The organism is Herbaspirillum sp. C7C2, assembly GCF_022627865.1.
GTDB lineage: Bacteria > Pseudomonadota > Gammaproteobacteria > Burkholderiales > Burkholderiaceae_D > Herbaspirillum > Herbaspirillum frisingense.
The window spans coordinates 1-57,089 of the sequence record NZ_JABXGI010000008.1; the positions used below are offsets into that span (position 1 = coordinate 1).

54 protein-coding genes (1 of these 54 running past the window's edge) are annotated in these 57,089 nt (G+C 62.5%); 25 read left to right on the plus strand and 29 right to left on the minus strand.

Going from position 1 to position 57,089, the window contains the following annotated elements:
• The first annotated feature begins 110 nt into the window (after window positions 1-110).
• Entirely contained in the window at window positions 111-998 is an 888-nt protein-coding gene (locus tag HWE04_RS12740) for a methylglyoxal synthase (RefSeq protein ID WP_077237089.1), read from the plus strand.
• A gap of 7 nt (window positions 999-1,005) precedes the next feature.
• Window positions 1,006-1,635, plus strand: a complete 630-nt coding sequence (locus tag HWE04_RS12745; protein WP_241812631.1) for a hypothetical protein — start codon at window positions 1,006-1,008, stop codon at window positions 1,633-1,635.
• Between the two features lie 106 nt (window positions 1,636-1,741).
• Here the strand turns inward: HWE04_RS12745 and HWE04_RS12750 are convergent, their stop codons facing one another.
• From HWE04_RS12750 to HWE04_RS12765, 4 genes are all read right to left on the minus strand, one after another.
• Window positions 1,742-3,106, minus strand: a complete 1,365-nt coding sequence (locus HWE04_RS12750; RefSeq protein WP_006462598.1) for an EAL and HDOD domain-containing protein — start codon at window positions 3,104-3,106, stop codon at window positions 1,742-1,744.
• Window positions 3,107-3,253: 147 nt separating this feature from the next.
• On the minus strand, window positions 3,254-4,141 hold the full coding sequence (locus tag HWE04_RS12755; RefSeq protein ID WP_006462599.1) for a 23S rRNA (adenine(2030)-N(6))-methyltransferase RlmJ: 888 nt from the start codon (window positions 4,139-4,141) through the stop codon (window positions 3,254-3,256).
• A gap of 245 nt (window positions 4,142-4,386) precedes the next feature.
• Window positions 4,387-6,123, minus strand: coding sequence for a ClcB-like voltage-gated chloride channel protein (locus HWE04_RS12760; RefSeq protein ID WP_006462600.1), 1,737 nt, complete (start codon window positions 6,121-6,123; stop codon window positions 4,387-4,389).
• Window positions 6,116-6,517, minus strand: coding sequence for a winged helix-turn-helix domain-containing protein (locus tag HWE04_RS12765; RefSeq protein WP_234296461.1), 402 nt, complete (start codon window positions 6,515-6,517; stop codon window positions 6,116-6,118). The genes HWE04_RS12760 and HWE04_RS12765 overlap by 8 nt, the downstream gene beginning before the upstream one ends.
• 128 nt (window positions 6,518-6,645) lie before the next feature.
• Between HWE04_RS12765 and modA the strand changes: the two genes are divergently transcribed.
• The 3 genes from modA to HWE04_RS12780 are packed head-to-tail and all read left to right on the plus strand — an operon-like array spanning window position 6,646 to window position 8,815.
• Window positions 6,646-7,416, plus strand: coding sequence for a molybdate ABC transporter substrate-binding protein (modA, locus tag HWE04_RS12770; protein WP_241812632.1), 771 nt, complete (start codon window positions 6,646-6,648; stop codon window positions 7,414-7,416).
• 16 nt (window positions 7,417-7,432) lie between these two features.
• A complete protein-coding gene (modB, locus tag HWE04_RS12775) occupies window positions 7,433-8,107 on the plus strand; it encodes a molybdate ABC transporter permease subunit (protein ID WP_006462603.1) in 675 nt (224 codons plus the stop codon).
• A gap of 39 nt (window positions 8,108-8,146) precedes the next feature.
• On the plus strand, window positions 8,147-8,815 hold the full coding sequence (locus HWE04_RS12780) for a sulfate/molybdate ABC transporter ATP-binding protein (RefSeq protein WP_241812633.1): 669 nt from the start codon (window positions 8,147-8,149) through the stop codon (window positions 8,813-8,815).
• Window positions 8,816-8,991: 176 nt separating this feature from the next.
• Here the strand turns inward: HWE04_RS12780 and aceA are convergent, their stop codons facing one another.
• A complete protein-coding gene (gene aceA, locus HWE04_RS12785; RefSeq protein ID WP_077237085.1) occupies window positions 8,992-10,296 on the minus strand; it encodes an isocitrate lyase in 1,305 nt (434 codons plus the stop codon).
• Between the two features lie 400 nt (window positions 10,297-10,696).
• On the opposite strand from aceA, the gene HWE04_RS12790 reads away from it, so the two are divergent.
• The gene (locus tag HWE04_RS12790; RefSeq protein ID WP_241812634.1) at window positions 10,697-12,928 is read left to right on the plus strand and encodes an FUSC family membrane protein; all 2,232 of its coding nucleotides are present in this window, start codon (window positions 10,697-10,699) and stop codon (window positions 12,926-12,928) included.
• A 112-nt stretch (window positions 12,929-13,040) separates the two neighbouring features.
• Here the strand turns inward: HWE04_RS12790 and rraA are convergent, their stop codons facing one another.
• A complete protein-coding gene (gene rraA / locus HWE04_RS12795) occupies window positions 13,041-13,532 on the minus strand; it encodes a ribonuclease E activity regulator RraA (RefSeq protein ID WP_241812635.1) in 492 nt (163 codons plus the stop codon).
• A gap of 54 nt (window positions 13,533-13,586) precedes the next feature.
• The gene (locus HWE04_RS12800) at window positions 13,587-15,335 is read right to left on the minus strand and encodes a diguanylate cyclase (protein ID WP_241812636.1); all 1,749 of its coding nucleotides are present in this window, start codon (window positions 15,333-15,335) and stop codon (window positions 13,587-13,589) included.
• A gap of 14 nt (window positions 15,336-15,349) precedes the next feature.
• On the opposite strand from HWE04_RS12800, the gene HWE04_RS12805 reads away from it, so the two are divergent.
• Window positions 15,350-15,691 carry a hypothetical protein gene (locus HWE04_RS12805; RefSeq protein ID WP_241812637.1) on the plus strand — a complete coding sequence of 114 codons (342 nt, stop codon included), beginning with the start codon at window positions 15,350-15,352 and terminating at the stop codon, window positions 15,689-15,691.
• A 126-nt stretch (window positions 15,692-15,817) separates the two neighbouring features.
• On the opposite strand, the gene clpB is transcribed toward HWE04_RS12805, so the two are convergent.
• From clpB to HWE04_RS12820, 3 genes are all read right to left on the minus strand, one after another.
• On the minus strand, window positions 15,818-18,403 hold the full coding sequence (gene clpB / locus HWE04_RS12810; RefSeq protein ID WP_241812638.1) for an ATP-dependent chaperone ClpB: 2,586 nt from the start codon (window positions 18,401-18,403) through the stop codon (window positions 15,818-15,820).
• Window positions 18,404-18,507: 104 nt separating this feature from the next.
• Window positions 18,508-18,882, minus strand: a complete 375-nt coding sequence (gene crcB / locus HWE04_RS12815; protein WP_180668689.1) for a fluoride efflux transporter CrcB — start codon at window positions 18,880-18,882, stop codon at window positions 18,508-18,510.
• A gap of 45 nt (window positions 18,883-18,927) precedes the next feature.
• Window positions 18,928-19,893, minus strand: coding sequence for a LysR family transcriptional regulator (locus tag HWE04_RS12820; protein WP_077237080.1), 966 nt, complete (start codon window positions 19,891-19,893; stop codon window positions 18,928-18,930).
• A gap of 188 nt (window positions 19,894-20,081) precedes the next feature.
• On the opposite strand from HWE04_RS12820, the gene HWE04_RS12825 reads away from it, so the two are divergent.
• The 4 genes from HWE04_RS12825 to HWE04_RS12840 all read left to right on the plus strand — a co-directional run bounded on the left by HWE04_RS12825 (window position 20,082) and on the right by HWE04_RS12840 (window position 25,034).
• Entirely contained in the window at window positions 20,082-21,563 is a 1,482-nt protein-coding gene (locus tag HWE04_RS12825) for an efflux transporter outer membrane subunit (RefSeq protein WP_241812639.1), read from the plus strand.
• Window positions 21,560-23,791 (plus strand): FUSC family protein, encoded by a 2,232-nt coding sequence (locus HWE04_RS12830; protein WP_241812640.1) that lies wholly within the window; start codon window positions 21,560-21,562, stop codon window positions 23,789-23,791. The genes HWE04_RS12825 and HWE04_RS12830 overlap by 4 nt, the downstream gene beginning before the upstream one ends.
• Window positions 23,781-23,981, plus strand: coding sequence for a DUF1656 domain-containing protein (locus tag HWE04_RS12835; protein WP_077237077.1), 201 nt, complete (start codon window positions 23,781-23,783; stop codon window positions 23,979-23,981). Before HWE04_RS12830 ends, HWE04_RS12835 begins: the two co-directional genes overlap by 11 nt.
• A 78-nt stretch (window positions 23,982-24,059) precedes the next feature.
• The gene (locus HWE04_RS12840) at window positions 24,060-25,034 is read left to right on the plus strand and encodes a biotin/lipoyl-binding protein (protein WP_241812641.1); all 975 of its coding nucleotides are present in this window, start codon (window positions 24,060-24,062) and stop codon (window positions 25,032-25,034) included.
• A gap of 54 nt (window positions 25,035-25,088) precedes the next feature.
• Here HWE04_RS12840 and HWE04_RS12845 read toward each other — a convergent pair whose 3' ends face one another.
• The 9 genes from HWE04_RS12845 to thrC form a co-directional block, all read right to left on the minus strand.
• Window positions 25,089-25,376: a helix-turn-helix transcriptional regulator gene (locus HWE04_RS12845; RefSeq protein ID WP_077237075.1), complete on the minus strand. Its 288-nt coding sequence runs from the start codon at window positions 25,374-25,376 to the stop codon at window positions 25,089-25,091.
• A complete protein-coding gene (locus HWE04_RS12850; protein WP_241812642.1) occupies window positions 25,377-25,538 on the minus strand; it encodes a hypothetical protein in 162 nt (53 codons plus the stop codon).
• A 75-nt stretch (window positions 25,539-25,613) separates the two neighbouring features.
• The gene (locus HWE04_RS12855; RefSeq protein WP_241812702.1) at window positions 25,614-26,942 is read right to left on the minus strand and encodes an Nramp family divalent metal transporter; all 1,329 of its coding nucleotides are present in this window, start codon (window positions 26,940-26,942) and stop codon (window positions 25,614-25,616) included.
• Window positions 26,943-27,035: 93 nt separating this feature from the next.
• Window positions 27,036-27,491, minus strand: coding sequence for a molybdopterin synthase catalytic subunit MoaE (gene moaE / locus HWE04_RS12860; RefSeq protein WP_234296446.1), 456 nt, complete (start codon window positions 27,489-27,491; stop codon window positions 27,036-27,038).
• A 77-nt stretch (window positions 27,492-27,568) separates the two neighbouring features.
• Complete coding sequence (locus tag HWE04_RS12865; protein WP_077237072.1) at window positions 27,569-28,939, minus strand: GntT/GntP/DsdX family permease; 1,371 nt, start codon at window positions 28,937-28,939, stop codon at window positions 27,569-27,571.
• A gap of 134 nt (window positions 28,940-29,073) precedes the next feature.
• Window positions 29,074-29,718 carry a class I SAM-dependent methyltransferase gene (locus HWE04_RS12870; protein WP_241812643.1) on the minus strand — a complete coding sequence of 215 codons (645 nt, stop codon included), beginning with the start codon at window positions 29,716-29,718 and terminating at the stop codon, window positions 29,074-29,076.
• A gap of 1 nt (window position 29,719) precedes the next feature.
• Window positions 29,720-29,977, minus strand: a complete 258-nt coding sequence (gene moaD, locus HWE04_RS12875) for a molybdopterin converting factor subunit 1 (protein ID WP_006462622.1) — start codon at window positions 29,975-29,977, stop codon at window positions 29,720-29,722.
• Between the two features lie 21 nt (window positions 29,978-29,998).
• Entirely contained in the window at window positions 29,999-31,219 is a 1,221-nt protein-coding gene (locus HWE04_RS12880; protein ID WP_446719230.1) for a molybdopterin molybdotransferase MoeA, read from the minus strand.
• Between the two features lie 221 nt (window positions 31,220-31,440).
• On the minus strand, window positions 31,441-32,901 hold the full coding sequence (gene thrC, locus HWE04_RS12885) for a threonine synthase (RefSeq protein WP_241812645.1): 1,461 nt from the start codon (window positions 32,899-32,901) through the stop codon (window positions 31,441-31,443).
• Between the two features lie 314 nt (window positions 32,902-33,215).
• Here thrC and HWE04_RS12890 point away from each other — a divergent pair, with 314 nt between their 5' ends.
• Window positions 33,216-33,653, plus strand: coding sequence for a surface-adhesin E family protein (locus HWE04_RS12890; protein ID WP_077237068.1), 438 nt, complete (start codon window positions 33,216-33,218; stop codon window positions 33,651-33,653).
• Window positions 33,654-33,764: 111 nt separating this feature from the next.
• Here the strand turns inward: HWE04_RS12890 and HWE04_RS12895 are convergent, their stop codons facing one another.
• Together HWE04_RS12895 and HWE04_RS12900 are read right to left on the minus strand one after the other, a co-directional pair.
• Complete coding sequence (locus HWE04_RS12895) at window positions 33,765-35,075, minus strand: homoserine dehydrogenase (protein ID WP_006462626.1); 1,311 nt, start codon at window positions 35,073-35,075, stop codon at window positions 33,765-33,767.
• Window positions 35,076-35,147: 72 nt separating this feature from the next.
• Entirely contained in the window at window positions 35,148-36,377 is a 1,230-nt protein-coding gene (locus HWE04_RS12900; protein ID WP_006462627.1) for a pyridoxal phosphate-dependent aminotransferase, read from the minus strand.
• 383 nt (window positions 36,378-36,760) lie between these two features.
• Between HWE04_RS12900 and HWE04_RS12905 the strand changes: the two genes are divergently transcribed.
• From HWE04_RS12905 to HWE04_RS12945, 9 genes are all read left to right on the plus strand, one after another.
• Window positions 36,761-37,141, plus strand: a complete 381-nt coding sequence (locus HWE04_RS12905) for an Mth938-like domain-containing protein (RefSeq protein WP_006462628.1) — start codon at window positions 36,761-36,763, stop codon at window positions 37,139-37,141.
• A 55-nt stretch (window positions 37,142-37,196) separates the two neighbouring features.
• Window positions 37,197-38,939 (plus strand): glycosyltransferase family 39 protein, encoded by a 1,743-nt coding sequence (locus HWE04_RS12910; protein ID WP_102662952.1) that lies wholly within the window; start codon window positions 37,197-37,199, stop codon window positions 38,937-38,939.
• On the plus strand, window positions 38,936-39,307 hold the full coding sequence (locus tag HWE04_RS12915) for an EamA family transporter (RefSeq protein WP_006462630.1): 372 nt from the start codon (window positions 38,936-38,938) through the stop codon (window positions 39,305-39,307). The genes HWE04_RS12910 and HWE04_RS12915 overlap by 4 nt, the downstream gene beginning before the upstream one ends.
• A gap of 83 nt (window positions 39,308-39,390) precedes the next feature.
• A complete protein-coding gene (locus tag HWE04_RS12920; RefSeq protein ID WP_077237065.1) occupies window positions 39,391-40,521 on the plus strand; it encodes a DegT/DnrJ/EryC1/StrS family aminotransferase in 1,131 nt (376 codons plus the stop codon).
• A 180-nt stretch (window positions 40,522-40,701) separates the two neighbouring features.
• Entirely contained in the window at window positions 40,702-41,658 is a 957-nt protein-coding gene (locus HWE04_RS12925) for a glycosyltransferase (protein WP_006462632.1), read from the plus strand.
• Window positions 41,655-42,572, plus strand: a complete 918-nt coding sequence (locus tag HWE04_RS12930) for a formyltransferase (RefSeq protein WP_006462633.1) — start codon at window positions 41,655-41,657, stop codon at window positions 42,570-42,572. Before HWE04_RS12925 ends, HWE04_RS12930 begins: the two co-directional genes overlap by 4 nt.
• A gap of 29 nt (window positions 42,573-42,601) precedes the next feature.
• Entirely contained in the window at window positions 42,602-43,657 is a 1,056-nt protein-coding gene (locus HWE04_RS12935; RefSeq protein ID WP_006462634.1) for a bifunctional UDP-4-keto-pentose/UDP-xylose synthase, read from the plus strand.
• 254 nt (window positions 43,658-43,911) lie between these two features.
• Window positions 43,912-44,853, plus strand: a complete 942-nt coding sequence (locus HWE04_RS12940) for a xylanase (protein ID WP_241812646.1) — start codon at window positions 43,912-43,914, stop codon at window positions 44,851-44,853.
• A gap of 70 nt (window positions 44,854-44,923) precedes the next feature.
• The gene (locus HWE04_RS12945; RefSeq protein WP_006462636.1) at window positions 44,924-45,400 is read left to right on the plus strand and encodes a peroxiredoxin; all 477 of its coding nucleotides are present in this window, start codon (window positions 44,924-44,926) and stop codon (window positions 45,398-45,400) included.
• Between the two features lie 132 nt (window positions 45,401-45,532).
• Here the strand turns inward: HWE04_RS12945 and HWE04_RS12950 are convergent, their stop codons facing one another.
• Window positions 45,533-45,772 carry a hypothetical protein gene (locus HWE04_RS12950; RefSeq protein ID WP_241812647.1) on the minus strand — a complete coding sequence of 80 codons (240 nt, stop codon included), beginning with the start codon at window positions 45,770-45,772 and terminating at the stop codon, window positions 45,533-45,535.
• A 49-nt stretch (window positions 45,773-45,821) separates the two neighbouring features.
• On the opposite strand from HWE04_RS12950, the gene HWE04_RS12955 reads away from it, so the two are divergent.
• Window positions 45,822-47,489 (plus strand): PhoH family protein, encoded by a 1,668-nt coding sequence (locus tag HWE04_RS12955; RefSeq protein ID WP_446719229.1) that lies wholly within the window; start codon window positions 45,822-45,824, stop codon window positions 47,487-47,489.
• 99 nt (window positions 47,490-47,588) lie between these two features.
• Here HWE04_RS12955 and HWE04_RS12960 read toward each other — a convergent pair whose 3' ends face one another.
• The 7 genes from HWE04_RS12960 to rpsF all read right to left on the minus strand — a co-directional run bounded on the left by HWE04_RS12960 (window position 47,589) and on the right by rpsF (window position 52,649).
• Window positions 47,589-48,596, minus strand: a complete 1,008-nt coding sequence (locus HWE04_RS12960) for an inorganic phosphate transporter (RefSeq protein WP_006462639.1) — start codon at window positions 48,594-48,596, stop codon at window positions 47,589-47,591.
• Between the two features lie 60 nt (window positions 48,597-48,656).
• Window positions 48,657-49,283, minus strand: coding sequence for a DUF47 domain-containing protein (locus HWE04_RS12965; protein WP_006462640.1), 627 nt, complete (start codon window positions 49,281-49,283; stop codon window positions 48,657-48,659).
• Window positions 49,284-49,487: 204 nt separating this feature from the next.
• A complete protein-coding gene (locus HWE04_RS12970; RefSeq protein WP_006462641.1) occupies window positions 49,488-50,933 on the minus strand; it encodes a replicative DNA helicase in 1,446 nt (481 codons plus the stop codon).
• A 205-nt stretch (window positions 50,934-51,138) separates the two neighbouring features.
• Window positions 51,139-51,591 (minus strand): 50S ribosomal protein L9, encoded by a 453-nt coding sequence (gene rplI, locus HWE04_RS12975; protein WP_241812649.1) that lies wholly within the window; start codon window positions 51,589-51,591, stop codon window positions 51,139-51,141.
• A gap of 26 nt (window positions 51,592-51,617) precedes the next feature.
• On the minus strand, window positions 51,618-51,902 hold the full coding sequence (gene rpsR, locus HWE04_RS12980; protein ID WP_006462643.1) for a 30S ribosomal protein S18: 285 nt from the start codon (window positions 51,900-51,902) through the stop codon (window positions 51,618-51,620).
• A 54-nt stretch (window positions 51,903-51,956) separates the two neighbouring features.
• Window positions 51,957-52,259: a primosomal replication protein N gene (gene priB, locus HWE04_RS12985; protein ID WP_006462644.1), complete on the minus strand. Its 303-nt coding sequence runs from the start codon at window positions 52,257-52,259 to the stop codon at window positions 51,957-51,959.
• A gap of 24 nt (window positions 52,260-52,283) precedes the next feature.
• Complete coding sequence (rpsF, locus tag HWE04_RS12990; RefSeq protein ID WP_006462645.1) at window positions 52,284-52,649, minus strand: 30S ribosomal protein S6; 366 nt, start codon at window positions 52,647-52,649, stop codon at window positions 52,284-52,286.
• 317 nt (window positions 52,650-52,966) lie between these two features.
• Here rpsF and lexA point away from each other — a divergent pair, with 317 nt between their 5' ends.
• The 3 genes from lexA to HWE04_RS13005 form a co-directional block, all read left to right on the plus strand.
• Window positions 52,967-53,626 (plus strand): transcriptional repressor LexA, encoded by a 660-nt coding sequence (gene lexA / locus HWE04_RS12995; protein WP_077237061.1) that lies wholly within the window; start codon window positions 52,967-52,969, stop codon window positions 53,624-53,626.
• 200 nt (window positions 53,627-53,826) lie between these two features.
• Entirely contained in the window at window positions 53,827-55,800 is a 1,974-nt protein-coding gene (locus HWE04_RS13000; RefSeq protein WP_241812650.1) for a tetratricopeptide repeat protein, read from the plus strand.
• Between the two features lie 325 nt (window positions 55,801-56,125).
• Window positions 56,126-57,089 carry the 5' portion of a flagellin N-terminal helical domain-containing protein gene (locus HWE04_RS13005; protein WP_006462648.1) on the plus strand. It continues 125 nt past the right edge of the window, so the window shows 964 of its 1,089 coding nt (coding positions 1-964); the start codon lies at window positions 56,126-56,128; the stop codon falls past the right edge of the window.

A 57,089-nucleotide genomic window follows, 5' to 3' on the forward strand; every position in this document is an offset into this window, starting at 1 on the left:
GCGCAAGACCCTGCCCGGCAACGGCAAGGCTCGCCCTTTGGCCCGCACTCGGCGATAATCTGCCTTCCCGCCTGGTCACAGGCTTACCACTCCACTGCTCCCGCGACCTCATGTCCTCCATCGCCCCTCGCTATCGTATCGGTCTCATCGCCAACCGCGCCCATCAGGACGCTGCCGATTCTGCCCTGGTGCAGTTGCTCACCGGCTCAGGCCATCGCATCGAAAGCCTGCAACCCGAACTGATCGTGGTCGGCCGCACGCTCGACGCCATCGCCCAGATGAACCTGCTGCCCGGCTACCCGCATCTGGTGCGCTTCCCCTACGGTCGGCAAGGTGGCCTGATGAAGCTGGTCTCGCGCACGGTCGATCCCGACCCCGAGCGCACGCTGGACGCCGTGATCTATCTGGTCGACCCGGTCGATCCCTCCTCCACCTTCCCCGAGGCGGTGGCCCTGAAACGCCAGTGCGTCATCCATGGCAAGCCCTTCCTGTCGACGCTGGCTGGCGCCCAGGAATGGTTCGAACTGGAAGCCATCGCCAATGGCGCCGCGCCGGACAGCTTCCTGGATGACCGCTTCCACCTGGAGCAGGAAGGCATCGCCCTGATCGCCCACGACGCCATGAAGTCGCGCATGCTGGAACTGGCTGAGAAGCACTTCGAAGTGCTGGACCGCTTCGCCTTCCGCTGCGCCACCGGCACCACCGGCGGCCTGCTCAACCAGCTGGCCATGAAGATCAAGGGAGACGCCGGCCGCAACTGGGTGCGCCCCTTCCTGTCCGGCCCGCTGGGCGGCGACGCGCAGATTGCCGAACTGATCCTGGAGCGCCAGTGCCGTCGCGTGCTGTTCCTGGAAGACCCGCATGTGGCGCGCCAGCACGAAGCCGACATCCAGTTGCTGGAACGGGCCGCCCGCACCGTGACCGGCTATGCCTCCTGCATGAGCGATGTCAAATGGGGCGACCGCTGGCTGTCCCTGATCAAGGCGCGCGCACTCTGAAGTCCGCATGACCGCATCCCCACCGCCGCACCACTCCGTGCCTCCGCAGCGCCCGGGGCGCTGGCGCCGCCGGCTGCTGGCGCCGCTGATCTATACCGCGGCCCTGCTGCTGATGCTGGAAGAATGGCTATGGGACGCCACCCAGGCGCTGCTGGCGCGCATTCCCGACTGGCCCTGGCTGGTGAGGCTGCAACACTGGGTGGAGCGGCGCCCGCCCTATGTGGCGCTGCTGATCTTCCTGGCACCTACCCTGCTGCTGCTGCCGGTCAAGCTGCTGGCGCTGCTCTCGATCACGCACGGGCATCCGACGCTGGGCCTGGCCATCGTGCTCGCGGCCAAGGTATTGGGGACCGCGCTGGTCGCGCGCATCTACGCCCTGACGCGCCGCAGCCTGCTGTCACTGGCCTGGTTCCAGCGCTACCACGACCAGCTCCTCGCGGTGAAGGCTAGGCTGACCGCGCAACTGCAGGCCACTGCAGGCTGGCAACAGGCAAAGCGCCTTGTACAGTTGTGCAGGCAGCGTGTGGCAGATGTGAAGTCGTTTTTACGGGCGCGCATAGCCCGCTCGCCACGCTCCCAGCTGGCGCGCCTGATGCGCCTGCTGCGCAAGCTGGTGGCCCGCATGCGCAGCCGCTAGTGTTGAAAATCCTTGCAGAGAACGCTGCAAAAAGTCGAGCGCAAATGAAACAAGGCCGCCATAGCAGCCTTGTTTGCAGATTCATCGCCACCCGGGCCGGGCAGCATCAGTCGTCATCATCGTCATCGATGTAGCCGTCCGGCGGCGGCGACATCTGCATCGTGGCATGCTGGCCAATGTTGTTGTTGGAAATACTGTTGCCCCACTCGAAGGCATGCTTTTCAGCGGCGAAGAAATCATCGGCCGACAGCTGCAGTTCATCCAGCAGATGCTGCATCTCGGCCTGGTCCGGCGCCCGTTGCTCGGTACACTCCACCAGACGCAAGGCCAGGCCGTAGAAGCCGCTGCGACGCAGTAGCGCCTCCCGGATCTCGGTACTGACGGTGATCTGGCGCAGCACCGTTTCCATGCTCATCCCGAACAGGGCATCGACCAGCGACATGATGCCCACCGTGAACGCCATCTCCGACATCTTGCGGCGCCCCGGGCGAATCTTCACCGTAATGAGCTCCAGCATCTTGCCGCGCGTGGCCGCCAGGATCATCAGCGGCGACATGGCGTGGGCACGGTCCTTCTCGGTATTGGCGAAGAGCAGGATCTGCAGCCAGCGCTTCAACTGCCGGCGACCCAGCACGATCAGGGCCTGGCCCAGCGAATCGATGAACTTCTGGAAGCCGTACACCGGGGTATTGACCAGCCTCAGCAGGGTCAGGCTCAGCGCCACGTCACGCTTGATGAAGCGCACGATCTCGGCATTGTCGACATTGCGCACCAGCAGCGTGAGCAGGTGCATGATGATCATCTTCGAGGCCTCCAGCTTCTTGCCCTGGAGGATCATCGGCTTGGCGAAGTAATAGCCCTGGAAGTAATCGAAGCCAAAGGTCATGCAGTCATTGAACTGCTGCAGGGTCTCGACCTTCTCGGCCAGCAGCTCCTTCTGGGCGCGCTTGAAGTGCACCGACAGCTTGAGCAGCTTGCTGGGATCGACTTCCATCACGTCGATCTTGATGATCTTCACCAGCGGCAGCAGTTCTTCGATCTCTTCCGACTCGGCCACCACGTCATCCAGCGCGAACACATAACCGGCCTTGGTCAGCTCGCGCACGCGCGCCACCAGTTCCGGTGTCACGCGTACCGTCTCCAAGATTTCCAGCACCACCTTGTCGGAGGGCAGGAAATAGATGAAGTCGCTCATCAGCACGGCCGCATCGACATTGATGAAGCCATGCAGGTTACCGATCACATTGGACAAGCCCAGCTCGGAAGCGTGGGCAATCACCGCCGCCGTCGCCGTCACGTCATCCTTGACGTTGGCCGGACCAAAGGCTGCACTGCGAAACAACAGTTCGTAGCCGATCAGGTCCTGCTCGCGGCTCAGGATGGGCTGACGGGCCAGGAAGAAATCCAGGGCGTGATGAGGGTGTTGCGCGTGCGGGGGCAAGGCGGATGGGTCGGCGGACTGGTCTGACATGGTTGTTCTTTTACTAACCCCTCGCGTTGCAATTCTTGACGTGTGGCAATCTCACTATTGTAAGCCGATTTCTCACGATATCGGCGACAGCGAGACTACCCTCGACGACAAAATCACAAATATTCACAACACCAGGAGCCCCCGTCATCAGAGTTCTCCCGACTCCAGGACATATTCCGCGCTGTCATCCACGCCCAGCACCTCGATCAGGTAGGGCATGACTTCCTTCAGCGTGGCTTCCAGCGTCCACGGCGGATTGAGGATGAACATGCCGCTGTTATGCAGGCCAAAGCCATCCGGTGCCGGGCCGTGGATGGCCAGCGTGACATTGAGCCAGCTCTTGGCACCCAGGCGCTTCAAGCGCTCGGGCAACTGGCGCGATTCATTGCGATGCAGGACCGGATACCACACAGCATAGGTGCCACCCGGAAAACGCGTGAGCGCATCCGTGAGCACCTGGGCAACGTGGCTGTAGTCACGCTTGTCTTCATAGGGCGGGTCGATCAGCACCAGGGCACGACGCGATGGCGGCGGCAAGAGTGCCTTCAGGGCGTCGAAGCCATCGCCCCGATGCACCATCACGCGCTTGCCGCGTGCTGCCGGACGCTGGCCCTGGGCGGCGGCATGCGCCTCCAGCTTGCGGAAATTATCCGTCAGCACCTTCACTTCGCTGGGATGCAATTCGAACAGACGCAAGCGGTCCTGCTCGCGCATGATCTTCTCGGCGCAATAGGGAGAACCGGGGTAATAGCGCATCTTGCCGCTCGGGTTGAGCGACTTGACCACATCGACGTATTCCTGCACCGCCGCTGGCAGGTCCTTGCGGTCCCACAGCTTGGCGATGCCGGTTTCATATTCGGCGTTCTTGCTGGCGTAATCTCCATCTAGCGCGTAGACGCCCGCGCCGGCATGGGTGTCGATGACCATGTAGGCAGTTTCTTTCTGCCCGAGATAGCGCATCAACTGGATGATCACCATGTGCTTCAGGACATCGGCGTGGTTGCCGGCGTGAAAAGCGTGGCGATAACTCAGCATGGAAAATTCACTTCTTGGATGGGGTTGATAGCGGGTGGCGGCACGGACCGACGCGGGTCACTGGGTGGGCCACCGAAAAGAGGAAAAGCTCATGCATTTTATCAAGGATACGTGAGCAGTTGTCGGACTAATCCGGCATTGTTACAAAGAAGACATGCCCGCAGCGCCGGGTGATGCGGCCCGGCCGCTGGCCGCGGCGCCGGCCCGGGATGCGAGTCCAGCACCCGGCAGTGCGCGCGACGCCTCTAGTTACCGGCCCGGTCCAGCCGGAAATACGCATCCAGCAAGGAGGTCTTGAACACCACCCCCAGCAGGCGCGGGTCTTCGGCGCTGGCGATCACCGGCAGGCGCTCACCCTGATGGTCAAGGAACAGTTGCAAGGCCTCGCCCAGGGACATGTCGGGCGTCACCTCGTGCAGAAAATGCGGCCGCAGGAAATCGCGAGCTACCCGGCCTGCAGCTTCCTTCTTGTCCAGCAGCCAGGAAGTGATGTCCTGCAACGCCACCACCCCAAGGTAACGCTGCTGGTCGTCCACGATGTAGACATACTTCACCGGGTATTTCAGGAACAGGGCGCTGATCTCTTCCAGGCTGGCCTGTTCCTGCAGCACGGTCTCGGCCGGCCGGATCAGGGCACGCATGTGAGTGCCGCGCAGACGCAGGCGTTCTTCATTGTCGCGATGGCGTTTCAGTGTGATCTCGTACATCGAGCGCCCGTCCGTGCTGCGCGCCACCACATAGGCGACCACGCAGGACAGCATCAGCGGCAGCACCACCTGGTAGCTCAAGGTCATCTCGAAGATCATCAGGATCGCCATCAGCGGCGCATAGGACGCCGCCGCCAGGAAAGCGCCCATGCCCACCATTGCATAGGCGAACGGTTGCGACATGTGGAACGGCAGCAAAGCCTGGGCCGTATCGCCGAACAGGTAGCCGACCGCCGCCCCCACGAAGAGCGTGGGCGTGAAGATCCCCCCGACCGCCCCCGAGCCGACTGTAATGGCCGTGGCCAGGACCTTGATCACCAACACCGTCAACACCGCCTGCCACAGCCAGGTCGTATGCAGCAACGAATTGACCAGGCTGTAGCCATTGCCCCAGACCTCGGGCACCTCGATGGAAATGAGCCCGACCAGCAGCCCGCCCACGCCCAGCCGCACCGGCAGTGGCAGGCGGAACTTGCCGAAGCCCTGCTTGCCCAGCTCCAGCACGCGCAGGAACTGCGGCGCCAGGATGCCGGCCAGTACGCCCAGCACCAGGAACAGCAGCACTTCCCAGCCGCCGATCTCGGGGAAGTACGGCATTTCGTAGGCCGCCCGGTAACCCGGCAATTCGCGCATGGTGATGTTGGCCACCACGGAGGCCACTACCACCGGGCCGAAGCTCTCCATGACCAGCGAACCGAGCACGATCTCGGTGATGAAGAAGGCCCCGGCGATGGGTGCGTTGTAGGCCGAGGTGATGCCGGCCGCCGCCCCGCAGGCCACCAGCAGGCGCAAGCGGGAAGAAGGAAAGTGCGAGAACTTGCCCACCAGCGACGCGCACAGCGCCGACAACTGCACCATCGGACCTTCGCGGCCGATGGAGCCGCCGGAAGCAATCGACGCCAGCGAGGAGATGCTGCGCAAGAGCGTATTACGCACCGGAATGGCGCCATCACCGATGGCCACCGCCTCCATGTAGTCACCGCCATTGCCGGCCGGGGTGCGCTTGGCCCAGACCAGGAACAGGCCGGCAATCACGCCGCCACAGGTCGGCAGCAGGATGCGCACATGCCAGGGCAAGCCCTTGGCGATGTCGACGAAGCTTCCGTCATGTCCGGTCAGCCAGATCTGCAGCAGCGCGATGCATTCGCGAAAGGCGATGGTGGCCAGGGCGCCGACAAAACCGGCCAGCGCGCCCCACAGCAGCATGGAATGGCTTTCGGACACACGACAGGCATTCAGTACCCGCAGCCGGTACTTGATCCAGAGTTCATGCATGGTCGCTGCCCTGTCCTTGCCTCTGGTCTTCAGCTCCTTGCTCGTCGGCCGGCCGCATCAACGCCTGCAACTGGCGCAATTCGCCCGCAATGCTGGCCGCCGCCTTCTTCTGCATGCGGCGGTAGCGTGCCAGCACCTCCTGCCCCAGCTCGGTCACCGCCGCACCACCGCCACGGGCGCCGCCGGTCGCAGTGGCCACCAGCGGGCTGGCGAAGCAGCGGTTCATTTCCTCCACCAGCAGCCAGGCACGCCGATAGGACATGTCCATCTCCCGGGCCGCGCCGGAGATCGATCCGGTCTGTGCGATCGCCTGCAGCAGATCGGCCTTGCCCGGCCCGAAGGCAATGGTCTGGCCCTGCATCACGCGCACTCTCAAGGTCTTGGCATCATTCATGCGCGTGATTGTACAAGGGCCTTGTACGTGCGGCCAATGCAGAGCGGGCGGTTGACGTTCGTTATATCCTTACGTATATTTCGCCACTCACCCGCCCTGCTCCCTTGTTCTCGTTTCCAGGATTGCCGATGCTGAAGAAAACCCGTCTCAAGGCCGCCATCGGTGCCGCCTTCGCCGCCACGCTGGTGTTCTCCGCCGGCGCCGCCCAGGCCACCGATCTCGTGGTCTCGGCCGCCGCCAGCCTGACCAATGCGTTCAAGGAGCTGGCTCAGTCCTTTGAACAACAGCATCCTGGTGTGAAGGTCGTCAGCAACTTCGGTGCCTCGGACGTCCTGATGCAACAGATTGTGCGCGGCGCTCCGGCTGACGTATTTGCCTCCGCCGACCAGACCGCCATGGACAAGGCGGTGGCGGAAAAGGCCGTCAACCCGGCCACCCGCAAGAACTTCGCCGCCAACCAGATCGTGGTCATCGTGCCGCATGACGCCCGGCACCAGCCGGCCACGCTGGCCGACCTGACCCGTCCGGACTATCAGCGCATCGCCCTCGGCAACCCGGCATCGGTGCCCTTCGGCCGCTACACCAAGGGCGCGCTGGAACAGGCCGGCCTGTGGTCGCAGGTCCAGGCCAAGGGGGTGATGGCCGAGAACGTGCGCACCAGCCTGGATTACGTGGCCCGTGGCGAAGTCGATGCCGGCTTCGTCTTCGCCACCGATGCAGCAGTGATGCCGGACAAGGTCAAGGTCGCCATCCGCATTCCCTCAAACACGCCGGCCACCTATCCCATCGCCATCACCTCCGGCAGCCGGCAACAGGAACTGGCCGCGCAGTTCGTGGCCTACGTGCTCTCGCCGAACGGGCAGGCCGTCCTGGCGCGCTACGGCTTCCTGAAGCCCTGAACCCCAAGGTCGCCTGATGCATCCGGTCTGGACACCGTTGCTGCTATCGCTAAAGGTCGCGGGACTGGCAACCCTGCTCAATCTGGTCCTGGGCGTGGCCGCCGCCTACGGCCTGTCGCGCTGGCGCTCGCCGCTGCGTGACTTCATCGATTCGGTCCTGACCCTGCCCCTGGTGCTGCCGCCTACCGTATTGGGCTATTACCTGCTGGTCTTGTTCGGCCGCCGTGGCACCTTCGGCGCCTGGCTGGAGAGCCTGGGCATCCAACTGGTCTTCACCTGGCAAGGCGCGGTACTGGCCTCCACCGTGGTGGCCTTCCCGCTGGTATTGAAAGCGGCCCGGGCCGCCTTCGAGAGCGTGGACCATCAACTGGAAAACGCGGCCCGCGTGCTGGGCGTCTCCGAGGCCGGCGTGTTCTTTCGCGTCAGCCTGCCGCTGGCTACGCGCGGCATCACCGCTGGCGTGCTGCTGGCATTTGCCCGCGCCCTCGGTGAATTCGGCGCCACCCTGATGGTGGCGGGCAACCTGCCGGGCCGCACGCAGACCCTGTCGGTGGCCATCTATGAGGCGGTACAGGCCGGCGACGACGGCGCGGCCACCTTGCTGGTGGTGATTACCTCGATCACTTGCGTGGTGCTGCTGATGCTGGCCGGACGACTGGTACCAGACCGCTCGCAGCTGCAGATTCGCTAGACTGTCGCGGTTGATCCCTTTTACTTGCCCCTGCCTGCCGTGAGCATCGACCTCCAGATCCAGAAACAACTGCGTGCCGCTGATCGTGTCTTCGAGCTCGATATCGCCCTGGCTTCCGACGGCCAGCGCATCGTGCTCTACGGTCCCTCCGGCTCGGGCAAGAGCCTCACCCTCAAGGCCATCGCCGGCCTAATGCGTCCCGACAGCGGCCATATCCGCGTGCATGGCCGGGTGCTGTTCGACGCCGCGCAAGGTATCGACCTGCGCGTGCAGGAGCGCAACGTGGCCTACCTGTTCCAGGACTACGCCCTCTTCCCGCACCTGACGGTGGCGCAGAACATCGCCTTCGGCCTGACCCGGGGCAGCTTCAACACACGCCGCCCGGCCCAGCACCCGGCCGTGATGAAGTGGTTGCAGGCCTTCGAGCTGGAAGCCATCGCCCACAGCCATCCGGCGCAGATCTCCGGCGGCCAGCGCCAGCGGGTGGCCCTGGCGCGCGCCCTGGTGGCCGAGCCCGACATGCTGTTGCTGGACGAGCCCTTCTCGGCCCTGGACCTGTCCCTGCGCCAGCGCATGCGCCAGGAACTGGCCGACCTGCAAACCCGCCTGCAGGTGCCGATGCTGCTGATCACCCACGACCCGGCCGATGTCGAGGCCCTGGGCCAGACGGTCTTCGAGCTACGCGACGGCCGCTTGCGGGCGGCCTGACGCCTCCCGGGACAGCCCAGACTACAGACGAAAACTACGGACGAAACTACAGACGAAAAAAAACCGCACCCTTTTGAGGTACGGTCGCAAGTTCGGGGGATCACCCCGCCAGCCCGCGCAAGGATGCGGGCCGGCGCTACATCACACATTCACACTCAAACCATTGCACGCGCGGATCAGGCCGCCTTCTTGGCCTTGTCATCGAAGAATTGTTCATCTTCGGTCGAACCATGCAGCGCAGTGGTGGACGACTGACCCTGCTGGATCGCCTGGGTCACCGCGTCAAAGTAACCGGTGCCGACTTCGCGCTGGTGCTTGACCGCAGTGAAGCCCTTGGAGGCGGCGGCGAATTCGGCTTCCTGCAACTCCACGAAGGCCGACATCTGGTTGCGGGCATAGCCGTGGGCCAGGTTGAACATCGAGTAGTTCAGCGCATGGAAACCGGCCAGCGTGATGAACTGGAACTTGTAGCCCATGGCGCCCAGCTCGCGCTGGAACTTGGCGATGGTGGCGTCGTCCAGGTTCTTCTTCCAGTTGAAGGACGGCGAGCAGTTGTAGGCCAGCAGCTTGCCCGGGAACTTGGCGTGGATGGCTTCGGCGAAGGTCTTGGCGAAGGCCAGGTCGGGCTTGCCGGTTTCGCACCAGACCATGTCGGCATATTCCGCATAGGCCAGGCCACGCGAGATCGCCTGGTCGATGCCCGGGTGGGTCTTGAAGAAGCCTTCGACAGTGCGCTCGCCGGAGAGGAAGGCCTTGTCGTTGGCATCCACGTCGGAGGTCAGCAGGTCAGCCGCTTCGGCATCGGTACGGGCGATCACCAGGGTCTTGGTGCCCATCACGTCAGCCGCCAGGCGTGCTGCATTGAGCTTTTCGCAGGCTTCGCGGGTCGGCACCAGCACCTTGCCGCCCATGTGACCACACTTTTTCACCGAGGCCAGCTGGTCTTCGAAGTGCACGCCGGCCGCACCGGCCTCGATCATCGACTTCATCAGTTCGAAGGCATTCAACACACCACCGAAACCGGCTTCCGCATCGGCCACGATGGGCGCGAAGAAGTCGATGTCGTCGCGGCCTTCGGACCACTGGATCTGGTCGGCGCGGGCGAAGGTATTGTTGATGCGCTTGACCACCATCGGCACCGAGTTGGCCGGATACAGGGACTGGTCGGGATACATTTCACCGGCCAGGTTGGCGTCGCCGGCCACTTGCCAGCCGGACAGGTAGATCGCCTTCAGGCCAGCCTTGACCTGCTGCATGGCCTGGTTGCCGGTCAGTGCGCCCAGGGCGTTGACGAAGGGCTCGTTGTGCACCAGGTTCCACAGCTTCTCGGCACCGCGCTTGGCCAGGGTGTGCTCGATCTGCAGCGAACCACGCAGGCGGACCACATCGGCGGCGCTGTAGTTGCGCTTGATGCCCTTCCAGCGCGGGTTCTCTGCCCAGTCGCGTTCCAGGGCCTGGATTTGCTGTTCACGTGTGCTCATGTGGATCTCCTTTTGGTCAATGATGAAGTGGCTAGAAACTGGATGAAATCGCGAATTCCATGACTTCATAGTAGGCCTGCGGGAGCAGAGCAACAATGTCTTATATAAGATATCTGTAAAATTTTTATATCAATAAATTCAATGACTTATGATCACGATTTTGCGATACGGAACGAAAATCCGACCAATGAAAAGGCCATTTGATGCAGCGCACCCGCACTTTTCATATTGCGAAATAAAGATTTCGTATCGTAAAAACGTGGCGATGTGAAACCTCTTGCGCCCTCATCGTTCATATCCACATCACCCGCACCTGTCCTCTCTGGTTGTTTAAACAATCAAGAAGGCAGAGAATAAGCACCTAACTCATGAAACGGCGATATCACGCCGCCCTGTCTACATGCACTACGCCCTGGACATTCGCACCTTCCTCTTCAGTCATTATTTCTATACAGGTGTGCGGATCGCGATCGGGGTGGTCGGCCTGACCCTGCTGGTGTTCAACGTGGCCGACATGCCCACCACCATGACGGTCTTCCTGGGTGCGCTATGTACCAGCCTGATGGACCTGCCCAGCCCGCTGCGCCACAAGTTCAACGAAATGCTGGCCGGCGTGCTGCTCTGTACGGTGGTGATGCTGGTCATCAGCCTGTGCGCCCCGGTGCCATGGCTGGTCAGCGCGATGATGGTGGTGGTCAGCTTCTTCGCCAGCATGATGGTGGTCTATGGCAAGAAGACCATGCCGCTGCAGTTCGCCGCGCTCATGGTGATGACCCTGTCGATGGAAAACCAGGTGCCGATCTCGGACGCCTTCCTGCACGCCGTGCTGTTCCTGGGCGGCGGGCTGGGCTACCTGGCCTATTCGATGACGGTGTCATGGTTCCTGCGCCGCCGCATCAAGCAGCAGGTGCTGGCCGAGGCGCTGTTCGAACTGGCACGCTACCTGCGCATCAAGGCCGACTTCTACGACGTCAAGCATGACCTGGCGGGCCAGTTCAACAAGCTGGTGCGCCAGCAGATCGTGGTGGCCGACAAGCAGCAGGCTTCGCGTGACCTGATCCTGCGCGACCTGTACACCAAGCAGGATGGCCTGCTGGTGCAGGTACACCTGTCCATGCTGGAGCTCTACGAGCAGGTGCTCTCCACCCACGCCGACTACGCCTTCCTGCGCCAGCACTTCGGCGACAGCGATGTCATGGTCTTCCTGCGCGATCTGGCCACCAAGGCCGCCCAGGACATCGAATCGATCGCCTACGCGGTCACCCGCAAGAAGGCCTCCGAGCCGAGCGTTAACTACAAGGCCGAGCTGCGCGCGGTGCAGTTCGAGATGCAGGAGCTGGCCCTGCCCGGTCCCCGGCAGGCCTCCGAAGAAGCCCTGACCATCCTGCGCGTGACCTACAACAAGATCCGCGACATCATCGAACTGATCAGCCAGGTGCACCAGGCCACCCGCAATCCGGTGGACCCGCTGCCCATCCTGCCGGGCTCGGACATGACCCCCTTCCTGACCCAGCAGAAGTTCAAGTTCAACATGCTGCTGGTGAACCTGCGCTGGCAGTCACCGATCTTCCGCTTCGCCATCCGGGTCGCACTGGCCGTGACCACGGGCCTTTGGATCGCCAGCCACCTGCCCTACATGGCGCACGGCTACTGGATCGTGCTGACCATCGTCATCATCCTCAAACCCAACTTCAGCGCCACCAAGCAGCGCATGGCAGACCGCCTGATCGGCACCGTCATCGGCTGCCTGATCACCATGCTGATCCTGCGTTTCGTGCACAATCCGCTGGGCCAGCTGGCGGTGCTGTTCGCGGCCAGCGTGGCGGCACCGGCCTTCACCTACATCAAGTATCGCTATACCGCCATCGCCGCCTCGGTACAGATCCTGATGCTGCTGAACCTGCTGGTGCCGGCCGGCCACCAGGGCGTGATCGGCGAACGCCTGATCGACACCATCATCGGCGTGCTCATTGCCACCGTCTTCTCCTATGTGCTGCCGGCCTGGGAATACCGCGATCTGCCCAAGCTGCTGCGCAACGTGCTCAAGGCCAGCCAGCGCTACCTGACCGCCAGCCGCGACATGCTCGAAGGGAAGGTGCAGGACGATTTCTTCTATCGGGTCTGTCGCAAGGGCTTCATGGACAGCCTGGCGGCCCTGATCTCGGCGCTGGTGCGCATGATGGACGAGCCGGCCACCAAGCAACGGGCGGTACGCGAACTGAACCGCTTCATCGTGCAGAACTACCTGGTGGCGGCGCATATCGCAGCGCTGCGCCTGATGCTACGGCGCCAGCAGGAAAACCTGCCGCAGGCCGCCATCAGCAAGCTCATCGAAGACACCTACCTGGAAGCCAGCGAACACCTGGCCGAAGCGCAGCGCCTGCTGGCGCCCAAGCCGAGAAAGCGCGGCGGCGCCGTAGTGGTCTCGCCGGAAGCACCGGAAGACAAGGCCCTGTCGGGCAAGATCGAGCTGATCGGACCGGTCACGCCGGCACCCATTCCGGCCGAGGCCAGCGCCTGGTCGGGCTGGGCAAACCTGCGTCGCCGCAGTCACCAGCTCAATCAGGACCTCAAGGAAATCGTGGCGCAGACGGCGGCCATCGACAAGGAATTGCGCAAGGTACCGGACTGACGCCCTGAACGTCATCCAGGTCCCGCACAAGACAAAAGCCCGCATCTGCGGGCTTTTGTCCAGGTAGTGTCTACGAGTACGTCGGGAGGATGCAGCGTCTGGATGAGCCCGTTCAGAGCGCCGTGCGCGCCACCAGCACGCCGTCCGCATCGGCATAGATCCAGTCGCCCGGATAGACCGCTACGCCGGCGATGCCGACCTTGATGTCGGCATCCCCTGCTCCCTTGCGGAAGCTGCGTTGGGGGTGGGTGGCCAGGGCGCGGATGCCGACGTCGCAGGCATTGAGTTCAGCCGCGTCGCGCACACAACCATTGACCAGGATGCCAGCCCAGCCATTGTCCTGCGCCAGTTGCGCCAGGTTGCCACCCACCAGTGCGCAGCGCAGGCTGCCACCGCCGTCGACCACCAGCACCTGGCCATTGCCCGGCGTCTCCAGCGTGGCGCGGACCAGCACGTTGTCCTCGAACACCTTCAGGGTCCTGGCCGGACCGCTGAAGGCCTGCCTGCGCCCGAAGGAGGCAAAGATGGGAGGCAGTACTTGCAGGGTGCCGCTGGCCAGCTTGTCTTCATTGGCATCGCACAGGTCGCAGGTGGCAAAGGACATCAAGGTCTCCTCATGGTCTGAATGGGCGGGGCCGGAATGGCCTCGGGGACGGGCCTATACCGACAGGATGCGGTGCAGGCGCTTCTGATCGAACATACGAGAATCGGCCACCCGCAGCAAGGTCTCCACATCCAGGCCATCAACCGGATAGAGCGATACGCCCACCGACGCATCCACGGTGTACTGCTGGCCATCACGCCCCTCGATGGGCTTGTTGACGGCGTGGCGGATCTTGTCGGCGATGCTGCGGGCCACTTCGATGTCGGTCACGCCATGCAGGTAGACCACGAATTCGTCGCCGCCGAAACGCGCCACCGAATCATCATGCCGCAAGCTGTGCTGCAGTCGTTCGGCAATGGCGATCAAGACCTTGTCGCCTTCGTCGTGGCCATACTCGTCGTTGACGGCCTTGAAGCGGTCCAGGTCGATGAAGAGCAAGGCGAAATGCAGCGGATTGGCTTCGGAGCTGTTGCGGCGACGGAAGTCGATCTGCGCGATCAGGGAATCACGGTTCAACACATTGGTGAGGCGGTCAGTGCGCAGGTTGCGCTCCATTTCCACGAAACTCAGCGCCAGTTGGCCGATCTCGTCGTTGCGATCGATGTTGAGCGCGGGGAACGGGCTGCCATTGCCGATGCTCTTGGCCGCCAGCGTGAGCTTGCGGATGTCGCGCAGCACCCAGCGCAGCAGCAGGAAACCGATCACGAAGGTCAGGCACACCGCCAGCAGACCCAGCAGCAGGGTCTGGTAGACGCCGCTGGTGACCGAACCCAGGAAGTCCGAGCGCGGCGCAGCGCTGATGGCCAGCCAGTCCAGCCCGGCCTGGTCATGGTGCAGGCGGAAGGCCACTTCGATCTTGCTGCCCTCGCTGCGCGAGCCCAGCAGTACCAGCCGGCCCGGCGCGGGGTTGTGGATGCTCAGGTAGCGCTGCACTTCCTCGAAGGCCTGCTGCACCAGCGGCGACTTGCTGTGTCCGGCATTCAGACGCAACAGGTCCGACCCCTGGTCGTTGGACTGGTAGATCGACTCATCCAGCGAAGTGGCCACCATGTCGCCCTTGAGCTCGGTCACGAAGGCCGCGCCATGCGGGCTCAGGGGAAGCTGGCGCAACAGGGTGGAGAGCTGCTGCAGGCCGATGCTGCTGTTGGCCACGCCCAGCAGCGTGCCGTCGGTATCGAAGATGGGCTTGGACAGGTTGATGCCCACCACATTGGGCTGGCGGTAATCGGCGTACACCGGCGACCAGGTCTCGCGCCCCTGCTGGACCGCCTGCACATACCAGGGCCGCTTGCGCGGTTCGTAGTCCTGCACGGCGGTGAGCTTCATCTCGGTGCCCGGACCGCGCAGGTAATAGACGTAGTTCTTCTCGCCCGGCTCGCGCACGCTGTACATGAAGACGTTGATCTGCTCCTGCTTGATGCCCAGGAAGCTGCCGTCAACACCACCGAAATAGACGTAGCTGGGTTCGTCGAACAGCGAATTGGCCAGCCAGAGCCGCTCTTCGAGCTCTTTGCGGGTCTTGGGAAAGGGCAGCGTCGCCGCCTGCTGGCCCGCCTCCGCCGGCGGCACCGGCGCGGGTGCCACCACGTTCAGGCTTTCGCGCGCGCCCATGGTCTGGCGGTCGATGCCCTGGGAGACCCGACCCATCACTTCGGTCAAGGCATTGCGTGCCAGCACCTCGGTGGCATCGTCGCCGGCGCGATACAGGAACCAGCCGATGGTCAGCACCAGGCAGACCATGAGGAAAATGAACGGCAGGATGAATAGCCGCTGCAGAGACGATTGCTTCAGAATCGCCCCCATGTGCTCTTGCTGCCTTGACCGCGTGTTCCCGATATGACCATGAATTCCTTGCTGCCGGGCAAGCAAAACCCTTCCCGGCGATTGCAGATGAGGCCGTGGCCTCGATCGATGGCGCACCTGTTTTTGTCGTGTGGCGCACTCCCCTTGATGAAGGTAAATATCACATTTTGCGCTCTCTTGGTGAGCGTTTTTTGCAATGCGGCGAAAGAAAAAGCAGTGGCCGATCCGCCCAGGAAGCGCGCTGGACGTGGAGTGTAGCAAAAGCACCAACTAAATTAAATGTATTACAACTTTCAGGAACGGATGTGCAGGAGCGTGCCGATGAAGTGAATCAAATGGCCCGCCCGGATGCATAAAAAAGCGGCGGGACATGAAGACATGTTCCCGCCGCTACTAGACTTCCTGCCCTTCCTGCACCGGTCAACACGACGGCAGATCGGCGCCCTACCGCCGGCCTCCCTGCCGCCCTTGCTCCCGGGCAGTTACTTGCTGAACGCCAGTTGGCCGTTCTCCACATCCACATGCACCACATCCTTGGGACCGAACCTGCCGGCCAGGATTTCCTTGGACAGCGGATTCTCGATCTCCTGCTGGATGGCACGCTTGAGCGGCCGTGCACCATAGACCGGATCGAACCCGGCTTCGGCGATCTTCTGCAGGCCGGCTTCGCTGATCTGCAGGCCGATTTCCAGCTTGGCCAGGCGCTGCTCCAGGATGCGCAACTGGATCTTGGCGATGGCGCCGATGTTCTTGGCGTCCAGGGCGTGGAAGACCACGATCTCATCCACCCGGTTGATGAACTCCGGACGGAAGTGCGTACGCACCTCGGCCATCACGGCCAGCTTCACCAGCGCCGGATCGCTGTCTTCCATGCTCTGGATACGGTGCGAACCCAGGTTGGAGGTCATCACGATCACGGTGTTCTTGAAGTCCACGGTACGGCCCTGGCCATCGGTCATGCGACCGTCGTCCAGCACCTGCAGCAGCACGTTGAAGACATCCGGGTGCGCCTTCTCGATTTCGTCGAGCAGGATCACGCTGTAGGGCTTGCGCCGCACCGCTTCGGTCAGGTAGCCGCCTTCTTCATAGCCGACATAACCCGGCGGCGCGCCGATCAGACGGGCCACGGAATGCTTCTCCATGAACTCGCTCATGTCGATGCGGATCATCGCCTCCTCGGTATCGAACAGGTAGGACGCCAGCGCCTTGCACAGCTCGGTCTTGCCCACGCCGGTGGGGCCCAGGAACATGAAGGAACCGTAAGGCTTGCTGGGGTCGCCCAGGCCGGCACGCGAGCGGCGGATGGCGTCGGAAACGGCCACGATGGCTTCTTCCTGGCCCACCACGCGTTCATGCAGCACGTCTTCCATGTGCAGCAGTTTTTCGCGTTCGCCCTGCATCATGCGCGACACCGGGATACCGGTGGCGCGGGCCACGATCTCGGCAATTTCCTCGGCACCCACCTGGGTGCGCACCAGCTTGGGCTTCTCGGTGGTGGCACCGGCCGCGTCCTTCTTGTTCTGCACCTCCAGCGCAGCTTCCAGCTCGGCCAGCTTGCCGTACTTCAGCTCCGAGACCTTCTGCCAGTCGCTCTTGCGGGTGGCCTCTTCCATCTGCAGGCGCACCTTCTCGATTTCTTCCTTCAACTGCTGACCACCCTGGGCGGTCGACTTCTCGGCCTTCCAGATTTCTTCCAGGTCGGCGTACTCGCGCTCCAGCTTTTCGATTTCGTCCTCGATCAGCTGCAGGCGCTTCTGCGAAGCCTCGTCCTTTTCGCGCTTGACGGCTTCGCGCTCGATCTTCAGCTGGATCAGGCGACGGTCGAGCTTGTCCATCACTTCCGGCTTGGAATCGATCTCGATCTTGATCTTGGAGGCGGCCTCGTCGATCAGGTCGATGGCCTTGTCCGGCAGGAAGCGGTCGGTGATATAGCGGTGCGACAGCTCGGCCGCAGCCACGATGGCCGGGTCGGTGATATCGACGCCATGGTGCACCTCGTACTTTTCCTGCAACCCGCGCAGGATGGCGATGGTGGCTTCCACGCTGGGCTCATCCACCAGGATCTTCTGGAAGCGGCGCTCCAAAGCGGCGTCCTTCTCGATGTACTGGCGGTACTCATCCAGCGTGGTGGCACCCACGCAATGCAGCTCGCCACGTGCCAGGGCCGGCTTCAACATGTTGCCGGCATCCATGGCGCCCTCGGCCTTGCCGGCGCCCACCATGGTGTGCAGCTCATCGATGAAGACGATGGTCTGGCCTTCATCCTGGGCGATTTCCTTCAAGACCGCCTTCAGGCGCTCCTCGAATTCACCGCGATACTTGGCACCGGCCAAGAGAGCCGCCATATCCAGCGACAGTACGCGCTTGGACTTCAGGCTGTCCGGCACTTCGCCGTTGACGATGCGCTGGGCCAGGCCTTCGACGATGGCGGTCTTGCCCACGCCCGGTTCGCCGATGAGCACGGGGTTGTTCTTGCTGCGCCGTTGCAGCACCTGGATGGCGCGGCGGATTTCGTCGTCGCGGCCAATCACCGGATCAAGCTTGCCGGCACGGGCGCGCTCGGTCAGGTCCAGGGTGTATTTCTTGAGGGCTTCACGCTGGCCTTCGTCCTGCTGCGAGGACACCGAAGCGCCGCCGCGCACGGCCTGGATGGCCGCTTCCAGCGACTTGCGGGTGAGGCCGTTTTCACGGGCGGCACGGCCGGCATCGGACTTGTCGTCGGCCAGGCCCAGCAGCACCATTTCGCTGGCGACGAACTGGTCGCCGTGCTTTTGCGCTTCCTTGTCGGCCAGGTTCAGCAGGGCCACCAGTTCGCGCCCGACCTGCACTTCGCCGCCGTTGCCGGAGACTTGCGGCAGGCGCTTGACGGCAGCCTGCAAGGCGGTATTCAGGCCGTTCACGTTGACCCCGGCACGCTGCAGCAGCGAGCGTGCGCCGCCGTCATCCTGGCTCAGCAAGGCCAGGATCAGGTGAACGGGTTCGATGTATTGATTGTCGTGGCCGACTGCCTGGGATTGCGCATCGGCCAGCGCTTCCTGCAATTTTGTGGTGAGTTTGTCGAGACGCATGGTTCGCTCCAATTTTTCAATGAGATGAAAGTTGGGCCTGCGCTTTGATTTTCAAGCAATGATCATGCCGCCTGTTTTGATCTGCATCAGTTCGCTGATAATCGTCAGCCCGCCAATGCACGATAGCTTGCAAACCCGGCAACACACAGCACGATGGAGCCCAGCAGGTGCAGCCCGGAATGGCCGATGGCCCACAGGTAATCGCCCCGCTGCAGGAGGATCATGGCCTCGGCGGAAAACGTGGAAAAGGTGGTCAGGCCGCCCAGGAAGCCGGTCACCGCGAACAGGCGCCATTCGGGCGACAAGCCGGGATGCTGCTCGAAATAGGCCACCAGGAAACCGATCACGTAGGCACCGATCCAGTTGGCCGCCAGCGTGCCCAGCGGCACGAAGTGGCCGGAGATATTCCACACCACCGAGATGCGCCAGCGCAGCCAGGCGCCCAGCGTCGCTCCGATTCCCACTGCCAGCCATCCCATCATCGTTCCCCTTGCCTGCCCCATCGGGCCTTGTCGTTTCCGGTGTCAGCGCGTCCCCAGCCCCTGCATTTCTTCCCGCAGGCTGCCCAGGCGCTCCAGCGCCTGATGGTCTTCTTCCAGGGTCTTGTCCACGGTCACATGCATCCAGTCTACCCAGGTGCTGATCTTGGCATCCAGGTACTGGCGCGAAGGATACAACGCATACACGCCCATGTTCTGCAAGCGATGCTGCGGCAGCACGCGCACGATGCTGCCGGTACGCAAGGCATCCACGGCCGAATAGATGGGCAGCACGCCGATGCCCATGCCTTCGCGAATCGCGGTAAGCATGGCTTCGGCCACATTGACCTGGAAATTGCTCTTGATCGCAATGACGGCGCCGCCGTCCGGTCCTTCCAGGACCCATTCGTCCAGCGGCGAGATCGGGCTCACCAGTTGCAGGCAGACGTGATTGAGCAGGTCCGCCGGCTGCTGGGGCGCGCCGTACTTGTCGATGTAGGCCGGCGAGGCACACAGCATGCTGAAGGTGGTCCCCAGCTGTCGGTAGATCAGACCGGAATCTGGCAACTCCCGCGCCAGCACCAGGGAGACGTCATAACCCTCTTCCAGCATGTCCGGAATACGTTGGGCCAGCGTGAGTTCCACCGCCACGTCCGGATAGCGCTTCTGGTAACCGGAGATGGAGGGAATCACATAGCGTTGGCCGAAACTGGTCATGGCGTGGATGCGCAGCCGGCCCGAGGGGCGGACATAGGCCGCGCCGGCTTCTGCCTCAGCTTCGTCAACGTATGCCATGATCTGCTGACAACGCAGCAGGTAGCGCTCGCCCGCCTCGGTCAGGGCAATGCGGCGCGTGGTGCGGTTCAACAGGCGGGTGCGCAGATGGCGCTCCAGATCGGCCACGGCGCGGGAGACATGGGCGGTGGTCAGGGCCATCTGATGGGCCGCCTGCGTAAAGCTGCCGGCCTCGACCACGCGCGCGAAGACGCGCATGTTTTGCAGGGTATCCATCTTGTTCCTATCGATAAGCAGGTGAGGCGCCAGCAGGCGCAACACCGGATGACAGCATTGTTACCCAAAACGGAGCAATCATTATTGCCAAATACGAGATAAAGAATTGCTGAATAGCGGATTTTTTTGGAAATAATTACAAAATAGAATACATAACTTCTGATATTTGCATAATTTCGGGCAATCCCATGACACATATCGCCATCCCCAAGCTGCCAGACCTGAAGGTCGTTGCGCTGGCGCTGACAATCGCAGCGGCCCTGGCCGGTTGCGCCGATCAGGGCGGCATCCAGCCGCAAGCACACGTGCGCGACGTCGCCGCGCTGGACGCCGGCCAGGCCATCCGCCAGGCTGGCAGCGAGGCCGGCTGGCCGCAACGCGCCTGGTGGCAGGTCTATGGCGATACGCAGCTGGACCAACTGGTCAGCCGCGCCGTGGCCGGCAACCCCAGCATGGCGGTGGCCGCCGCCCGCGTGCGCCAGGCGCGCTCGCTGGCCGTGGCCACCCATGCCGGCGAGCTGCCCAGCGCCCAGCTGGATGTGGCGGTCGGCCGCAAGGACTGGTCCGATAACGTCTACTACGGTGCCTCCTTCCGCGACAAGCTGACCTGGAACAACACCGCCACCCTGGGCCTGTCCTACAACGTCGACCTCTGGGATCGCAACAAGAACGCCACCCTGCGTGCCGAGGACGAGATGCATGCCGTGGCGGCCGACGCCCGCGCCGCCCAGCTCGATCTGGAAGGCAATGTGGTGCGTACCTATGTGCAGTTGGCCCTGCAATACGGCCTGCTGGACAACACCGAAGCCATGCTGAAGGAAGAACAGAAGATCCTCGACCTGGCCCATCGTCGTTTCAAGGGTGGCCTCGGCACCCAGCTTGAGATCACCCAGGCCGAAGCCCCGCTGCCGGAAACCCGGCGCCAGATCGAAGCCCTGCAAGAGAGCATCGCCCTGATCCGCAACCAGCTGGCCGCCCTGCTGGGCGCCGGCCCCGGCGCCGCCGACGGCATCACCCGCCCCACCCTGCAGCTGCAGGCCGCCATCGGCCTGCCCAGCGCACTGCCGGCCGACCTGGTGGGCCGCCGTCCCGACATCAGCGCCGCCCGCTGGCGCGTGGAGGCCGCCGGCAAGGGCATCGCCGTGGCCAAGGCCGCCTTCTACCCCAACATCAACCTGCTGGCCGGCATCGGCCCGGCGGCCGCCGGTGGCGGGCTGTTCTCCTTCCTGTCTGCGCCCAACATCCAGACCACCTACGGCCCGGCCATCTCCCTGCCCATCTTCGAGGGTGGCCGCCTGCGTGGCCAACTGGGTGCGGCCAGCGCCGGCTACGACATCGAGGTGGAGCACTACAACGCCCTGCTCTCGCAAGCGCTGAAGGGCATTTCCGACCAGGTGGTGACGTTGCAATCGGTGGCCCGCCAGCAGGAGCAGGCACAGCAATCGGTGCAAGCCGCGCAAAAGAACGTGGATATCGCCACCCGTGCCTACCAGCGCGGCCTGACCGATTACCTCAACATCCTGCACGCCCAGACCCAATGGCTGCGCCAGCAGCAGATCGTGCAGCAATTGCAGGCCCAGCGCCTGGCGGCCTATGCCGCATTGCAGACCGCCCTGGGCGGTGGCATGGACAATGGCACTGAGCCTGATGAGCAGGTGGCCGCGCAATGAGCACCCCCGCCACACCCACACCCACGCCCACCACACCTGCCCTGTCGCTCAAGGCGCAGCTGCACGAGGCTGCCCGCGACTGGTGGCGCAGTGATGCGCCGACCTGGGTCTATGTGTTCAAGATGGTCTTCGCTGGCCTGCTGGCGCTGGGCATCGGCTACGGCCTGGATCTGGAGTCGCCGCGCTCGGCGCTGATCACGGTCTTCATCGTCATGCAGCCGCAAAGCGGGATGATCCTGGCCAAGAGCTTCTACCGGGTCATCGGTACCCTGGTCGGCTCGGCGGCCATCGTGGTCTTCGTCGGCCTGTTCGCGCAGACGCCGGAACTGTTCCTGCTGGCCTCGGCCCTGTGGATCGGGCTGTGCACGGTGGGCTCGGCGCACAATCGCAACTTCCGCTCGTATGGCTTCGTGCTGTCCGGCTATACGGTGGCGCTGATCGGTCTGCCGGCCGCGCTGCATCCGGCCATTACCTTCGACTCGGTGATGACACGGGTCTCCGAGATCATGGTCGGCATCGTCTGCGTGGGCCTGGTCAGCGCGCTGGTGTTTCCGCAGGCCAGCGCACCGGGCCTGGTGCGCATCATCCGCGGCCGCTTTACCGCCTTCGTTGACCTGATCAGCGCTACCCTGGGCGGCAGCAACGACCGCAAGCAACTGGAAGCCACCAATGCCCGCTTCGTGGGCGACATCATCGGCCTGGAAGCCATGCGCAGCTCGGCCATCTTCGAAGACCCGGAAGTGCGCCTGCGCAGCGGCCGCCTGAGCCGCATGAACAGTGAATTCATGGCGCTGTCCACCCGCGTCCACGCGCTGCACCAGCTGATGAACCGGCTGCACGCCAATCCCGCGCCCGGCGCGCAAGTGGTCATCGCCGCCATCTCGCCGTATTTCCGCGAGGTGCAGCCCTTGCTGACCCGCGCCAGCGGCGAACCGGTGATGAGTGCAGTGGATGCCGCCGACGCCGCCCTCAAGCTGGATGCCTTCAAGCGCGAGCTGCCGCGCCGCGTGCGCGCCACCCGTGGCACGCTGGCCGAACAGTGCGACAGCGACAGCGCCATGCTGGATTTCGATACGGCATCTGAACTTCTGTACCGCGTGGTCGAAGAACTGCATGCCTACACCCTGACCTATGCCTCGCTGAACCAGCGCCACCACGAGCGCGAACAATGGGAGCACTCCTACGCCCCCAAGACCAGCATGACCACGGCGTTGATCGCCGGTGCCCGCGCCGCCATCGTGATGCTGTGCCTGGCCGGGTTCTGGATTGCCAGTGGCTGGCCCAGCGGCGACGTGGCCGTGCTCAACGCGGCGGCTTTCTGCGCCATCACCTCGGCCGCACCCGACCCGGCCAAGGCCACGCGCACGGTCGCCATCGGCGTGCTCTTCGCCGCCGTGGCCGGCTATGTCTACACCTTCCACATCCTGCCGCGCCTGGATGGCTACTGGATGCTGGCCAGCGCGCTCATGCCGGTGCTGATGCTGGCCGTCTGGCTGACCACCAAACCCAAATGGGCCGGTTACGGCCTGGGGATCTGCATCTTCTTTCCCTTCCTGGCGGTACCGGACAACTTCGCCCACTTCAATGCGGCTGGCTACCTGAACGAATCGGTGGCGCTGGTGGTGTCCTTGCTGGTGACGGCCGTGGCCTTCATGCTGCTGCTGCCGCCGACCACCGACTGGACCGTGCGCGTGCTGGAAAAGCAATTGCGCAAGCAGGTGGTGGACGCCTGTTTCGGCAAGCTGGGCCGTCTGGCGCTGAAGTTCGAAAGCGGCACCCGCGACCTGATGCACCAGATCACGATCCTCACCAGCAGTCGCCCGCTCCTGCGTCAGAAGGCGCTGGGCTGGATGTTTGCCACCCTGGAAGTGGGCCACGCCATCATCGAACTGCGTACCGAACTGCACGGCATCCGCACCGAAACCCCGAACCTGCTGCCGCCGTCCGCCTATGTCGCACTGAACCGCCTGCGTGAAGCCATCCCGGCCCTGTTCGCCCGGCCGTCGGCGGCGACCCTGCAGACGGCGCTGGACGCCAATGACGCCACCATCGTCGAAGTCCAGACCGCCATCGGTCCGCATTACCGCGAACGCAGCGAACGTCATCGCCTGCAACGCACCCTGAGTTACCTTCACTTCATCCGCACCGCCCTGCTCGATCAGCAATCGCCGCTGCATACCATGCGCGCCGGTGCCAACCCCGCTTCCGGAGAGCGCCATGCCACGTGAGATTTCCTTCTTCGACGCCTACATTCCAACGGTACTGCTGCTGGCCGTGCTGGCCGCCGTCCTGGCCATGGCCGCGGACCGCGTCCTGGTGCGGCTGGGCTTCTACGAACTGACCTGGCACCCGGCGCTGTTCCGCGTGAGCCTGTTCGTCTGCCTGGCGGCCTTGCTGGGGCTGTTCGTGTATCGCTAGCGGACATCGGCCTTACCGCCTTCTGCGCCAAACCCATCACTTCAGAAAAGATAAAGAAACAATCAGGAGTAGTTCACCATGTCGGTCAAATCGATTTTCCGCGTCCTCATCACCTCGGCCATTTTCCTCTTGGCCATCCTGCTCGCCTGGAGCCTGTGGCAGCACTACATGCATTCCCCCTGGACCCGCGACGGCCGGGTGCGCGCCGAAGTGGTCAACGTCGCGCCGGACGTCTCCGGCCAGGTAGTGGCGCTGCCGGTACGTGACAACCAGCTGGTCAAGAAGGGCGACCTGCTGATGGAAATCGACCCGGCCCGCTACACGCTGGCGCTGCAACAGGCCGAGGCCGCCGTCACCGCGCGCAAGGCAGATCTGGATGTGCGCCGTGCCGAGGTCGAGGCACGCCGCGCCGACCTGGCCATGCGCCGTGCCCAGGCCCGCCGCCGGGCCGACGTGGATGCGCTGGTGGTGTCGCGGGAAGCCCGCGAAGATGCCGGCAGCCAGGTTACCGCCTCGCAAGCCCAGTTGGAAGCCGCCCAGGCCCAGCTGCAAGGCGCCCAGGCGCAATACCAGGCGGCCCTGTCGCAGCGCGATACGGCCAGGCTGAACCTGGAGCGCACCAAGGTGTTCTCCCCGGTGGATGGCTATGTGACCAACCTGGCCGTGCGTCGCGGCGACTATGCGGCTGCCGGCGCGGCCAAGATCGCGCTGATCGACAGCCACTCCTTCTGGGTCTATGCCTATTTCGAGGAAACCAAGCTGCCGCTGCTGTCCATCGGTGACCGCGCCAAGATCCAGCTGATCAACGGCGCCACCCTGGAGGGCCACGTCGACAGCATCGCCCGCGGTATCTATGACCGTGACAATCCGCAAAGCCGCGAACTGACCGCCGATGTGAACCCGACCTTCAATTGGGTGCGGCTGGCCCAGCGCATCCCGGTGCGCATCCAGCTCGACAAGGTGCCGGAACATGTCCTGCTGGCCTCGGGGCTGACCTGCACGGTGGTCTTGGAGCCGGGGAGCGGCAAGTCGCAGCCGGCAGTGCGCAACTGAACCAGGCTGAGGTAGTGGAAAGGCGGCCCTGATGCAGCATCAGGGCCGCCTTTTTCATGTGCGCTTGCGCGCCACCGCACCCACGCTCATGCCGACCGGCTTGAGCAGCTTGTCGGCGGTGGCCAGCGTGGGGCTGGACTCACCGCGTTCGATATCCTGCAAGGTGCGGGCAGATACGCCGCACAGCTTGGCGTATTCGGCAATGGTCAGGCGCAGGGTGGTGCGGATCTTGCGGATCACGGCGGGAATGGGCAGGGTCGGATCGGCGGCCAGTTCATCGAACAGCGCACGCCGTTCTTCCAATTGCTCGATGGCAGTGAGAGGCTTGAAGCGCTTGTCCATTCAAAGCGCCTCCAGCTGGGTACGGACCTGGGCCAGCGTGACGGCCAACGGGTCGAGGAATGGCGCTGCGATGTCCTGCTCGATCGGGCCGGTGAGGGACAAGGCAGGCGGGTCGCGCCAAGCGCCATCCATATGCAATTGCAGAGTGCGGGAAGTCTTCATATACACATTAAACCATCATTAATACCGATTAAAATCAGGCTAAATATGATAGTTAAATGTGTAATTAGAATTTATTCAAGCGACAAACACCTGCCACACCAACCAAACGTTGGCCGCCGAGATCGCCACGAACAGCAGCCACGCCGTGGCACTGACCCACCAGCGGTTGACCAGCTCGCCCATCAGGTCGGCTCGGCTGGTCAGGCGGATCAGCGGATACATGGCAAAGGGCAATTGCAGCGACAGCACCACCTGGCTGGCCACCAGCAGCTTGCCCACCGAATGCGGCCCCAGGGTAAGCACGCCGATCAGCGCCGGCACCAGCGCCAGGGCGCGGGTGATGACGCGGCGCTGCCAGCAGGGAATCTTCAGCTTCAGGAAGCCTTCCATGATGACCTGGCCGGCGATGGTGCCGGTGAAGGTCGAGCTCTGGCCGGACGCGAACAGGCCCACGCCGAACAGGATGGCCGCCATGGCCGAGCCGGTGATGGGGTCCAGCAGATGGTAGGCCTCATCCAGCTCGGCGACCTGGGTATTGCCGCTCTTGTGGAAGGCGGTGGCGGCCAGGATCAGGATGGTGGCGTTGATGACCATGGCGATCAGCAGCGAAATCGTGGTATCGACCCGGGTGTAGCGCACCGCCTCCAGCAGGGAGGCCGGATCGCGCCGCACGCTGCGGGTCTGCACGATGGAAGAATGCAGGTAGAGATTGTGCGGCATCACGGTGGCGCCGATGATGCCGATGGCCAGATACAGCGGCTCGCGGCTGGAGATGGCCTGCAGCGAGGGAACGAAGCCTTGCATCACCTCATGCCAGTCGGCCTTGACGAAGGCCAGTTGTGCCAGCAGGCAGGCGGCGATCGTGATGACCAGTCCGAGGATGATGGCCTCCACCTGGCGGAAGCCCCTGCCCTTCAGTCCCAGCACAATCAGGGTATCGAGCGCGGTCAGCAGCACGCCCACCGGCAGCGATACGCCCAGCAGCAGGTTGAAGGCCAGTGCGCAGCCCAGCACTTCGGCCAGGTCGCAGGCGATGATGGAGAGTTCGGCCAGCACCCACATGCCCTTGCCCACGGCGGGCGGGTAATGTTCGCGTGAATGCACCGCCAGATCCTTGCCGGTGGCGATGCCCAGGCGCGCGCACAGGCATTGCAGCACGATGGCGGCCAGGCTGGAGAGCATCACCACGAACAGCAGCTGGTAGCCGAACTGCGAACCGGCCTGGATGGACGTGGCCCAGTTGCCCGGGTCCATGTAGCCGATCGACACCAGCAGGCCGGGGCCGACGTAGATGCGCAGCTTTTGCCAGACCGAGGCACCGGCCGGCACAGCGACCGAGCCCGCGACTTCGGACGGGCAGAATGGCGCGGTGGCCGTGGTCGGCAGACCGGGAATGCGCGGCATGCGTGGAATTTGAAACTTCAGTGGCAAGACGGTTTCCCCCTGTGATCGCCCTTGGCGGCCGGCGCCGGGATCAAGCTCCCGAGGCAGGACGCCTTATTGTTGTTTCCACTTGCTCAGTGCCGTGTCGTCGCTCTCGCGGGCATCGACCCAGCGGGCACCGTCCGGCGTCTGTTCCTTCTTCCAGAACGGCGCCTGGGTCTTGAGGTAATCCATGATGAATTCGCAGGCCGCGAAGGCTTCGCCGCGATGGGGCGAGGTGACCGCCACCAGCACGATCTGCTCCAGCGGCTGCATGGGCCCGATGCGATGGATCACCAGCGCATCGAAGATGGGCCAGCGCGCCTTGGCCTGTTCCACGATCTGCTCCAGGGCGCGCTCGGTCATGACCGGATAGTGTTCCAGCTCCATGGCCGAGACGGCCGCGCCCTCGTTGAGATCGCGCACCGTGCCCACGAAGCTCACCACCGCCCCTACGCGGGGATTGGACAGGCGCAGTTGCGCCACTTCGGTGGAGAGATCGAAATCGGCGGTCTGGACGCGGACAGGCATGGCTGGACGGAAAGTGAAAGGCAGGGCTGCGATTCTACCAGCGCAGCCCTGCCCGCGAGCACACGTGGATCAGACGATCAGACGATCAGCCCCCACAGCAGCAGCGTCATGCCCAGGCCGATCACCGAGACCAGGGTCTGGATTACCGACCAGGTCGCCAGGGTCTGCTTGAGGTTCAGGCCAAAGTATTCCTTGACCATCCAGAAGCCGGCGTCATTGACGTGGCAGAAGAACACCGAGCCGGCACCGATGGCCAGGGCCATCAGCGAATTGTGGGTCGCCGACAGACCCGCCACCAGCGGCGCGACGATACCGGCGGTGGCGGTGGTTGCGACGGTGGCCGAACCGGTGGCCTGGCGCAGTGCCACGGCGATGATCCAGGCCAGGAGGATCAGCGGCATGTGGGTGCCGGTGGCGATCTTGGTGATGGTGTCGCTGATGCCGGCGGCCAGCAGGGTCTGCTTGAGGCCGCCGCCGGCGCCGATGGTCAGCAGCAGGCCGGCGATGGGCGGCAAGGCGCGGCGCAGCGTGGCACCCACCTCGAAGCGGCTGCTGCCCTGGCCCCAGCCCAGCACCACCACGGCGAAGAGCACCGTGACGGTCAGGGCGATGATGGGTTCGCCGAAGAAGTTGAGCATCTCGAACAGCTCGGTCTTGGGCGTGACCCAGATGCGCGCCACGGTACGGCCCAGCATCAACGCCACCGGCAGCAGGATGGTCACCAGCGAGGCGACGAAGCCCGGCTGCGACTGCCCTTCACGGGCACTGAAGAGCTTGCCGATCTGGTCCGGTTCGGCCAGGTTCAGGCGCGGTGCCAGGAAGTTGCCATACAGCGGGCCAGCAATGATGACTGCCGGGATGGCGACGATGAAGCCCAGCAGCATGGTAGTACCGAGATCGGCATGCAGGGCCGACACGGCAATCAAGGGACCGGGGTGCGGCGGCAAGAGCGCATGCAGCGTGGTCATGCCGGCCAGCGCGGGAATGGCCACGCGCATGATGGGCAACTGCGAACGGCGTGCCATGACGAAGATGATCGGCGCCATCATCACCAGCCCGACCTCGAAGAACAGCGGCAGGCCGACCACCAGGGCCACCAGCGCCATCATCCAGGGAATGATGCTGCCACGCGCATAGCGCAGCAGGGTATTGACGATGCGGTCGGCCGCGCCGGACTCGGCCATGAGCGCGCCCAGCATGGCGCCCAGGGCGATGATGATGCCGGCCTCGCCCAACAGGCTGCCGGCGCCCTTGCTGAAGGCCTTGGCGATGTCTTCCAGCGGCAGGCCGGCGCCGATACCGGCGATGAAGGTGCCGATGAGGATGGACAGGAAGGGTGCGATGGACAGGAAGCTGATCAGCACCACGATGGCGATCAATGCCGCCAGCGTGACCAGCAGCAACTGCGTGTCCTGGGCCGCCCAGGCGGCCAGTTGGGTCGAAATCAAGATGGTTCCTTCTTAGGTGTGGATGAATGCGCATCGATGGACGATGTCTTTTGTGCACCCCCTCCGCAAACCTGTTTGGCGCAGGCTTGGTCTCCTCCTAAAGAATCCGGATGTCGAATGTCCTGGTGGTTTGCTTAGCTCCGGTCTTGTGTTTTTTGCCAGACGCTGGCCAACCACGGCTGCTGCTCACGCGGCAAACCGTCAGGGCGGTAATAATGCCGCAATTCAACGAATCCTGCTGGCAGCAGGTAACGGCGCCAGCCCTCCAGGCTGTGCCAGACGCCATAGCGCGGACCGCTCCAGCCTTCCAGGTCTTCCCCGCGGGGATTGGAACTGAAGAGGATGCCGCCCGGCTTGAGGCTGGCGTGTAACCGGGAGAGCACGCTCGGCAGTGCAGCCGAAGGCACATGGAACAAAGAGGCATTGGCGAAGATGCCATCGAATCGTTGCGGCGGCAGGTCCAGCTGCAGGAAGTCCTGGTGCCAGACCTCGCAGCCACTGGCAGCACGCGCCATCTCGACGAACTCGGCCGTACCGTCCAGCCCGACGGCGACATGGCCGCGCCGGGTGAATTCGATCAGGTCGCGTCCCGGGCCGCAGCCGAAGTCCAGAATCGTGAAGGGTCCCTGCCCGGCCTGGCCGGCTCTGGTCCGCAAGGCCTCCAGCAAGGCCGCCATGTTCTGGCTGACGTCATGATCCCAGGTGCCTTCGCGAAAGCTCTGAGCATTGCTGCTGTAGTGCGCAATCGTGCCGACCGAGGGATCCCGACGGGTGCCCATGTCAGCCACCGGTGACCGGCGGGAAGAAGGCCACTTCGCCGCCCTCGGCAATCTCGGTATCGGCCTCGGTCATGTCATGGTCATAGGCCATGCGCAGGTTCTTTTCCGGCCCCAGCACCTCGGCCCAGATGCCGCCCCGCCCCATCAGGAAGGCGCGCACGTCGCCGACGGTCTTGACGCTGTCCGGCAGCTCGATGATTTCCTGCGAGGTCTGCAGGGCTTCGCGCACGCTGGCGAAGAAACGGAGTTCGATTTTCATGAAGGGAAATTCCTTGGTGGTTCAGTTGAGCAGATGATCGAAGGCCAGGAACTGCACCATGTCGCCGGCGGCGATGGTCTGTCCGGGCGGGTTGTCGATCAGGCCGTCGGCCCAGGCGGTCGAGGTCAGCACGGCCGAGCCCTGGCTGGGGAAGAGATCCAGGCCGCCCTGGACATTGCGGCGCACGCGCAGGAATTCCTGGCGGCGGTCGGCGCGGGGCCAGTCGAAGTCAGCACGCATGCTCACTGCCTGCGGCAACACGGCAGCGCGTGGCAGGCCCTGCAGACGCAGCAGGAAAGGTCGTACGAACAGCAGGAAGGTGACGAAGGAAGAGACAGGATTACCGGGCAAACCGATGAAGAACGCTTCACCCGCGCCCTCTTCCCCGCGCCGCACCTGGCCAAAGGCCAGGGGCTTGCCGGGCTTCATGGCGATCTGCCACATGTTGATGCGCCCTTCCGCTTCCACGGCCGGCTTCACATGGTCTTCCTCGCCCACGGAAACGCCGCCGCTGGTGATGATGAGGTCATGCTCGCGGGCGGCTTCGCGCAGGGTCTGGCGGGTGGCGGCCAGGTTGTCGGGAACGATGCCGTAGTCGCTGACGGCGCAACCCAGTTTTTGCAGCAGGCCACGCAGGAGGAAGCGGTTGGAGTTGTAGATGGCACCAGGCTTGAGGGGCTCGCCGGGCATGGTCAGTTCGTCGCCGGTAAAGAACACCGCCACCCGTACCCGGCGCAGCACCTCCAGTTCGGCCTGGCCGACCGAAGCCGCCAGCCCCAGTTCCTGCGGGCGCAGACGGGTGCCGGCGTCGAAGATGGTGCTGCCCTGGCGGATGTCTTCGCCGATATAGCGCACCCATTCGCCGCTGGTCGGCACATGGCGGATCACGACGTGGTCACCGTCCACCTCGCAGGCTTCCTGCATGACGATGGCGTCTGCGCCCTCGGGCAGCATGGCGCCGGTGAAGATGCGGGCGGCCGTGCCGGCTTCCAGCGGCTGGCCGACGTGACCGGCGGGAATACGCTGCGACACTCGCAGGCGCGCCTGGCCGGAGGCGCAATCGGCGGCGCGCACGGCATAGCCGTCCATCTGTGAATTGTCCATGCCTGGCACGTTGATGTGGGCCTGCACGGGAGTGGCCAGCACGCGGTCGCAGGCGTCCAGGGTGGCGATGGTCTGGCTGCCGGTGACCGGCACGGCCGCATCGAGCAGGGTGTCGAGTGCCTGGGCGACGCTTTGCATGGGCGCGCGGGCGGGCTTGGCCGGGGAGTCTGGAATGGGAGCGGGCGTGGATTGCATGGCGGGCCTGAGGGATGGAATGCGGGAAGTGCGTTGTTTTCTGGTCAATTCCGGTCAACACAGCGACCCGACATTCTAATGCAATCACCGCCCCTCTGCGGCCCATGAAAAACGCCGCCCGGGCCGATGGCGCGGACGGCGTGATCGGGCAGAACCGACAGTGCTTACAGGCCGGTGTGCTCGGCCACGAAGGCCTTCACACGGGCGGCGTCGGCCGGCATGACCTCGAAGCGCTGCGCCAGTGCCTCGATGTTCTCGAAACCGGCCGGACGGTCGGCGTCGCGACCCAGGGCTTCGCGGATGGTCTCGTTGAACTTGGCCGGCAAGGCGGTCTCCAGCACGATCATGGTCACACCCGGGGTGAGGTTTTCGCGCGCCACCTTGATGCCGTCGGCAGTGTGGGTATCGACCGTGATGCCGTAGGTCTTTTCGGCAAAGCGGATGGTGTCTAGGCGGTCGGCGTGGGTGGACTTGCCGGAGGCGAAACCGTACTTGATCACGCTGGCGAATTCATCGCCGTCGCTGCCGGGCTTGCCGGTCAGGTCGAAGCCACCGGCGGTCTCGACCTTGTGGAACAGGGACTTGACGCGGGCGCTGTCGCGGCCCAGCAGGTCATAGACGAAGCGCTCGAAGTTGGAGGCCTTGCTGATGTCCATGCTGGGGCTGCTGGTGTGGTAGGTCTCGGCCGACTTGCGCACGCGGTACACGCCGGTGCGGAAGAACTCGTCGAGCACGTCGTTCTCGTTGGTGGCCACCACCAGCTTGTCGATGGGCAAGCCCATCATGCGCGCGATGTGACCGGCGCAAATATTGCCGAAGTTGCCCGAGGGGACGGTGAAGGAGACCTTCTGTTCGTTGCCGGTAGTCGCGGCCAAATAGCCGCGGAAGTAGTACACCACCTGCGCCACCACGCGTGCCCAGTTGATCGAGTTGACGGTGCCGATCTTCTTGGCGGCCTTGTATTCCAGATCATTGGAGATGGCCTTGACGATGTCCTGGCAGTCGTCGAAGACGCCTTCCACCGCCAGGTTGAAGATGTTGGGGTCTTGCAGGCTGAACATCTGTGCGGTCTGGAAGGCGCTCATCTTCTTGTGCGGGGACAGCATGAAGACGCGGATGCCCTTCTTGCCACGCATGGCGTATTCGGCGGCGCTGCCGGTGTCACCGGAGGTGGCGCCGACGATATTGAGCTCGGCCCCCTGCTTGGCCAGGGCATACTCGAACAGGTTGCCCAGCAGTTGCATGGCCATGTCCTTGAAGGCCAGCGTGGGGCCGTTGGACAGGCTTTGCAGTACCAGCTTGTTGCCGTCGCGCTCTTCCAGCGTGCGCAGCGGGGTGATCTGGGCGGCATCCTCGCCGGCGCGGGTGTTGCGATAGACGTCGGCGGTATAGGTCTTGTGCGCCAGCGCCTTGAGATCGGCTTCGGGGATATCGGTGGCGAACTTGCGCAGCACCTCGAAGGCTAGGTCGGCGTAGGACAGCTTGCGCCACTGGTCGAGCTCGGCGCCGCTCACCTGCGGATACTGCGCCGGGAGGTACAGGCCACCGTCCGGGGCCAGGCCGCCCAGCAGGATTTCGGAGAAGGAAGGAGTTGCAGCGTGACCGCGAGTGGAGACGTATTGCATGTCGATAGGAAGCGCCGGCAGGCGGCTGGAGGGTGAATTGGCAGGAAAGCCCTGGATTATAAGGCCAGAAGGCGCACTACAAAAGCGCAGCAGGGGCCAGACCGTGAAATCCCTGCGGCACCCCGGGCAAAGCTGTGCCGCGCACGACTATTGCTCAGCAACATCACCAAGCTGAAATAAAACGTTACCACCCTTGAAAGCCGGCCATGGCCGGGCTATGCTGCGCCACTTCGTGTGCAGCGCCGGATTGGCGGAATGTTTGCACGCTGGCGACATCAAAGACCTATTCAAACTCAACAAGGATGGAAAACGGCATGAATCACAAGACCAAGACCCTGCTCGCAACGACCGGCCTGTTCGCGGCCCTCCTGGCGAGTCTGCCGGCCCACGCCGAGAACTGGCAATCACTGGGCGGCACCGACCAGTCCGAACTGCTGGTCGATACCGACTCCATCGTCGAGTCCGGCGGCGTGCGCGAGGCCTGGTCGCTGTGGAACTTCAAGGAAGCGCGCCCCAACAATGGCGACAAGAGCTTTCCATCGCTGAAGTCCTACAAGGACCTGCACCAGTACAACTGCAAGGCCGGCACCATGAAGCTGGTGCGCGAGATCATCTTTGCCGAGAACGATGGCAAGGGCGACAAGCGCGACCATTCCGACGCACTCAAGGGCATGGACTTCGTCAAGCCCAAGCCGATGTCGGTGGGTGACGCCATGCTGCAGGCGGTGTGCAGCTTCGAACTGAAGAAGTAGGACGCAGCAGGACCGCCATTGCCCCGCACGGCGGTCCGCCCTGCCGGAATAAAAAAATCGGAGCCCGCGGGCTCCGATTTTCGTTGGTGGCCAGACTTGACCGGCGAGAGATCAGCTCAGCTCTTCCAGGCGGATCTTGGTGACCTTGCCCACGACGGTGGACAGGGCTTCGATCTTGGCGATGGCGGCCTCGATGTTCTTTTCCTGGGTCTGGTGGGTCAGCATGATGATGTCGGTCTGCTGTTCACCTTCGCCCGGCTCCTTCTGCAGCATGGCGTCAATGGAGATGGTCGAGTCGGCCAGGATGCGGGTCACATCGGCCAGCACGCCAGCCTGGTCGGCCACACGGATACGCAGGTAGTAGCTGGTCACCACTTCGCTCATGGGCAGCACCGGGGTATCGGCCATGGCATTGAGCTGGAAGGCCAGCGAAGGTACGTGGTGTTCCGGATCGGCCGTAGCCAGGCGGGTGATGTCGACCAGGTCGGCGATCACGGCCGAGGCGGTCGGCTCGGAACCGGCACCCTTGCCGTAGTACAGGGCTTCGCCGACGGCGTCGCCCCGCACCACCACGGCGTTCATGGCCCCCTCAACATTGGCGATCAGGCGCGAGGCCGGGATCAGCGTCGGGTGCACGCGCAGTTCGATGCCCTTCTCGGTCTGGCGCGTGATGCCCAGCAGCTTGATGCGGTAGCCCAGCTTTTCGGCATAGGTGATGTCGCTGGCCTGCAGCTTGGTGATGCCTTCCACGTGGGCCTTGTCGAACTGCACCGGGATGCCGAAGGCGATCGAGGCCATGATGGTCAGCTTGTGGGCTGCGTCCACGCCTTCGATGTCGAAGGTCGGATCGGCCTCGGCATAGCCCAGGCGCTGCGCTTCCTTCAGGACCACGTCGAAGTCCAGCCCCTTGTCGCGCATCTCGGAAAGGATGAAGTTGGTGGTGCCGTTGATGATGCCGGCCACCCACTGGATGCGATTGGCGGTGAGGCCTTCACGCAGTGCCTTGATGATGGGGATGCCACCGGCCACGGCCGCCTCGAAGGCCACCATGACGCCCTTTTCCTGCGCGGCCTTGAAGATCTCGTTGCCATGGGTGGCGATCAGGGCCTTGTTGGCCGTGACCACGTGCTTGCCGTTGGCGATCGCCTTCAGTACCAGATCGCGGGCGGTGTCGTAGCCGCCGATCAGTTCGACGACGATATCGATCTCGGGATCGTTCACCACCAGGTTGCCGTCGTTGACGACCTTGACTTCGCCACGGGTCAGTTCGGTCGCGCGGGCAGTATTGCGAGCGGCGACCATGGTAATTTCAATGCCCCGGCCTGCACGGCGCGCAATCTCTTCCTGGTTGCGCTTGAGAACATTGAAAGTACCGGAACCCACGGTGCCGATGCCGAGCAAACCTACTTTGATGGATTTCATATTGTCTTCGTGATTGATGAAAAAGACCGCCTGGTCCGCATCAGCGGGCAGGACGGGTTACTGCAGAAACGGTCAGGCGGTGCCGTGGCGGCGACGATAGCCCTCCAGGAAATGGGCGATGCGGCCCATGGATTCGGTCAGGTCGTCGGTATTGGGCAGGAACACCACGCGGAAGTGGTCCGGCGTGGGACAGTTGAAGCCGGTGCCTTGCACGATCAACACCTTTTCCTCGGCCAGCAGTTCGTAGGCGAACTCCTGGTCATCCTTGATCGGGTAGATCTCCGGGTCCAGGCGCGGGAACATGTACAGCGCCGACTTGGGCTTCACGCAGGTCACGCCCGGGATGTCGGTCAGGAGCTTGTGCGCCAGGTCGCGCTGCTTGGTCAGGCGGCCGTTGGGGCCGACCAGGTCATTGATGCTCTGGTAGCCGCCCAGCGCAGTCTGGATCGCGAACTGGCCCGGCGCATTGGCGCACAGGCGCATCGAGGCCAGCATGTTGAGGCCTTCGATATAGTCGCGGGCGTGCTTCTTCTCGCCCGAGACCACCATCCAGCCGGCACGATAGCCGCAGGAACGATAGTTCTTGGACAGGCCATTGAAGGTGATGAACAGCACATCATCGGCCAGCGACGCCAGCGAGGTGTGGGTGTTGCCGTCGTAGAGCACCTTGTCGTAGATCTCGTCGGCCAGGATGATCAGCTGGTGCTGACGTGCCAGTTCGATGATTTCCTTGAGCACCTCGACCGAATAGAGCGCGCCGGTCGGGTTGTTGGGGTTGATGACGACGATGGCCTTGGTGTTGGGGGTGATCTTCTTCTTGATGTCGGCGATATCGGGCTGCCAGCCTTGCTGCTCGTCGCAGACGTAATGCACCGGGGTGCCGCCGGACAGGCTCACGGCCGCGGTCCACAGCGGATAGTCGGGCGACGGCACCAGCACTTCGTCGCCGGTGTTGAGCAGCGCGTTCACGCTCATGACGATCAGCTCGGAGGCGCCATTGCCGAGGTAGATGTCATCGATGGTGACGCCTTCGATCTTCTTTTGCTGGGTGTAGTGCATGACCGACTTGCGCGGGGCGAACAGGCCCTTGGAGTCGGTATAGCCGGAGGCATTGCCCATGTTGCGGATCATGTCCTGCACGATCTCGTCGGGGGCATCGAAGCCGAAGGCGGCCAGGTTGCCGATGTTGAGCTTGATGATTTTGTGGCCCTCTTCCTCCATCTGACGCGCCTTTTCCAGCACGGGACCCCGAATGTCGTAACACACATCTGCCAGCTTCTTGGATTTCTGAATCGGTCGCACAGCTCTTCCTCTAATCGTTTCGCATGGGCCGGCCAGCCGGCCCCCATCGGATTTCATCGGCGCGCATGGCGGGACCGGAACCTTTGCCTCGCGGTTCTCTCCATTACCACGCTAGCCGTCATTTTCCTGCATGTTTGTGCCTGCTGCAGTGCAGAATCAGGCTCATGCAAAGAGCCCAACGGCGGCGCCCCAACGGCCCACCGAGAACCGGCCATTTTGCCCAAAGCTAAGCATTTTATCAATCAAATAGGCGTGCGCCGGGGTCGGAAACGGCTACAATGGCGCACTTTACGACCACGTTGCCGCGATGCATGTCGCCATGACATCCCGGCCCGGCCGTCTGCCCGGACCGGGCGCCTGCAACCCATCCTGCCCATCCTGCGATGAAGCTCCACACGACCGAGACCAAGCAATACCAGACCGTCACCGCCTACGATGAGGACGGTGTCGAGCTCAATGCCATCCGTTTCACCAACAGCTTGCTGGTGCTGCCCGAAACCGAGCCGGTGCCCTGGCCGGTGGACAGCTTCGAGGCGCTCACCCCGCAGCATTTCGACCAGATCGACGCCACCGCGCCCGACGTGGTCATCCTGGGTACCGGCGAGCGCCAGCGCTTCGTCCACCCCAAGCTGACCACCGTGCTCACGGCGCGCCGCATCGGTGTGGAATGCATGGACAACCAGGCCGCCTGCCGCACCTACAACATCCTCATGGCCGAGGGACGCAAGGTGGCACTGGCGCTGATCATCTCGCCACAAGCCTGAACCGGCACTTGCCGCGACAAGAAACCCAAGAACACGCAACAAGGAACCGCTGTCAATGCGCGAACTGTACAAATCCAAGGCGTTCGTCTGGACGCTGCTTATCCTCTTCCTGCTGGTCTGGTTCTGGATGCTGGGCGCTCGCGTCCTGGTGCCCACCGATGAAGGCCGCTACGCCGAGATGGCACGCGAAATGGTGGCCACGCAGGACTGGATCACCACCCGCCTGAACGGCATCAAGTATTTCGAAAAGCCGCCGCTGCAGACCTGGATGAATGCCATCACCTTCGAGCTGTTCGGCCTGGGTGAATGGCAGGCACGCCTGTGGACGGGCCTGTGCGGCCTGCTCGGCATCGGTCTGGCCGGCTACACCGGCAGCCGCGTCTTCAACGGCCGCGTGGGCTTCTATGCCGCGCTGGTGCTGGCATCGAGCTTCTTCTGGGCCGGCATGGGCCATATCAATACGCTGGACATGGGCCTGTCGGGCATGATGACCATCGCCCTGTGTGCCCTGCTGATGGCCCAGCGCGACGGTGCCTCCCGCGAGGGCCAGCGCAACTGGATGCTGCTGTGCTGGGCCGGCATGGCCCTGGCGGTGCTGTCCAAGGGGCTGATCGGCATCGTGCTGCCGGGTGCGGTGCTGGTGCTCTATACCTTCTTCGCCCGCGACTGGGCGATCTGGAAGCGCTTGCATCTGGTCAAGGGCCTGATCCTGTTCTTTGCCATCTGCACGCCCTGGTTCGTGGCGGTGTCGCTGCGCAACCCGGAATTCCCGCAGTTCTTCTTCATCCACGAGCACTTCCAGCGCTTCACCAGCAAGATCCATAGCCGCACCGGCCCGTGGTATTACTTCATCCCCATCCTGGTGCTGGGCATCATCCCTTGGTTGGGCGTGTTCTTCCAGAGTCTGTGGAAAGGCACCCGCGAACAACGCGATACGGCGGGCTACAACAGCCTCAACGGTGGTCGCTTCCAGCCCAAGCGGCTGTTGCTGGTGTGGGCGGTGTTCATCTTCGTGTTCTTCAGCATTTCGGACTCCAAGCTGCCCTCCTATGTGCTGCCGATCTTCCCCGCGCTGGCCCTGCTGATCGCCTGCTACCTGGAAGAAGCCGATTACAAGGCCCTGGCCTGGGCCGGCTCGCTGGTGGCCTTGCCCGCCGCGGTGGCGCTGGCCTTCATCCCGCGCGTGCCGTCGATGGCCAAGGATGCCTACTCGCTGCCGCTGGTGGAAGCCCACGTGCCCTACCTCTACGCCGCAGCGCTGATCTTCTTCGTCGGCGGCATCGCCGCGATCCGCCTGGCCCGCCAGCACAAGGACTGGGCCGTCACCTCGCTGGCGGCGACCGCCTTCGTGGCCGGACAGTTGCTGCTGCTGGGGCATGACCCGCAAGGCCGCTATTCGGCCGGCGTCGACTATGTCCCGGCGCTGCAGGCAGAGCTCAAGCCGGAAACCCCGATCTACCTGGTCGGCCGCTACGAACAGGCCCTGCCCTTCTACCTGCGTCGCACCATGACCCTGGTGCAGCACGCCGACGAAATGGAGTTCGGCCTGAAACAGGAGCCGCAGCTGTGGCTGCCGACGGTGGATGCCTTCGTGGCCCAATGGGTGGCCGACAATGCGGCCGGCAAGAAGGACATCGCCATCATCGACCCGACCATCTACAAGCAACTGGTCGAACGCAAGCTGCCGATGCGCCTGATCGGCCAGGATCCGCGCCGCGTCATCGTGGCCAATGATCCGCCGCCTGCGTCCACGCCTGCCGCTGCCCATGCCAACGGCGAGAAAAAGGCCGGCAAATGAACCTGGCGACATTTGGCTTCATTTTTGTCGGCATCTGCCTGAACGCAGTAGCGCAACTCCTGCTCAAGGCCGGTACCAATGCCGTGGGTGCGATCCACCTGACCGCGGACAACTGGTTTTCCACCGGTCTCAAGCTGGCCACCCAGCTGCCCATCATTGGCGGCCTGTCCTGCTATGTGATCTCGGTGGGCGTGTGGATCATCGGCCTGTCGCGGGTGGACGTAACCATCGCCTATCCGCTGCTGTCCCTGGGTTACATCATCAATGCCATCGGCGCGTGGTATTTCCTGGGCGAGGCCATTTCCATGCAGCGCCTGCTGGCCATCGGCGTGATCATTGTCGGCGTGGTCTTGCTGACCCGAAGCTGATTTACAATACCGGGTCGCCGCGCGGCGCCCGCCAGCGCCGCGCCGGCCCTCCCATCCTGAATATCGTCTGACCGGATTCCACCATGAGCCTGCCTTCGCTGCCATTCCTGCCTTTCGCCAAACCCACCATTGATGAAGCCACCATCGCCGCCGTCGGCGAGGTGCTGCGCTCGGGCTGGATCACCAGCGGCCCCAAGGTCCAGGCGTTCGAAAAGGCGCTGTCGGAATACCTGGGCGGGCGCATCGTGCGCACCTTCAATTCCGGCACCTGCACGATGGAAATCGCGCTGCGCATCGCCGGCATCGGCCCCGGTGACGAAGTCATCACCACCCCCATCTCCTGGGTGGCGACGGCCAACGTGATCCTGGAAACCGGTGCCACGCCGGTATTCGCCGACATCGATCCGATCACCCGCAATATCGACCTGGATCGCCTGGAAGCAGCCATCACCCCGCGCACCAAGGCGATCATCCCGGTCTATCTGTCCGGCCTGCCGGTGGACATGGACCGCCTGTATGCGATCGCCGCCAAGCACAAGCTGCGCGTGGTGGAAGACGCCGCCCAGGCACTGGGTTCGACCTGGAATGGCAAGCGCATCGGCTCGTTCGGCGACTTTGTCTCCTTCAGCCTGCAGGCCAACAAGAACATCACCAGCGCCGAAGGTGGCTTCCTGGTGCTCAACAATGCCGACGAAGCGCGCCTGGCCGAGAAATACCGCCTGCAGGGCGTCACCCGCAGCGGCTTCGACGGCCTGGAAGTGGACGTGCTGGGCGGCAAGTACAACCTGACCGATGTGAATGCCGCCATCGGCCTGGGCCAGTTTGCCCATATCGACGCAGTGACCGCCCACCGCAAGGAACTGGCACGCCATTACTTCGCCTGCTTCGGCAGCGACTTCGAAGCCAACTACGGCGCCCAGCTGCCGGTGGCCGACTTCGAGAACTCGAACTGGCACATGTTCCAGCTGGTGCTGCCGGAACGCATTACCCGTGCTGCCTTCATGGAAAAGATGATGGAAAAGCAGGTCGGCATCGGCTACCACTACCCGGCCATTCACCTGCTCAAGCTCTACCGTGAACGCGGCTTCAAGGAAGGCATGTTCCCGGTGGCCGAACGCGTCGGCCAGCGCATCGTTTCCCTGCCGATGTTCAATGTCATGCGTAAAGAGGACGTTGTGCGCGCGGTTGAAACGGTAAAATCGGTGCTTGGCTGATTTTTGCGGAATTGTTCGAAAATTTCGGCATAATTCGATTTATTTGCACTTTCGCAATTTGCAGCCAACGCAATTCGTCATCTTTGCAACACGCTGGCCTGAACGCCGCGACCTCTACTGTCGCAGCGCATCGGGCCTTTGATTTATTTCAGCACCTGTATTTCCAGCATTCGATATTTGATGAAACCAGAACTGTCCGTCGTCATCCCGGTTTACAACGAGGAATCCGGGCTCTCCAAACTGTTCGAGCGCCTCTACCCGGCGCTGGACGCGCTGGGCTACAGCTATGAAGTCATCTTCGTCAACGATGGCAGCCGCGACCGCTCGGCCGGCATCCTGGCCGAACAGTATCGGCTACGCCCGGATGTCACTCGGGTGGTGCTCTTCAATGGCAACTACGGTCAGCACATGGCCATCATGGCCGGCTTCGAGGCGACCCGGGGCGAAGTCGTGGTGACGCTGGACGCCGACCTGCAGAATCCACCCGAGGAAATCGGCAACCTGGTCGCCAAGATGCGCGAGGGCTACGACTACGTGGGCTCGATCCGCCGCAAGCGCCAGGATTCAGCCTGGCGCACCTATGCCTCCAAGGCCATGAACCGCCTGCGCGAGAAGATCACCCGCATCAAGATGACCGACCAGGGCAATATGCTGCGCGCCTATGGCCGTAACGTCATCGACCTGGTCAACCGCTGCCGGGAGGTAAATACCTTCGTGCCGGCCCTGGCCTACACCTTTTCGCGCAATCCGACCGAGATCGTGGTGGAGCATGAAGAGCGCTCGGCCGGGGAGTCGAAATACTCCTTCTACAGCCTGATCCGCCTCAATTTCGACCTGGTGACCGGTTTTTCGCTGGTGCCGCTGCAGTTCTTCTCGCTGCTGGGTATCGGGCTGTCCTTCGCCTCGGCGGCGCTGTTCATCCTGATCGTACTGCGCCGCCTGCTGATCGGCGCGGAAGTGGGCGGCGTCTTCACGCTGTTCGCCATCACCTTCTTCCTGATGGGCGTGATCCTGTTCTCGATCGGCCTGCTGGGTGAATACATCGGCCGCATCTACATGCAGGTGCGCGCGCGCCCCCGCTATGTGGTGCAGGCCATCCTCGAGCAATCCTCTTCGGAAGACAAGCAAGCCCTATGAACGCCGTCGTATTCGCCTACCATGACGTGGGGGTGCGCTGCCTGAAAGTCTTGCTCGCCCGTGGCGTGCAGGTTTCGCTGGTGGTCACGCACGAAGACAATGCCGCCGAGAACATCTGGTTCGGCTCAGTGGCCGGGGTCTGCCGTGAGCACGGCATCACCTGCATCACTCCGACCGACCCGAAGTCGCCGCAATTGCTGGCCCAGGTGCAGGCGGCGCAGCCTGACTTTATCTTCAGTTTCTATTACCGCCACATGTTGCCTGCGGAAGTGCTGGCGACCGCCCGGCGTGGCGCCTACAACATGCATGGCTCGCTGCTGCCCAAGTACCGCGGCCGCGTGCCGATCAACTGGGCGGTGCTGCACGGCGAGACCGAGACCGGCGCCACCCTGCATGAGATGACCGTCAAGCCCGACGCCGGCAGCATCGTGGCCCAGACGGCCGTGCCCATCCTGCCCGACGACACGGCGCACGAAGTCTTCGGCAAGGTCGTGGTGGCCGCCGAGATGACCCTGTGGACTGCCCTGCCGGCCATGCTGGCGGGTCGCACGCCGCAGCTTCCCAACGATCTGTCCAAGGGCAGCTACTTCAGCGGCCGCAAGCCCGAGGATGGCCGCATCGACTGGCGCCGCACCGCCCGCGAAGTCCATAATCTGGTGCGCGCGGTGGCGCCGCCCTACCCCGGCGCCTTCGAGGAAATCGCGGGTGATAAAATTACGGTCACGAGAACCCGGCTGGTTCCGCCATCGGCCCACCCTGCCCTGCAACGGGCCCATGGCATGCAGGACAAGTTCTTCGAAGGCGGCAAGTTGTACGCCCGTTGTGGCGATGGCAATTTCCTCCAGATCCTGGGCATCCAGATCAATGATCAGGATGCTTCACTCAACAATTACCTGAAATACATGGCCTCCTGAAGTCCGGCCATTCACTAGCTCTCAACATTATGAAAAAAGTCCTCATTCTCGGCGTCAACGGCTTCATCGGCCACCACCTGTCCAAGCGCATCCTGGAAACCACGGACTGGCACGTCTATGGCATGGACATGATGACCGACCGTATCACCGACATTCTGGAAAACGAGGCCTACAAGTCGCGCATGCACTTCTTCGAGGGCGACATCACCATCAACCAGGAATGGGTGGAATACCACGTCAAGAAGTGTGACGTGATCCTGCCGCTGGTGGCCATCGCCACCCCGTCGACCTACGTCAACGCCCCGCTGCGCGTGTTCGAGCTGGACTTCGAAGCCAACCTGCCGATCGTGCGTTCGGCCGCCAAGTACAAGAAGCACCTGGTCTTCCCCTCGACCTCGGAAGTCTATGGCATGTGCCACGACGAGGAATTCGATCCGGAAGAATCCGAGCTGATCTGTGGCCCGATCAACAAGCCGCGCTGGATCTATTCCTGCGCCAAGCAGTTGATGGACCGCGTGATCTGGGGCTACGGCATGGAAGCCGGCCTGAACTTCACCCTGTTCCGCCCGTTCAACTGGATCGGCGCCGGCCTGGACTCGATCCATACCCCCAAGGAAGGCTCGTCCCGCGTGGTGACCCAGTTCTTTGGCCACATCGTGCGCGGCGAGAACATCTCCCTGGTCGACGGCGGCCTGCAGAAGCGCGCCTTCACCTATATCGATGACGGCATCGACGCGCTGATGAAGATCATCGCCAACGAAGGCGGCGTGGCCACGGGCAAGATCTACAACATCGGCAACCCGGTCAACAACTACTCCATCAAGGACCTGGCCGACATGATGTTGAAGCTGGCCGCCGAGTATCCGGAATACGCCGACACTGCCAAGCAGGTGCAGCTGGTCGAGACCACCTCCGCTGCCTACTACGGAAAGGGTTACCAGGACGTGCAGAATCGCGTCCCCAAGATCACCAATACCTGCGAAGAACTGAACTGGGCGCCCAAGACCACCATGGCCGACACCCTGCGCAACATCTTCGACGCCTACCGCAGCCAGGTCGCCGAAGCCCGTGCCCTGATGGACTGATTTCCATCCCGCCACGGCCCGCAAAACCGCGCTTCTGGCGCGGTTTTGTTTTTTCCGGCGTGAAACCGTCACAGAGACCATCATCATGAGCCGATCTGCAGCCTGTTTGCCCCATTTTGCTGCATCGCTGCATATTGTTCTATCGGCCGCACAATGCTAGTCTCGCAACTTGTCGGCGGGCGTTGGCGTCTTCTTCCAGAGCCCGCCCCACACCATGGCGCGACACGGCCATTACCCATTCCCGGTTCAGCGAATTGCCCAAACTCACACTCAAGATCGACGCCGACACCTATCGCGGCACCCGCGTCGGCGTCCCCAACCTGATCGCGCAATTGCGCCGCCATAGCGCCGGTGCCACCTTCCTGTTCTCGCTGGGCCCCGACCACACCGGCTGGGCGCTCAAGCAGATTTTCCGTCCGGGCTTCTTCAGCAAGGTGTCGCGCACCTCGGTGGTGGAGCACTATGGCATCAAGACCCTGATGTACGGCACCCTGCTGCCGGCACCGGACATCGGCAAGACCTGCGCCGGCTTCATGCGCCAGGCGCGTGATGCCGGCTTTGAATGCGGCATCCACACCTGGGACCACCGCGTCTGGCAGGACGATGTGCGTACCGCCGATGCCCAATGGACGGTCGAGACCATGCACCAGTCCCATGCCCGTTACCGCGAGATTTTCGGCGAGGCCCCGCGTACCCACGGCGCCGCCGGCTGGCAGATGAACGACCATGCCTTCGTGCAACTGGACCAGTTCGGCATGGCCTACTCCTCCGACGGTCGCTCGCAACTGCGCGAGGATGGCCGTCTGGCCGACCAGGATGCCGGCCCGCATCGGCTCTCGGCATTCGGCAAGCCGCTGTCCTGCGTGCAATTGCCGACCACCCTGCCCACGCTGGACGAAATCCTGGGCCGCGAGATCGGCGGCAAGCTGATCGATGCGGGCAACGCCGCCGATTTCCTGCTGCAGTTGACCAGGGAGCCGCGTGACCACGTCTTCACCTTGCACGCCGAACTTGAAGGGCAGAAACTCGCCCCCATTTTCGAACGATTGCTGGCAGGCTGGCGCGCCCAGGGATACGAACTGGTCTCCATGGGTGACTACTACGACAGTATCCGCAACGACGTCCTGCCCATCCTGCCGATCAGCTGGGGCGAATTGCCCGGGCGTTCGGGCGAGATGATCGTTCAGGCCATGTAATCCGGGCAACAGATCAAGCTTCCGGCCGGCATCACTTCCACCAACAAGACTTCACCTACGGGGCGCCATTTTGACAGACCGACCATCCATCCTGAACAAGACCGTGCCGGAGTTCTCGGCCGCCATGACCAGTGGCAAGACCTTCAACCTGGCCGATTACCGGGGGAAGAACCTGGTGCTGTATTTCTATCCCAAAGACAATACCCCGGGCTGTACCACCGAGGGCATGCAGTTCCGCGACCTGCACCCGCAATTCCTGGCCGCCAACACCGAAATCTTCGGTATCAGCCGCGACAGCCTGAAGTCGCATGAAAACTTCAAGGGCAAGCTGGGCATGCCTTTCGAGCTGATCTCCGACCCCGATGAAACCCTGTGCACCATGTTCGATGTCATGAAGATGAAAAACATGTATGGCAAGCAGGTTCGCGGCGTGGAGCGCAGCACGTTTGTGATTGACGGCGCAGGTAAAGTGGTGAAAGAATGGCGTGGAGTGAAGGTTCCTGCCCACGTGGATGAGGTACTGGCCTTCATCAACACCCTTGCCTGAACTGAACGATATTCGCTGCCGCGACTGTCGTGTTGCCCATAAGGCAGCTGGTTCCGGCAGCGAAGGATCCGTCTGGCAAGCGTTTCCGACGCGTTCGACAAAAATGCGGTCAAACGATACAAGCCATTGAATTCAAACAGAAAAACGTTTGCTGGAAGCCGTTTCAGGTTTAGGCCTCAGGCCTGCCGAAACGGCTTTTTTACTTTTCGATTTGCCGCCACCTCTAATCAAGCCCTTGCCCACCCGTTTGCCAGCTTGCCCGGCAAGGGTTTCATTAGACTTCTCGGCCCGCAGCTTCACCCTGCTTCTCTTTGCTGTTCGCTGTTCTGCTTCACCTGTTCGCTCTGACAAAGCGGAGTTTTCTTCATCCACTTCCGAGGTCCTGATGCCCCTGCCCAAAATGCCGAGCAAACCAGCTTCGATGCTGTCTCCCGAGGACTATCCCAAGGCCGATCGCAACAAGCCTGTCAAACCGAACATCACTCTCGTTGAAACGTCCGCTCCCGCTGTCGCACCACAAGAAGTCGCCGTAGCCGCTCCCGCCGTCGCCGATGCCAAGGTCGCAGCACCCCGTGCGCGCATCACCGGCAAGACCGCTGCTGTCACCGAAAAACCGAAAGCCGCGCCCAAGAACGCCGAAGTCCGTCCCAAGTCGCCCACCAGCCGCGTGGCTGACAAGCTGGGCAAGTCCAAGCTGTTCGTGCTGGATACCAACGTGCTGATGCACGATCCGACCTCGCTGTTCCGCTTCGAGGAGCACGACATCTACCTGCCCATGGTGACGCTGGAGGAGCTGGACAACCACAAAAAGGGCATGTCCGAAGTCGCCCGCAATGCGCGCCAGATCTCGCGCTCGCTGGATGCGCTGGTGTCCGACATCGCCGAGGACGCCATCGACCTGGGCATTCCGCTCTCCAAGCTGGGCAACAAGGATGCCAAGGGCCGCCTGTACTTCCAGACCAAGCTGCAGAATGCCGCCCTGCCGGAAGGTCTGCCCGAGGGCAAGGCCGACAACCAGATCCTGGGCGTGGTCCGGGCGCTGGACCAGCAGTATCCGGAGCGTCCGGTGGTGCTGGTGTCCAAGGACATCAACATGCGCCTGAAGGCGCGTGCCATTGGCCTGCCCGCCGAAGACTACTTCAACGACCACGTGCTAGAAGATACCGACCTGTTGTACTCGGGCATCCAGCAACTGCCGGACGACTTCTGGAACAAGCACGGCAAGGGCATGGAGTCGTGGCAGGAGAGCCGCCACGGCAGCAGCTATACCTACTACCGCGTCACCGGTCCCTACGTGCCGTCGCTACTGGTCAACCAGTTCGTCTTCATCGAGCCCAAGAACGGCGAACCGGCCTTCTATGGCCAGGTGTCGCAGATCAACGGCAAGACGGCGGTACTGCAGACCCTGCGCGACTTCGGCCACGCCAAGAACAGCGTCTGGGGCATCACCGCCCGCAACCGCGAGCAGAACTTCGCGCTGAACCTGCTGATGAACCCGGAATGCGACTTCGTCACCCTGCTGGGCCAGGCCGGTACCGGCAAGACCTTGCTGGCACTGGCCTCTGGCCTGGCGCAGGTGCTTGAAACCAAGCTCTACAACGAAATCATCGTCACCCGTGTGACGGTGCCGGTCGGCGAAGACATCGGTTTCCTGCCAGGGACCGAGGAAGAAAAGATGGGCCCCTGGATGGGCGCCTTCGACGACAACCTCGAAGTGCTCAACAAGTCCGACGGCGACGCCGGCGAATGGGGCCGGGCAGCGACCCAGGACCTGATCCGCTCGCGTATCAAGATCAAGTCGCTGAACTTCATGCGCGGCCGTACGTTCGTGAACAAGTTCTTGATCATCGATGAAGCGCAGAACCTCACGCCCAAACAGATGAAGACGCTGGTCACGCGTGCGGGTCCGGGCACCAAGATCGTCTGCCTGGGTAACATCGCCCAGATCGACACACCCTACCTGACCGAAGGCTCCAGCGGCCTGACCTATGTGGTCGACCGCTTCAAGGGCTGGGCGCACAGCGGCCACGTCACTCTGGCACGGGGCGAGCGTTCCCGCCTGGCCGATCACGCCAGCGACGTGCTGTAAGCAGTTTTCTTCCGCAGAAAAGCAAAAAGCCACGGTAACGTGGCTTTTTGCTTTTGGGCGCCCGCGTCAACAACCGCCGCGGGCGCGAACCAGGATGCCTTACAGCACGTGCACGCCGATCCACCAGGCGATCGCCGCCACGAAGGCCGAGGCCGGGATGGTGAAGATCCAGGCCCAGACGATGTTGCTGGCCACGCCCCAACGCACGGCCGACATCTTCTGTGCCGCGCCCACGCCGACGATGGCGCCGGTGATGGTGTGGGTGGTGGAGACCGGGATACCCAGGGCGGTTGCGATGAACAGCGTGATGGCGCCGCCGGTTTCGGCACAGAAGCCACCGACCGGCTTCAACTTGGTGATCTTCTGGCCCATGGTCTTGACGATGCGCCAGCCACCGAACAAGGTACCCAGGCTGATGGCGCAGTAGCAGGAAATGATGACCCACATCGGCGGCGCTTCCGGTGAGGAATAGCCCGAGGCGATCAACAGCATCCAGATGATACCGATGGTCTTCTGCGCATCGTTGCCGCCATGGCCCAGGCTATACATGGAGGCCGACAGCAACTGCAGCCGCCGGAACCAGCCATCGATCTTGCGCGGCGTAGAGCGGAAGAATATCCACGACACCATGAGCATCATCAACGAGCCGAATACCAGGCCCAGCAAGGGTGACAGGACGATGAAGAGGATCGTCTTGAGCAAGCCCGCCGAGATCAGGGCGCCGGTACCGGCCTTGGCCACGGCCGCGCCGACCAGGCCACCGATTAGGGCATGCGAGGAGGAGGACGGAATGCCGTAGTACCAGGTCACCAGATTCCAGAAAATGGCGCCGATCAGGGCGCCGAAGATGACGTATTGGTCGACGATGGCCGGCTCGATGGTGCCCTTGCCGACCGAAGCCGCCACGTGCAACTGGTGGAAAACGAACACCGCGGCCAGGTTGAAGAAGGCCGCCATGGCCACGGCCGTCTGCGGGCGCAGCACACCGGTGGAGACCACGGTGGCAATCGCGTTGGCGGCGTCGTGGAAGCCGTTCATGAAGTCGAACAGCAGCGCCAGGACGATCAACAGCGCGAGGATATGTAAGCTGATTTGGATTGTTTGCATGGGGAAACCGTTGTGTGAAGCCAGCGGCGTTCCCCGGAGGAATCGCCGCTACGCCGGGGATCAGGCGTTTTCGACGATGATGCCTTCGATGATGTTGGCCACGTCTTCGCAGCGATCGGTGACGGTTTCCAGGATTTCGTAGATGGCCTTGAGCTTGATGAGCGTGCGCACATCCGGCTCGTCGCGGAACAGCTTGGACATGGCCGCGCGCATGACGTGGTCGGCATCGGATTCCAGGCGGTCGATTTCCTGGCAGATGGCCAGGATCTGGCGCGAATTGTCCATGTTCGACAGCAGGCCCACAGCCGATTGCACTTTCTCCGCACAGGACAGGCACAGCTCGGCCAGGCGCTTGGCTTCCGGCGTGATGGCCTTGATGTCGTACAGGGAGATGGTCTGGGCGGCATCTTCCAGCAGGTCCAGGATGTCATCCATGCGGGTGATCAGCTGGTGGATGTCATCGCGGTCCAGCGGGGTGATGAAGGTCTTGTGCAGCAACTCGATGGCATTGTGCGTGACCTTGTCGGCCTCCTTCTCGACGGCTTCAATGGCGTGCACACGGATTTCGAGGTCGTCGAAATTGGTCATCAGCGCCACCATTTCCTTCGCACACTTGACCGCCAGCTCTGCATGCTGATTGAAAAGGTCAAAGAATTTGCCTTCCGTCGGCATCAATCGTCCAAACATTTTTCTCTCTCATCAATGGTTAGCGCCCGAACCGGGCGCCGTTTCGAACCGGCCTGCGGCTTGCCCCCTTGGAAGCCGGAATCCCGCCCTGCCGGTCCTGCACGGACGGCCTCGGGAGCCATCCGCCTTACATGACACGAGCGGCCATGCGCCGCCCGTGATCCTCGTGCGGTGACGGCCATCACTGCCCGCCACCCCAACCGTTCAGTCGCCGCCGTAGGGCTGCGCCAGATTCCCGATATAGTTGTCGTACTTGGTATACATCCCCAGGAAAGACAGGCGAATGCTGCCAATGGGGCCATTACGCTGCTTGCCGATAATGATTTCCGCAGTGCCCTTGTCGGGCGAGTCCGGATTGTAAACTTCATCCCGGTAAATAAACAAAATGACGTCGGCATCCTGCTCGATAGCGCCGGATTCGCGCAAGTCAGACATCACCGGGCGCTTGTTGGGACGCTGTTCCAGCGAGCGGTTCAGCTGCGACAGCGCAATCACCGGGCAGTTGAGTTCCTTGGCCAGGCCCTTCAGGCTACGCGAGATTTCCGAGATTTCGGAGGCGCGGTTTTCCGAGGAACTGCCACCGTTACCCGACATCAGCTGCAGGTAGTCGATGATGATCAGGCCCAGCTTGCCGCACTGGCGCGCCAGGCGACGCGAGCGTGCGCGCAATTCGATGGGCGACAGCGCCGGCGTTTCGTCGATGTAGAACTGGGCATCGTTCATCTTCTGGATGGCGTGCGTCAGGCGCGGCCAGTCCTCGTCCAGCAGGCGACCGGTACGCAGGCGGTGCTGGTCCAGACGACCGACCGAGCCCAGCATACGCATGGCCAGCTGGGCGCCGCCCATTTCCATGGAAAACACCGCCACCGGCAAGCCGGATTCGATCGCCACGTGTTCGCCGATGTTGATCGAGAACGCCGTCTTACCCATGGAAGGACGACCGGCGACGATGATCAGGTCGCCCGGCTGCAGGCCGGAGGTCATCTTGTCCAGGTCCATGAAGCCGGTGGGTACACCGGTGATGTCGCTGGTGTTGTCGCGGTTGTAGAGTTCGTCGATACGTTCCACCACCTGGGTCAGCAGCGGCTGGATTTCCATGAAGCCCTGCGAGCCGCGCGAGCCCTCTTCGGCGATGGCGAAGATCTTGGATTCGGCCTCGTCGAGCATGGACTTGACGTCCTTGCCCTGCGGGTTGAAGGCATTGCCGGAAATTTCGTCGGCCACCGTGATCAGCTTGCGCAGGATGCCGCGGTCACGCACGATTTCGGCGTAGCGGCGGATATTGGCCGCCGACGGCGTGTTCTGCGCCAGCGCGTTCAGATAGACCAGGCCACCGACTTCCTCGGCCTTGCCACTGGTGGACATGGCCTCATAGACCGTGATCACGTCCGCCGGCTTGGTGCTGTTGATGAGCTTGACGATGTGCTCGAAGATGATGCGGTGGTCGTAGCGGTAGAAGTCTTCCGCGCTGACGAAATCGGCGATGCGGTCCCAGGCTGCGTTATCCAGCAGCAGGCCGCCCAGCACCGATTGCTCGGCCTCGATGGAGTGTGGCGGCACGCGGAGCGCATCGATCTGGGGATCGGAAGACTCCTTCTGGCCGCGGAAAAATTCAGGATTGCCGCGGGACGATTCTTTCATGGCGCGCATTATAACCTGCTGATGTGAAGCCGTTGGTTCAGGTGGACGTTTTTGCAGCGCATGGCCCTGGCAAGGAACAGATGCAAGGTTCAATCCGCGACGGAGGGTAGGCCAACATGCTTTCCCGGCAGGAAGAACCGAAGCAAAATGACAATAAAAAAGCCAGGCGAACCCGGCTTTTCTATTGCAAAACGAATTGCAGCAAACAGGCGTATTACGCTTGCTCGCCCTTCACAGCGATGGTGACGTCGACCACCACGTCGGTGTGCAGAGCAACCGACACAGGGTGTTCGCCAACGATCTTCAGCGGGCCGTTGGGCAGACGCACTTGCGACTTTTCCACGGCAAAACCCTTCTTGCCCAGGGCTTCAGCGATGTCGAAGTTGGTCACGGAACCGAACAGACGACCGTCAACGCCGGCCTTCTGCGACACTTCCACGGTGGCACCAGTCAGCTTTTCGCCTTGGGCTTGAGCAGCAGCCAGCTTCTCGGCAGCGGCCTTTTCCAGATCGGCACGCTTGGCTTCGAATTCGGCGATGGCAGCGTCGGTAGCACGACGGGCCTTGCGTTGTGGGATCAGGAAGTTACGTGCGAAACCGTCCTTGACGCGCACGACATCACCCAGACCGCCGAGATTAACGATTTTTTCCAACAGAATGACTTGCATGTTTTTCTCCTATTTCTCGGCGCAGATTACGCGTTGTGCAGATCGGTGTACGGCAGCAGGGCCAGATAACGCGCGCGCTTGATGGCGGTGTCAACTTGACGCTGGTAGTGGGCCTTGGTACCGGTCAGGCGTGCCGGCATGATCTTGCCGTTTTCCTGGACGAAGTCCTTCAGGGTGTCCACGTCCTTGTAATCGACCTGTTCAACGCCAGCGGCGGTGAAACGGCAGAATTTCTTGCGCTTGAACAGCGGGTTTTGCTGTTGACGCTTGTTTTTCAGCTTGCTTTTATCGAACTTTTTACCGAATGCCATGATTTGGCTCCTGTATCTAAAAATTGGGTAAGGTCTTTTTAGCGCAGTCTCTCGTCAGTCTTCCGACGGGACAGCGCCAAAATCAACGATATGAAACACGACGCTCTTGCTGTTGCGATTCCTGCGGGCCAGAAAGCCGGTGAAGCGGAAGACTTCTCCCAGCGCAGCCTTGTTGAGCGCACCGGAGATTTCTCCTGCTGCCATCGCCGCGATCTCGAATTCGACCTGGCGACGCATGCCAGCTTCCATCTGCTCCGACTGATGCTGCAACCTGGCAGTCACGATCGGAATACCGGCCGGCGTATAACGCAATACATCACGTTCGGCCAGACTGGCGATGACTTGAAGCTGGTTCACTCTCCGCTATGAATCGCAGCGTAATCAGGCTGCCGGTGCTTCGGTACGGCTCTTGGCCGCGTCTTCCTTCTGCACTGCCTTCAGGATGGGGGAAGGACCGGTTTCGGCCTTCTTCATCTTGACGGTCAGGTGGCGCAGGACGGCGTCGTTGAACTTGAAGCCGGTTTCGATCTCGGCCAGCGTTTCGCTGTCGACTTCGATGTTCAGGCAGACGTAGTGAGCCTTGGCCAGCTTCTGGATCTGGTAGGCCAGTTGACGACGACCCCAATCTTCGACACGGTGAACCTTGCCGCCGCGGGTGGTGACGATGCCCTTGTAACGCTCGATCATCGCCGGCACTTGCTCGCTTTGGTCCGGGTGGACGATAAATACGATTTCATAATGACGCATGTAGACTCCTTATGGACTTATTGAAGACGCCCACCCCGGCGTCAAGACGGGTGTGGGAAGAGGAAAACCCAAGATCATACAAGGTTTCTGGCATAACAGCAATGTCGACTATCGCTGGCGAGGTCAGGCGGACACAGGCGGAGCCATCGCACCGGGCAGATATGCGGCACAAGATCCTTCATCTATTTATATATAGACAGGAAAAACCGTTCTTGCAGCACCAGAAAGTGCATGTTGCCGTTGACACAAGGATTGCACCTGTATAAAAATACAGACTGTTCATCCAAACAGCCTTCCCCCAGAGAAAGGCCTACCCCATGCTCAAACTGACCGCGCGCCAGGAACAGATCCTGAACCTGATCAAGAACGCCATCGAGAACACCGGCTTCCCTCCCACGCGCGCCGAGATCGCTGCCGAGCTGGGCTTCCGCTCCGCCAATGCCGCTGAAGAGCATCTGCAGGCACTGGCCCGCAAGGGCGCCATCGAAATATCCCCTGGCACCTCGCGCGGCATCCGCCTGCGTGAATCCGGCGCACCCGCATCTGGCGGCATCGCCCGCCAGATGGCTCTGCCCCACCCCGCCCTGATGCAGTTGAGCCTGCCCCTGATCGGTCGCGTAGCTGCCGGCTCGCCCATCCTTGCGCAGGAGCATGTCGAGAAGACCTACCAGGTCGATCCGGCCATGTTCCCCAGCAAACCGGATTACCTGTTGAAGGTGCGCGGCATGTCCATGCGTGACGCCGGCATTCTCGATGGCGATCTGCTGGCGGTCCGTAAGACCGACCAGGCGCGCAACGGGCAGATCGTGGTGGCGCGACTGGCCGACGAGGTCACCGTCAAGCGCTACCAGAAGACCGGCTCGGTCATCACGCTCTTCCCGGAGAATCCGGAATTCGAACCCATCATCGTCAAGCCGGACGCCGACCAGTTTGCTCTTGAAGGGCTTGCCGTCGGGTTGTTGCGCAGCTGGCATTGAGCCCGCAGGGAGCAAGCCCGCCGCTCCCGATGCATCGGCGCCCACCACCGCGCCGATCCCCCTCCCAAGGAACCTTCGTCTAAAACGAAGGTTTTTTGCTTTCTATTCGCCTCTTCGGCATCCGGTCCTTGCGCATATTATTTCTGCTGGACAGCTATGTCCGGCGCAAAGCATGCGCCCAACCAAGAGGATCCCTTTCGATGTCGACGCGCAAGAGCAGCAACAAGCACGGTAACCAGGCCCAGGCCGCCACCAAGTCCCATCTGCAAGACCTGCTGGATGTCCGCAAATGCCTGGATCTTCTGGATAATCGCAAGGTCGATGAAGCAAAGGCCCTGTGTACTGCCGTGCTGGGGCGCGCTCCCACCCTGGTTTTCGCCAACCATGCACGGGGACTCATCGCCATGCAGGAGGGCCTGCACGCCGATGCCGAACACTATCTTCGCAAGGCCATCGCGGCTGATCCGGAGAATGCCGAGTACCTGAGCAACCTGGCAGCCGCACTCCTGGCACAGGATCGCATCGATGAAGCCATCAGGATCTATGAGCGCGCCATCGAAGTCGACAAGGAAAGCCGGACGGCCCGCGTCGGCCTGGCCAATGCCCTGCATGAAAAGAACGACCCGGACGCCTCGATCGCCTACTTCGAGGATGCGGTCAAGCGCGAGCCAGAGGCCCCTGGCCCGCTCTCCCATCTGGGGCGGGCACTGGTGGAAGCGAAGCGCTATGACGAGGCGGTCGCAACCATCCTCAAGTCACTGGAACTGCAGATCAACTTCGCCCCTTCGCACACCGCCCTGGGCGAAGCCTTCCATGCCATGGAGATGTACAAGGAAGCCCTGGAGTCCCATAAGACAGCAATCCTTTTGGACCCGGAAGATACCTACGCGCACAACAAGATTGCCGATACCTACCTGAAACTGAACAAGGTCACCGAAGCCCACGAACACCTGCTGCGCGTTATCGACATCGCCCCCAAAGACTCCAACAGCTATCTCAAGCTGGGTGCCAGCTACTTTTCCGCCGAAGATCGCTTCGACGATGCCATGCGCATGTTCAACAAGGCGTTGGAACTGAATCCCAAGCAAGCCCTCATCTACAACAACATCGGCGCCATCAAGCACGACCATGGCGACACCCATGAGGCGGTGGAGATCTTCCGCAAGGCGCTCGAATTGCGTCCCAACTATTCCACCGCCAAGCACAACCTGGCCCTGAGCCTGCTGTTGCACGGCGACCTCAAGGAAGGCTGGGAATGTCACGAGAGTCGCCTGGAAACCCGCGAGCGCGCCTACGTCTACAAGCTCATCCACAAACTGTTCGAGATCATTCCCAAATGGGATGGCAAGAGTTCGCTGGAAGGCAAATTCATACTCCTGATGCATGAACAGGGCTTTGGCGACAGCATCCAGTTTCTGCGCTATGCACGCATGGTCATGGACCGTGGCGCCCGGGTGGCGGTGCACGTGAAGAATCCGCTGTATCGGCTGTTCCAGTCGTTCACACCAGAAGTCACCCTGATCCGGGAAAGCGACCCGCTGCCACCCTGCGACTGCGCCTACGTGATGATGAGCCTGCCCTATGCGCTGGGCACCGATACCGTGGAAGACATCCCCTCCTTCCCCAGCTATCTGGCAGCCGACCCCTTGCTGGCAGAAGAATGGCGCCAGAAAATTGCCACAATAACAACATCGGAACAACATCTACGTGTCGGTGTGGTGTGGGGCGGCAATCCGGAGCACGGCAATGATCGGCACCGTTCGATCCCCCTTGACACCTTCAAGCAATTGTTCGGACTCCCGAAGATCGAGTTCTACTCCCTGCAAAAGGGCAAGCCCCTGGAAGACCTGAAGAATCTGCCCGCCGACCGGTCAGCCCACAATCTGGGTGACCAATGCGCAGACTTTGCCGATACCGCCGCAGCGATCCACAACCTGGACCTGGTCATCAGCGTGGATACCTCGGTGGTGCACCTGGCCGGCGCCATGGGCCACCCCACCTGGGTACTGCTCCCGCACATCCCCGACTGGCGCTGGCTGCAGAACCGCGACGATTCGCCCTGGTATCCGAGCATGCGTCTGTTCCGCCAGCCTGCCTTCAGCGACTGGGACTCCGTGATGAAGCGCATCGCCGAAGAGTTGATCAGATTGCAACAAGAAAAGGCGCAGCAATAGGACTCTGGCCCTCCCTCACTCCTGCCGAAAAAGCCGCTTGCACCGAGCGGCTTTTCCAATGGAGCGAAAATTTCTTGGTTTCAACAAAGATTTCCCTAAAGTTTTCTCGATCGGCGTCGAAAAAGGATTTGCTTGCAGTTTCAAAGCACGCAGTTTTAGTTCGGAAAGCCTTGAAAGAGATTTTTTTCGCGAAAGCCCTAAACTTTTTCCAAGACTGCCCGATAAAGCAATCAACAGAGGTTGAAACGCCTGGGGCTCATGGGTAGAAGACCAAAGTTAAGCACTGAAACTCGGATCATCGGTCTCAAATCTTAGGAGAATTAACATGGCATCAGTCATCAATACCAACATTGCGTCGCTGAACACGCAACGCAATCTGAATTCGTCGCAGGCGTCGCTCAACACCTCGATCCAACGCCTGTCCTCCGGTCTGCGCGTCAACAGCGCAAAGGACGACGCCGCCGGCCTGGCCATCGCCGACCGCATGAACTCCCAGATCAAGGGTCTGGCAGTTGCGCAACGTAACGCCAACGACGGCATCTCGATGGCCCAGACCGCTGAAGGCGCTCTGTCCACCGTGACCGACAACCTGCAACGTATGCGTGAACTGGCTGTTCAAGCTTCGAACGGCACCAACAGCGCGCAAGACCGCAAGACCCTGAACGACGAATACAAGCAGCTGTCGGAAGAAGTGTTCCGCGTGCTCAACGGCACCAGCTTCAACGGCCAGAACCTGTTCACCGGCTCCGGCCAAGGTGCATCGGCTGGCGTGGGCTCCAGCTCGGCCAACGTTTCGGCTTCCCTGACCCTGTCGTTCCAGGTCGGCGCCAACGTCCAGGACAACAAGCTGAACGACCAGATCACCATCACCCTGGATGACCTGTCGAACAACAAGACCATGGCCGACGTCATCGGCACCAGCGCCAAGGGTCTGATCGGTCTGGGCGACACCTCCGGTGTGAGCACTGCCCAAACCACCTACACCTCGGCCAAGGCCAAGCTGGACAACCTGTTCGCTACCGGCTCGACCCTGACCGCCAGCGCCCTGGCTTCTTCGGCAGTGACCCTGCAGAAGGCCGTGGACAGCGCCAAGCTGGCCCTGGACAAGGCTGTTGCTGCTCCGTCCGCACAAAGCGATGCACAGAAGGCAATCACCAACCTGGACAAGGCCATCAGCCTGATCTCGTCCAAGCGTGCAGAATTCGGTGCCGTTCAGAACCGCTTCAGCGCCGTCATCAGCAACCTGCAAGTGTCGAGCGAGAACATCACCTCGTCCCGTAGCCGTATCA

Coding starts and splice junctions, on each gene's coding strand:
- HWE04_RS12740 (WP_077237089.1), top strand. CDS start 111: ATGTCCTCCATCGCCCCTCGCTATCGTATCGGTCTCATCGCCAACCGC.
- HWE04_RS12745 (WP_241812631.1), top strand. CDS start 1,006: ATGACCGCATCCCCACCGCCGCACCACTCCGTGCCTCCGCAGCGCCCG.
- HWE04_RS12750 (WP_006462598.1), bottom strand. CDS start 3,106: ATGTCAGACCAGTCCGCCGACCCATCCGCCTTGCCCCCGCACGCGCAA.
- HWE04_RS12755 (WP_006462599.1), bottom strand. CDS start 4,141: ATGCTGAGTTATCGCCACGCTTTTCACGCCGGCAACCACGCCGATGTC.
- HWE04_RS12760 (WP_006462600.1), bottom strand. CDS start 6,123: ATGCATGAACTCTGGATCAAGTACCGGCTGCGGGTACTGAATGCCTGT.
- HWE04_RS12765 (WP_234296461.1), bottom strand. CDS start 6,517: ATGAATGATGCCAAGACCTTGAGAGTGCGCGTGATGCAGGGCCAGACC.
- modA (WP_241812632.1), top strand. CDS start 6,646: ATGCTGAAGAAAACCCGTCTCAAGGCCGCCATCGGTGCCGCCTTCGCC.
- modB (WP_006462603.1), top strand. CDS start 7,433: ATGCATCCGGTCTGGACACCGTTGCTGCTATCGCTAAAGGTCGCGGGA.
- aceA (WP_077237085.1), bottom strand. CDS start 10,296: ATGAGCACACGTGAACAGCAAATCCAGGCCCTGGAACGCGACTGGGCA.
- HWE04_RS12790 (WP_241812634.1), top strand. CDS start 10,697: ATGCACTACGCCCTGGACATTCGCACCTTCCTCTTCAGTCATTATTTC.
- rraA (WP_241812635.1), bottom strand. CDS start 13,532: ATGTCCTTTGCCACCTGCGACCTGTGCGATGCCAATGAAGACAAGCTG.
- HWE04_RS12800 (WP_241812636.1), bottom strand. CDS start 15,335: ATGGGGGCGATTCTGAAGCAATCGTCTCTGCAGCGGCTATTCATCCTG.
- clpB (WP_241812638.1), bottom strand. CDS start 18,403: ATGCGTCTCGACAAACTCACCACAAAATTGCAGGAAGCGCTGGCCGAT.
- crcB (WP_180668689.1), bottom strand. CDS start 18,882: ATGGGATGGCTGGCAGTGGGAATCGGAGCGACGCTGGGCGCCTGGCTG.
- HWE04_RS12820 (WP_077237080.1), bottom strand. CDS start 19,893: ATGGATACCCTGCAAAACATGCGCGTCTTCGCGCGCGTGGTCGAGGCC.
- HWE04_RS12825 (WP_241812639.1), top strand. CDS start 20,082: ATGACACATATCGCCATCCCCAAGCTGCCAGACCTGAAGGTCGTTGCG.
- HWE04_RS12830 (WP_241812640.1), top strand. CDS start 21,560: ATGAGCACCCCCGCCACACCCACACCCACGCCCACCACACCTGCCCTG.
- HWE04_RS12835 (WP_077237077.1), top strand. CDS start 23,781: ATGCCACGTGAGATTTCCTTCTTCGACGCCTACATTCCAACGGTACTG.
- HWE04_RS12840 (WP_241812641.1), top strand. CDS start 24,060: ATGTCGGTCAAATCGATTTTCCGCGTCCTCATCACCTCGGCCATTTTC.
- HWE04_RS12845 (WP_077237075.1), bottom strand. CDS start 25,376: ATGGACAAGCGCTTCAAGCCTCTCACTGCCATCGAGCAATTGGAAGAA.
- HWE04_RS12850 (WP_241812642.1), bottom strand. CDS start 25,538: ATGAAGACTTCCCGCACTCTGCAATTGCATATGGATGGCGCTTGGCGC.
- HWE04_RS12855 (WP_241812702.1), bottom strand. CDS start 26,942: ATGCCGCGCATTCCCGGTCTGCCGACCACGGCCACCGCGCCATTCTGC.
- moaE (WP_234296446.1), bottom strand. CDS start 27,491: ATGCCTGTCCGCGTCCAGACCGCCGATTTCGATCTCTCCACCGAAGTG.
- HWE04_RS12870 (WP_241812643.1), bottom strand. CDS start 29,718: ATGGGCACCCGTCGGGATCCCTCGGTCGGCACGATTGCGCACTACAGC.
- moaD (WP_006462622.1), bottom strand. CDS start 29,977: ATGAAAATCGAACTCCGTTTCTTCGCCAGCGTGCGCGAAGCCCTGCAG.
- HWE04_RS12880 (WP_446719230.1), bottom strand. CDS start 31,219: ATGCAAAGCGTCGCCCAGGCACTCGACACCCTGCTCGATGCGGCCGTG.
- thrC (WP_241812645.1), bottom strand. CDS start 32,901: ATGCAATACGTCTCCACTCGCGGTCACGCTGCAACTCCTTCCTTCTCC.
- HWE04_RS12890 (WP_077237068.1), top strand. CDS start 33,216: ATGAATCACAAGACCAAGACCCTGCTCGCAACGACCGGCCTGTTCGCG.
- HWE04_RS12895 (WP_006462626.1), bottom strand. CDS start 35,075: ATGAAATCCATCAAAGTAGGTTTGCTCGGCATCGGCACCGTGGGTTCC.
- HWE04_RS12905 (WP_006462628.1), top strand. CDS start 36,761: ATGAAGCTCCACACGACCGAGACCAAGCAATACCAGACCGTCACCGCC.
- HWE04_RS12910 (WP_102662952.1), top strand. CDS start 37,197: ATGCGCGAACTGTACAAATCCAAGGCGTTCGTCTGGACGCTGCTTATC.
- HWE04_RS12915 (WP_006462630.1), top strand. CDS start 38,936: ATGAACCTGGCGACATTTGGCTTCATTTTTGTCGGCATCTGCCTGAAC.
- HWE04_RS12920 (WP_077237065.1), top strand. CDS start 39,391: ATGAGCCTGCCTTCGCTGCCATTCCTGCCTTTCGCCAAACCCACCATT.
- HWE04_RS12925 (WP_006462632.1), top strand. CDS start 40,702: ATGAAACCAGAACTGTCCGTCGTCATCCCGGTTTACAACGAGGAATCC.
- HWE04_RS12930 (WP_006462633.1), top strand. CDS start 41,655: ATGAACGCCGTCGTATTCGCCTACCATGACGTGGGGGTGCGCTGCCTG.
- HWE04_RS12935 (WP_006462634.1), top strand. CDS start 42,602: ATGAAAAAAGTCCTCATTCTCGGCGTCAACGGCTTCATCGGCCACCAC.
- HWE04_RS12955 (WP_446719229.1), top strand. CDS start 45,822: ATGCTGTCTCCCGAGGACTATCCCAAGGCCGATCGCAACAAGCCTGTC.
- HWE04_RS12960 (WP_006462639.1), bottom strand. CDS start 48,596: ATGCAAACAATCCAAATCAGCTTACATATCCTCGCGCTGTTGATCGTC.
- HWE04_RS12965 (WP_006462640.1), bottom strand. CDS start 49,283: ATGTTTGGACGATTGATGCCGACGGAAGGCAAATTCTTTGACCTTTTC.
- HWE04_RS12970 (WP_006462641.1), bottom strand. CDS start 50,933: ATGCGCGCCATGAAAGAATCGTCCCGCGGCAATCCTGAATTTTTCCGC.
- rplI (WP_241812649.1), bottom strand. CDS start 51,591: ATGCAAGTCATTCTGTTGGAAAAAATCGTTAATCTCGGCGGTCTGGGT.
- rpsR (WP_006462643.1), bottom strand. CDS start 51,902: ATGGCATTCGGTAAAAAGTTCGATAAAAGCAAGCTGAAAAACAAGCGT.
- rpsF (WP_006462645.1), bottom strand. CDS start 52,649: ATGCGTCATTATGAAATCGTATTTATCGTCCACCCGGACCAAAGCGAG.
- lexA (WP_077237061.1), top strand. CDS start 52,967: ATGCTCAAACTGACCGCGCGCCAGGAACAGATCCTGAACCTGATCAAG.
- HWE04_RS13000 (WP_241812650.1), top strand. CDS start 53,827: ATGTCGACGCGCAAGAGCAGCAACAAGCACGGTAACCAGGCCCAGGCC.